The sequence below is a fragment of the Micromonospora sp. NPDC000442 genome (assembly GCF_042898635.1).
GTDB lineage: Bacteria > Actinomycetota > Actinomycetes > Mycobacteriales > Micromonosporaceae > Micromonospora.
On sequence record NZ_JBIAYZ010000006.1, the window covers coordinates 230,687 to 286,481 of the forward strand.

58 protein-coding genes (2 of these 58 cut by a window edge) are annotated in these 55,795 nt (G+C 71.7%); 29 read left to right on the plus strand and 29 right to left on the minus strand.

The genetic code is table 11. The features are described 5' to 3' along the window. From ACFY2A_RS12225 to ACFY2A_RS12240, 4 genes are all read right to left on the minus strand, one after another. Positions 1-238, minus strand: the start of a protein-coding gene (locus ACFY2A_RS12225; protein ID WP_387171073.1) for a Gmad2 immunoglobulin-like domain-containing protein. The gene continues 641 nt to the left of window position 1, outside the view; only the first 238 of its 879 coding nucleotides appear in the window; its start codon is at positions 236-238; its stop codon lies beyond the left edge, outside the window. Beyond that, on the minus strand, positions 235-1,773 hold the full coding sequence (locus ACFY2A_RS12230; protein ID WP_387171075.1) for an ATP-binding protein: 1,539 nt from the start codon (positions 1,771-1,773) through the stop codon (positions 235-237). Before ACFY2A_RS12230 ends, ACFY2A_RS12225 begins: the two co-directional genes overlap by 4 nt. 13 nt (positions 1,774-1,786) lie before the next feature. Next, the gene (locus ACFY2A_RS12235) at positions 1,787-2,467 is read right to left on the minus strand and encodes a response regulator (RefSeq protein ID WP_387171077.1); all 681 of its coding nucleotides are present in this window, start codon (positions 2,465-2,467) and stop codon (positions 1,787-1,789) included. A 98-nt stretch (positions 2,468-2,565) separates the two neighbouring features. Then, a complete protein-coding gene (locus tag ACFY2A_RS12240; RefSeq protein ID WP_387171079.1) occupies positions 2,566-3,138 on the minus strand; it encodes a hypothetical protein in 573 nt (190 codons plus the stop codon). Between the two features lie 229 nt (positions 3,139-3,367). Here ACFY2A_RS12240 and ACFY2A_RS12245 point away from each other — a divergent pair, with 229 nt between their 5' ends. Continuing rightward, on the plus strand, positions 3,368-4,552 hold the full coding sequence (locus tag ACFY2A_RS12245) for a snapalysin family zinc-dependent metalloprotease (protein ID WP_387171081.1): 1,185 nt from the start codon (positions 3,368-3,370) through the stop codon (positions 4,550-4,552). A 141-nt stretch (positions 4,553-4,693) separates the two neighbouring features. Then, the gene (locus ACFY2A_RS12250; protein WP_387171306.1) at positions 4,694-5,722 is read left to right on the plus strand and encodes a TRM11 family SAM-dependent methyltransferase; all 1,029 of its coding nucleotides are present in this window, start codon (positions 4,694-4,696) and stop codon (positions 5,720-5,722) included. A 117-nt stretch (positions 5,723-5,839) separates the two neighbouring features. On the opposite strand, the gene ACFY2A_RS12255 is transcribed toward ACFY2A_RS12250, so the two are convergent. Together ACFY2A_RS12255 and ACFY2A_RS12260 are read right to left on the minus strand one after the other, a co-directional pair. Next, complete coding sequence (locus ACFY2A_RS12255; RefSeq protein WP_387171308.1) at positions 5,840-7,678, minus strand: sulfatase-like hydrolase/transferase; 1,839 nt, start codon at positions 7,676-7,678, stop codon at positions 5,840-5,842. Continuing rightward, complete coding sequence (locus tag ACFY2A_RS12260) at positions 7,675-8,487, minus strand: CDP-alcohol phosphatidyltransferase family protein (protein WP_387171083.1); 813 nt, start codon at positions 8,485-8,487, stop codon at positions 7,675-7,677. Before ACFY2A_RS12260 ends, ACFY2A_RS12255 begins: the two co-directional genes overlap by 4 nt. A gap of 96 nt (positions 8,488-8,583) precedes the next feature. On the opposite strand from ACFY2A_RS12260, the gene ACFY2A_RS12265 reads away from it, so the two are divergent. From ACFY2A_RS12265 to ACFY2A_RS12295, 7 genes are all read left to right on the plus strand, one after another. Beyond that, the gene (locus ACFY2A_RS12265; protein WP_387171085.1) at positions 8,584-9,564 is read left to right on the plus strand and encodes a zinc-binding alcohol dehydrogenase; all 981 of its coding nucleotides are present in this window, start codon (positions 8,584-8,586) and stop codon (positions 9,562-9,564) included. Positions 9,565-9,567: 3 nt separating this feature from the next. Then, entirely contained in the window at positions 9,568-9,999 is a 432-nt protein-coding gene (locus ACFY2A_RS12270) for a 6-carboxytetrahydropterin synthase (protein WP_363920632.1), read from the plus strand. Continuing rightward, the gene (locus ACFY2A_RS12275; RefSeq protein ID WP_387171087.1) at positions 9,983-11,035 is read left to right on the plus strand and encodes a glycosyltransferase family 4 protein; all 1,053 of its coding nucleotides are present in this window, start codon (positions 9,983-9,985) and stop codon (positions 11,033-11,035) included. Before ACFY2A_RS12270 ends, ACFY2A_RS12275 begins: the two co-directional genes overlap by 17 nt. Continuing rightward, on the plus strand, positions 11,032-11,856 hold the full coding sequence (locus ACFY2A_RS12280) for a methyltransferase domain-containing protein (RefSeq protein ID WP_387171089.1): 825 nt from the start codon (positions 11,032-11,034) through the stop codon (positions 11,854-11,856). Before ACFY2A_RS12275 ends, ACFY2A_RS12280 begins: the two co-directional genes overlap by 4 nt. A 104-nt stretch (positions 11,857-11,960) precedes the next feature. Beyond that, positions 11,961-12,881 (plus strand): lysylphosphatidylglycerol synthase domain-containing protein, encoded by a 921-nt coding sequence (locus tag ACFY2A_RS12285; RefSeq protein ID WP_363920903.1) that lies wholly within the window; start codon positions 11,961-11,963, stop codon positions 12,879-12,881. An 11-nt stretch (positions 12,882-12,892) separates the two neighbouring features. Next, positions 12,893-13,534, plus strand: coding sequence for a GTP cyclohydrolase II (gene ribA / locus ACFY2A_RS12290; RefSeq protein WP_363920638.1), 642 nt, complete (start codon positions 12,893-12,895; stop codon positions 13,532-13,534). Beyond that, positions 13,531-14,238: a dihydrofolate reductase family protein gene (locus tag ACFY2A_RS12295; RefSeq protein WP_363920640.1), complete on the plus strand. Its 708-nt coding sequence runs from the start codon at positions 13,531-13,533 to the stop codon at positions 14,236-14,238. The genes ribA and ACFY2A_RS12295 overlap by 4 nt, the downstream gene beginning before the upstream one ends. A gap of 199 nt (positions 14,239-14,437) precedes the next feature. Here the strand turns inward: ACFY2A_RS12295 and ACFY2A_RS12300 are convergent, their stop codons facing one another. The 5 genes from ACFY2A_RS12300 to ACFY2A_RS12320 all read right to left on the minus strand — a co-directional run bounded on the left by ACFY2A_RS12300 (position 14,438) and on the right by ACFY2A_RS12320 (position 19,883). After that, complete coding sequence (locus tag ACFY2A_RS12300) at positions 14,438-14,986, minus strand: GNAT family N-acetyltransferase (protein WP_387171092.1); 549 nt, start codon at positions 14,984-14,986, stop codon at positions 14,438-14,440. Further along, positions 14,979-17,021 carry a penicillin acylase family protein gene (locus ACFY2A_RS12305; RefSeq protein WP_387171094.1) on the minus strand — a complete coding sequence of 681 codons (2,043 nt, stop codon included), beginning with the start codon at positions 17,019-17,021 and terminating at the stop codon, positions 14,979-14,981. Before ACFY2A_RS12305 ends, ACFY2A_RS12300 begins: the two co-directional genes overlap by 8 nt. Further along, the gene (locus tag ACFY2A_RS12310) at positions 17,018-17,827 is read right to left on the minus strand and encodes an ABC transporter ATP-binding protein (RefSeq protein ID WP_363920646.1); all 810 of its coding nucleotides are present in this window, start codon (positions 17,825-17,827) and stop codon (positions 17,018-17,020) included. Before ACFY2A_RS12310 ends, ACFY2A_RS12305 begins: the two co-directional genes overlap by 4 nt. Positions 17,828-17,946: 119 nt before the next feature. Continuing rightward, positions 17,947-18,969, minus strand: coding sequence for a FecCD family ABC transporter permease (locus tag ACFY2A_RS12315; RefSeq protein WP_387171096.1), 1,023 nt, complete (start codon positions 18,967-18,969; stop codon positions 17,947-17,949). Further along, positions 18,966-19,883: a FecCD family ABC transporter permease gene (locus ACFY2A_RS12320; protein WP_387171310.1), complete on the minus strand. Its 918-nt coding sequence runs from the start codon at positions 19,881-19,883 to the stop codon at positions 18,966-18,968. Before ACFY2A_RS12320 ends, ACFY2A_RS12315 begins: the two co-directional genes overlap by 4 nt. A 264-nt stretch (positions 19,884-20,147) precedes the next feature. Here ACFY2A_RS12320 and ACFY2A_RS12325 point away from each other — a divergent pair, with 264 nt between their 5' ends. From ACFY2A_RS12325 to ACFY2A_RS12345, 5 genes are all read left to right on the plus strand, one after another. Beyond that, positions 20,148-21,176 (plus strand): ABC transporter substrate-binding protein, encoded by a 1,029-nt coding sequence (locus ACFY2A_RS12325; RefSeq protein ID WP_387171098.1) that lies wholly within the window; start codon positions 20,148-20,150, stop codon positions 21,174-21,176. Between the two features lie 146 nt (positions 21,177-21,322). Then, complete coding sequence (locus ACFY2A_RS12330) at positions 21,323-22,870, plus strand: pyridoxal phosphate-dependent decarboxylase family protein (protein ID WP_387171100.1); 1,548 nt, start codon at positions 21,323-21,325, stop codon at positions 22,868-22,870. Positions 22,871-22,905: 35 nt separating this feature from the next. Further along, positions 22,906-24,186 (plus strand): lysine N(6)-hydroxylase/L-ornithine N(5)-oxygenase family protein, encoded by a 1,281-nt coding sequence (locus ACFY2A_RS12335; protein ID WP_387171102.1) that lies wholly within the window; start codon positions 22,906-22,908, stop codon positions 24,184-24,186. Next, positions 24,183-24,761 (plus strand): GNAT family N-acetyltransferase, encoded by a 579-nt coding sequence (locus ACFY2A_RS12340; protein WP_363920658.1) that lies wholly within the window; start codon positions 24,183-24,185, stop codon positions 24,759-24,761. Before ACFY2A_RS12335 ends, ACFY2A_RS12340 begins: the two co-directional genes overlap by 4 nt. After that, a complete protein-coding gene (locus ACFY2A_RS12345) occupies positions 24,758-26,563 on the plus strand; it encodes an IucA/IucC family protein (protein ID WP_387171104.1) in 1,806 nt (601 codons plus the stop codon). The genes ACFY2A_RS12340 and ACFY2A_RS12345 overlap by 4 nt, the downstream gene beginning before the upstream one ends. A gap of 66 nt (positions 26,564-26,629) precedes the next feature. Here ACFY2A_RS12345 and ACFY2A_RS12350 read toward each other — a convergent pair whose 3' ends face one another. The 4 genes from ACFY2A_RS12350 to ACFY2A_RS12365 all read right to left on the minus strand — a co-directional run bounded on the left by ACFY2A_RS12350 (position 26,630) and on the right by ACFY2A_RS12365 (position 29,902). Further along, on the minus strand, positions 26,630-27,481 hold the full coding sequence (locus ACFY2A_RS12350; protein WP_387171106.1) for an oxygenase MpaB family protein: 852 nt from the start codon (positions 27,479-27,481) through the stop codon (positions 26,630-26,632). A gap of 118 nt (positions 27,482-27,599) precedes the next feature. Beyond that, entirely contained in the window at positions 27,600-27,947 is a 348-nt protein-coding gene (locus ACFY2A_RS12355) for a hypothetical protein (protein WP_387171108.1), read from the minus strand. Positions 27,948-27,956: 9 nt separating this feature from the next. Beyond that, complete coding sequence (locus ACFY2A_RS12360; protein WP_387171110.1) at positions 27,957-28,601, minus strand: hypothetical protein; 645 nt, start codon at positions 28,599-28,601, stop codon at positions 27,957-27,959. A gap of 77 nt (positions 28,602-28,678) precedes the next feature. Then, positions 28,679-29,902 (minus strand): hypothetical protein, encoded by a 1,224-nt coding sequence (locus tag ACFY2A_RS12365; RefSeq protein ID WP_387171112.1) that lies wholly within the window; start codon positions 29,900-29,902, stop codon positions 28,679-28,681. Positions 29,903-29,994: 92 nt separating this feature from the next. On the opposite strand from ACFY2A_RS12365, the gene ACFY2A_RS12370 reads away from it, so the two are divergent. Further along, a complete protein-coding gene (locus tag ACFY2A_RS12370) occupies positions 29,995-30,741 on the plus strand; it encodes a phosphotransferase family protein (protein WP_387171114.1) in 747 nt (248 codons plus the stop codon). Between the two features lie 82 nt (positions 30,742-30,823). On the opposite strand, the gene ACFY2A_RS12375 is transcribed toward ACFY2A_RS12370, so the two are convergent. The 4 genes from ACFY2A_RS12375 to ACFY2A_RS12390 form a co-directional block, all read right to left on the minus strand. After that, entirely contained in the window at positions 30,824-31,678 is an 855-nt protein-coding gene (locus ACFY2A_RS12375) for a phosphotransferase (RefSeq protein ID WP_387171116.1), read from the minus strand. Positions 31,679-31,711: 33 nt separating this feature from the next. Continuing rightward, the gene (locus ACFY2A_RS12380; RefSeq protein ID WP_387171118.1) at positions 31,712-33,241 is read right to left on the minus strand and encodes an alpha-N-arabinofuranosidase; all 1,530 of its coding nucleotides are present in this window, start codon (positions 33,239-33,241) and stop codon (positions 31,712-31,714) included. 124 nt (positions 33,242-33,365) lie between these two features. Further along, entirely contained in the window at positions 33,366-34,382 is a 1,017-nt protein-coding gene (locus ACFY2A_RS12385; RefSeq protein ID WP_363920672.1) for a LacI family DNA-binding transcriptional regulator, read from the minus strand. Positions 34,383-34,467: 85 nt separating this feature from the next. Next, positions 34,468-35,319, minus strand: coding sequence for a class I SAM-dependent methyltransferase (locus ACFY2A_RS12390; protein ID WP_387171121.1), 852 nt, complete (start codon positions 35,317-35,319; stop codon positions 34,468-34,470). Between the two features lie 191 nt (positions 35,320-35,510). Here ACFY2A_RS12390 and ACFY2A_RS12395 point away from each other — a divergent pair, with 191 nt between their 5' ends. The 3 genes from ACFY2A_RS12395 to ACFY2A_RS12405 all read left to right on the plus strand — a co-directional run bounded on the left by ACFY2A_RS12395 (position 35,511) and on the right by ACFY2A_RS12405 (position 38,744). Continuing rightward, entirely contained in the window at positions 35,511-36,662 is a 1,152-nt protein-coding gene (locus ACFY2A_RS12395; protein ID WP_387171123.1) for a Gfo/Idh/MocA family protein, read from the plus strand. Between the two features lie 76 nt (positions 36,663-36,738). Further along, complete coding sequence (locus ACFY2A_RS12400; RefSeq protein WP_387171124.1) at positions 36,739-37,893, plus strand: dihydrodipicolinate synthase family protein; 1,155 nt, start codon at positions 36,739-36,741, stop codon at positions 37,891-37,893. Positions 37,894-37,946: 53 nt separating this feature from the next. After that, positions 37,947-38,744, plus strand: coding sequence for a sugar phosphate isomerase/epimerase family protein (locus ACFY2A_RS12405; RefSeq protein WP_387171312.1), 798 nt, complete (start codon positions 37,947-37,949; stop codon positions 38,742-38,744). Here ACFY2A_RS12405 and ACFY2A_RS12410 read toward each other — a convergent pair. Both ACFY2A_RS12410 and ACFY2A_RS12415 read right to left on the minus strand, forming a co-directional pair. After that, positions 38,723-38,950 carry a hypothetical protein gene (locus ACFY2A_RS12410; RefSeq protein ID WP_387171126.1) on the minus strand — a complete coding sequence of 76 codons (228 nt, stop codon included), beginning with the start codon at positions 38,948-38,950 and terminating at the stop codon, positions 38,723-38,725. The genes ACFY2A_RS12405 and ACFY2A_RS12410 overlap by 22 nt on opposite strands. Positions 38,951-38,952: 2 nt before the next feature. Continuing rightward, positions 38,953-39,720, minus strand: a complete 768-nt coding sequence (locus tag ACFY2A_RS12415; protein WP_387171128.1) for a hypothetical protein — start codon at positions 39,718-39,720, stop codon at positions 38,953-38,955. A 167-nt stretch (positions 39,721-39,887) separates the two neighbouring features. On the opposite strand from ACFY2A_RS12415, the gene ACFY2A_RS12420 reads away from it, so the two are divergent. Next, positions 39,888-40,085 carry a DUF397 domain-containing protein gene (locus tag ACFY2A_RS12420; RefSeq protein WP_387171130.1) on the plus strand — a complete coding sequence of 66 codons (198 nt, stop codon included), beginning with the start codon at positions 39,888-39,890 and terminating at the stop codon, positions 40,083-40,085. Positions 40,086-40,160: 75 nt separating this feature from the next. Further along, positions 40,161-40,403 carry a hypothetical protein gene (locus ACFY2A_RS12425; protein WP_387171132.1) on the plus strand — a complete coding sequence of 81 codons (243 nt, stop codon included), beginning with the start codon at positions 40,161-40,163 and terminating at the stop codon, positions 40,401-40,403. On the opposite strand, the gene ACFY2A_RS12430 is transcribed toward ACFY2A_RS12425, so the two are convergent. Continuing rightward, a complete protein-coding gene (locus ACFY2A_RS12430; protein ID WP_387171314.1) occupies positions 40,400-41,296 on the minus strand; it encodes a 5'-3' exonuclease H3TH domain-containing protein in 897 nt (298 codons plus the stop codon). The genes ACFY2A_RS12425 and ACFY2A_RS12430 overlap by 4 nt on opposite strands. A 107-nt stretch (positions 41,297-41,403) precedes the next feature. On the opposite strand from ACFY2A_RS12430, the gene ACFY2A_RS12435 reads away from it, so the two are divergent. Further along, complete coding sequence (locus ACFY2A_RS12435; protein ID WP_387171134.1) at positions 41,404-41,784, plus strand: VOC family protein; 381 nt, start codon at positions 41,404-41,406, stop codon at positions 41,782-41,784. Positions 41,785-41,796: 12 nt separating this feature from the next. Here the strand turns inward: ACFY2A_RS12435 and ACFY2A_RS12440 are convergent, their stop codons facing one another. The 5 genes from ACFY2A_RS12440 to ACFY2A_RS12460 all read right to left on the minus strand — a co-directional run bounded on the left by ACFY2A_RS12440 (position 41,797) and on the right by ACFY2A_RS12460 (position 44,908). Further along, a complete protein-coding gene (locus ACFY2A_RS12440; protein WP_387171136.1) occupies positions 41,797-42,093 on the minus strand; it encodes a hypothetical protein in 297 nt (98 codons plus the stop codon). A 112-nt stretch (positions 42,094-42,205) separates the two neighbouring features. Continuing rightward, positions 42,206-43,003 (minus strand): ABC transporter permease, encoded by a 798-nt coding sequence (locus ACFY2A_RS12445; protein WP_387171138.1) that lies wholly within the window; start codon positions 43,001-43,003, stop codon positions 42,206-42,208. After that, positions 43,000-43,938 (minus strand): ABC transporter ATP-binding protein, encoded by a 939-nt coding sequence (locus tag ACFY2A_RS12450; protein WP_387171140.1) that lies wholly within the window; start codon positions 43,936-43,938, stop codon positions 43,000-43,002. The genes ACFY2A_RS12445 and ACFY2A_RS12450 overlap by 4 nt, the downstream gene beginning before the upstream one ends. Beyond that, positions 43,935-44,306 (minus strand): hypothetical protein, encoded by a 372-nt coding sequence (locus ACFY2A_RS12455; protein ID WP_363920690.1) that lies wholly within the window; start codon positions 44,304-44,306, stop codon positions 43,935-43,937. Before ACFY2A_RS12455 ends, ACFY2A_RS12450 begins: the two co-directional genes overlap by 4 nt. Continuing rightward, entirely contained in the window at positions 44,306-44,908 is a 603-nt protein-coding gene (locus tag ACFY2A_RS12460; RefSeq protein ID WP_387171142.1) for a helix-turn-helix domain-containing protein, read from the minus strand. The genes ACFY2A_RS12455 and ACFY2A_RS12460 overlap by 1 nt, the downstream gene beginning before the upstream one ends. A 92-nt stretch (positions 44,909-45,000) precedes the next feature. On the opposite strand from ACFY2A_RS12460, the gene ACFY2A_RS12465 reads away from it, so the two are divergent. The 5 genes from ACFY2A_RS12465 to ACFY2A_RS12485 all read left to right on the plus strand — a co-directional run bounded on the left by ACFY2A_RS12465 (position 45,001) and on the right by ACFY2A_RS12485 (position 51,211). Next, on the plus strand, positions 45,001-46,116 hold the full coding sequence (locus ACFY2A_RS12465; RefSeq protein ID WP_387171144.1) for a M24 family metallopeptidase: 1,116 nt from the start codon (positions 45,001-45,003) through the stop codon (positions 46,114-46,116). After that, positions 46,113-47,255 (plus strand): acyl-CoA dehydrogenase family protein, encoded by a 1,143-nt coding sequence (locus tag ACFY2A_RS12470; RefSeq protein WP_387171146.1) that lies wholly within the window; start codon positions 46,113-46,115, stop codon positions 47,253-47,255. The genes ACFY2A_RS12465 and ACFY2A_RS12470 overlap by 4 nt, the downstream gene beginning before the upstream one ends. Positions 47,256-47,342: 87 nt before the next feature. Continuing rightward, complete coding sequence (locus ACFY2A_RS12475) at positions 47,343-47,852, plus strand: Lrp/AsnC family transcriptional regulator (protein ID WP_363920698.1); 510 nt, start codon at positions 47,343-47,345, stop codon at positions 47,850-47,852. Between the two features lie 318 nt (positions 47,853-48,170). Next, the gene (locus ACFY2A_RS12480; RefSeq protein ID WP_387171148.1) at positions 48,171-49,517 is read left to right on the plus strand and encodes a polysaccharide pyruvyl transferase family protein; all 1,347 of its coding nucleotides are present in this window, start codon (positions 48,171-48,173) and stop codon (positions 49,515-49,517) included. A 38-nt stretch (positions 49,518-49,555) separates the two neighbouring features. After that, positions 49,556-51,211 (plus strand): CDP-glycerol glycerophosphotransferase family protein, encoded by a 1,656-nt coding sequence (locus tag ACFY2A_RS12485; protein WP_387171150.1) that lies wholly within the window; start codon positions 49,556-49,558, stop codon positions 51,209-51,211. 109 nt (positions 51,212-51,320) lie between these two features. On the opposite strand, the gene ACFY2A_RS12490 is transcribed toward ACFY2A_RS12485, so the two are convergent. Continuing rightward, complete coding sequence (locus tag ACFY2A_RS12490; RefSeq protein ID WP_387171152.1) at positions 51,321-51,932, minus strand: histidine phosphatase family protein; 612 nt, start codon at positions 51,930-51,932, stop codon at positions 51,321-51,323. A gap of 386 nt (positions 51,933-52,318) precedes the next feature. Between ACFY2A_RS12490 and ACFY2A_RS12495 the strand changes: the two genes are divergently transcribed. Beyond that, entirely contained in the window at positions 52,319-52,513 is a 195-nt protein-coding gene (locus ACFY2A_RS12495; protein WP_387171154.1) for a CsbD family protein, read from the plus strand. Between the two features lie 72 nt (positions 52,514-52,585). Here ACFY2A_RS12495 and ACFY2A_RS12500 read toward each other — a convergent pair whose 3' ends face one another. Then, positions 52,586-53,992, minus strand: a complete 1,407-nt coding sequence (locus ACFY2A_RS12500; protein ID WP_363920708.1) for a lysine 2,3-aminomutase — start codon at positions 53,990-53,992, stop codon at positions 52,586-52,588. Positions 53,993-54,085: 93 nt separating this feature from the next. Between ACFY2A_RS12500 and ACFY2A_RS12505 the strand changes: the two genes are divergently transcribed. Both ACFY2A_RS12505 and ACFY2A_RS12510 read left to right on the plus strand, forming a co-directional pair. Beyond that, entirely contained in the window at positions 54,086-55,195 is a 1,110-nt protein-coding gene (locus tag ACFY2A_RS12505) for a zinc-binding alcohol dehydrogenase (RefSeq protein WP_387171156.1), read from the plus strand. A 4-nt stretch (positions 55,196-55,199) separates the two neighbouring features. Continuing rightward, positions 55,200-55,795: the 5' portion of an amidohydrolase gene (locus tag ACFY2A_RS12510; RefSeq protein ID WP_387171158.1), read on the plus strand. 973 nt of this gene lie beyond the right edge of the window; the window shows 596 of its 1,569 coding nt (coding positions 1-596); the start codon lies at positions 55,200-55,202; its stop codon lies beyond the right edge, outside the window.

A 55,795-nucleotide genomic window follows, 5' to 3' on the forward strand; every position in this document is an offset into this window, starting at 1 on the left:
GCTCAAGGGTGACCGTCGCCGACCGGCTGACGCCGGTGGTGCCGGTGCGGGGCGTGGTCGGTGCGGGGGCGGCGGTGGGCGGCGGCGCGCTGGTGGCGGACGGGCCGACGCTGGTCGGAGCTGGCCCGGTCGGCGCGGCGGCGGTCGGCGCCGGGCCGAGCGAGCCGGACCGCGACGGCGCGCACCCGGCGACCAGCAGCACCAGGGCGACAAGCGTCGCGAGTCGGCGGCGGCTCATCCGGTGCCGCCGGTCGGCTCGGACCCGCCCGCGTCGGGCAGCCCCGACGACACCCGCGTCGACCCGGCGTTCTCCGCCGCGGCACGCGTCGACGGGACGTCCTCCGGGGCGCTGCCGGGCAGGTCGAGGCGGAACCGGGTGCCGGTGCCGGGAGCACTGTGCACGGTCAACGTTCCGCCGAGCAGCCGGGCGTTCTCCAGGGCGATGGCCAGACCGAGTCCGCTACCGCCGCCCGAGCGGGCCGGGTCGACCTTGTGGAACCGGTCGAACAGGCGGGGCAGGTGCTCCGCCGGGATACCCGGCCCCTGGTCGTCGACGTCGACGTGCACCCGGTCCCCGGACCGGGCGGTCCGCACCCGGACCTCACCGGCGCCGTGCTGCACCGCGTTGGCGATCAGGTTGCCCAGCACCCGCTCCAGTCGGCGCGGGTCGGTGCGGAGCCGCAGCGGTCCGCCGTCGACGGTGACCCGGTCCGGCCAGCCACGGGCGGCCACGATCCGACGGACCAGACCCGGTGCGTCCACGTCGGTCACGCTCACCGCCTCCCGCCCGGCGTCCAGTCGGGAGATCTCCATCAGGTCCTCCACCAGGCGGCGCAGCCGGACCACGTCGGTGACCAGCAGCTCACCGGCGCGCCGGGCATCGCCGGGCAACTGGTCGAGGTGGTCGCGCAGCAACGAGGCCGCGCCCACCAGAGCGGTCACCGGGGTACGCAGTTCGTGCGCCACGTCGGCGGTGAACCGCCGCTCCCGTTCCTGGGCGCGGTGCAGGGCGGCGATCTTCGCCTCCAACGCCTCGGCCATCTCGTTGAACGACGCGGCCCACCCGCTGAACTCGTCCCGCCCGGCCACCGGCAGCCGGGTGGCGAGCAGGCCCTCGGTGATGGCCCGCGCGGCCCGGCTGGCCCGCCCCACCGGTTCCAGGGTGCGCCGGGCGAGGGTGTGCCCGACCGTGGCGGCGAGGAGCACCACAAGCACCCAGCCGGCGGCGAGCGCATTGCGTAGCTGCTCCAGTCCGGCGACGAGGTCCTCCTCGTCGGTGACGACGTACAGCTCGGCGGTCGAGCCGGGAACCCGTCCACCCACCACGAGCAGCCGCGTCGGCCCGGCGCTGCGCTGGTATCCGAGTTCCCCGGCCGCGACGGTGCTGCGCAGCCGCTCGGTCAGGGCCGGTGCGTACGCCGGGTCCGAGGGCCAGGTGTCTCCGGCGATCAGCACCACGTGCCGGCCGCTGCCCTCGAAGCTGGTCAGCAGTTCGGTGCGGCGCTGCTCGGTCAGCGGCAGGAACTGCCCGGCGAGCACCAGCCGGTACCGGGCGTCGGCTGCGGCGGCGTGCAGCGACGCGTCGTAGCGGGCCTGCCGCAGCAGCAGGTACGACCCACCGGCGAGCACCCCGGCGGAGATCCCGGCGACCAGCACGAACGCGATGGTCAGCCGGCGGCGCAGCCGGCCGGGACGGACGGTGGGCGGGCCCGCCGTCGTCACCGGGGCGGGCCTCGTGCCCGCCGTCGCCGCCGCTACCGGTTCCCCGCTCATCGCCGCCGCCCGCTCAACCGGCGACGAGCTTGTACCCGGCACCGCGTACCGTGCGAATCAGTCGAGGGTTGCCCGGGTCCGCCTCGACCTTGGCGCGCAGCCGCTGCACCGCCACGTCGACCAGCCGGCTGTCACCGAGGTAGCTGTGGTTCCAGACCCGGTCCAGCAGCAGCTCACGGGTGAACACCTGCCCGGGCCGGCGGGCCAGCTCCAGCAGCAGCCGGAACTCGGTCGTGGTCAGCGGCAGCTCCTGACCGTCCCGGCGGGCCACGAACGCACCGGCATCGATCTCCAGGCCGCCGACCCGCAGTGGGCCGGGCTCGGGCGGCACCACTGCGCGGCGTAGCACCGAACGGACCCGGGCCACCAACTCGGGCAGGTCGAAGGGCTTGCGCAGGTAGTCGTCGGCGCCGCATTCGAGACCGACCACCACGTCGATGGTGTCGGTGCGGGCGGTCAGCATCAGGATCGGCACCGCGCTGCTGCGCCGGATCTCCCGACACACCTGGAGGCCGTCGAGACCCGGCAGCATGATGTCCAGCACGATCAGGTCGACGGTCCCGGACCGCCAGGCGGTCAGGGCCTGCCGGCCGTCGGCGGCGGTGTCCACCCGGAAACCGGCGCGGCGCAGCCCGAGGGCGGTCACCTCCCGGATGGAGGCGTCGTCCTCGACCACAAGCACGCGGCCGTCCATGATGCACCCAGGGTAGTCCCGGGTGGTTTGTACGTCGCTCGGCGTGACGGGCAGGGATGGGGGTCCGGCCGGTGCCGGACCCCCACCGCAGCGGTCGGTCATTCCTGCCACTGGTGCGCCACGTCGAGCACGATCCGGCTTTGGTTACCGGGCCCGGCCAGCACGAACACCCGGAACGGCAGCCGGGCGCGGACACCGACGGCGAAGGTGCTGTAGCCCTCGAAACTGCCGCCGAAGACCACGTCGCGCAGGGTCTGGTAGCGCAGCACGTTGGCCACGTGCTCGCCGGTCCGGTACGGCACCGTCGCGAGGTGCTCGTCGTCGTACGCGGGGGCGCGCAACGAGACCCGCAGCAGCGCGTCACCAGCGGTGTACGGCGACAGCGGCAACCCTTCACCCTCGGTGTACGTCTCGCCGTAGCCGACCGAGTAGCCGGTGACCGGGCCGTCGAACTCGAACACCACCCGGTCGTGGCAGTCGTGCCGGCCGGTCCGTACGTCGATCAGCGGCGCGGAGCTGAGCGCCCCGGCGGTCTTGTCTGCGCTGCCCCAGGTGATCCCGCAGTACGGCGAGCCGGTCGCCGCCTGCGTGGCGGTGGTCGGCGCGGCCGTCGCGGCGATAAGCGCGGCGAGCGCCACGGTCAGCGTGGTGACGGTCCTTCTGATCCGCATCCTCGTCTCCCTTCGGTCCCGCCGCGACGTGAGCGCGAGCGGGTGTGAGCTGGTCGGATCCACCGTCGTGCCGGCCTGCCACAGTGGTTTCACGGTGGCGTAACGCGCGGGTAACAGCGGTGGGCGGTATGACGCTTTCGCGATGACAACCAGCGAAGAGTGGCCATTAATATTCACGCACATCGATTGCGGCGTGTCGGTGCGCCGCTCAGTCCGCAGGGAGTGCGTGATGATCCGACGACAACTGCTGCGCGCGGCCACCGCCGCGCTGGCGGCGGTGCTGGCGGCGACGGGGCTTCAGGTGGCCACCGCCGCCAGCGCCTCGGCGGCACGGACCGTCTACTACGACGCCACCCGGGCCGGCGAGTTCCGGACCAACTTCGACCAGGCCGCGCAGATCTGGAACAGCCGGGTCAGCAACGTGCGGCTGGTGCCCGGCACGCCCGCCAGCGTCACCATCTACGTCGACAGCGGCTGGCCCCGGGCGCAGGTCACCGGGCTCGGCTCGGGACGCATCTGGATGGGCTGGCAGGCGGTCAACCAGGGCTACCACCGCACCCGGATCGCCACCCACGAGTTCGGTCACATTCTCGGTCTGCCCGACCGGCGCACCGGCCTCTGCTCCGACCTCATGTCCGGCAGCAGCGCGCCGGTCTCCTGCACCAACGCCTACCCGAGTGCTGCCGAGGCGAACCGGGTCAACCAGCTCTTCGCCGGCAGCATGAGCGCGTCGGCCGCCGCCGGCACGTACACCTGGACCGAGGACAACGGTGTCGGGATCCTCGTGGTCAACGGCCGCCCGGCCACCGAGAACTACCCGTGGCTGGTCTACACCTCCGGCTGCACCGGCACCCTGATCAAGGCCAACTGGGTGGTCACCGCGCGGCACTGCCCGACCCCGTCGTCCGTGCGGGTGGGCAGCATCAACCGCACCAGCGGCGGCACGGTCGTCCGGGTCAGTCGGGCGGTCAACCACCCGAGCATCGACGTCAAACTGTTCCAACTCGCCAGCTCGGTCAGCTACGCCCCCGCGCCCATCCCGACCACCTCCGGTGCCGTCGGCACGGCCACCCGGATCATCGGATGGGGCCAGACCTGCGCGCCCCGCGGCTGCGGCTCCGCGCCCACCGTGGCGCACGAGCTGGACACCTCGATCGTGGCCGACAGCCGGTGCAGCGGCATCAACGGCCCGTACGAGATCTGCACCAACAACACCAACGGCAACGCCGGTGCCTGCTACGGCGACTCCGGCGGCCCCCAGGTGCGCCGGATCAACGGCGTGTGGAACGTGATCGGCGCGACCAGCCGGGCGGGCAACAACAACTCCACCTGCGCCACCGGCCCGTCCATCTACGGTGACCTGACCTCGATCCGCTCCTGGATCAACTCCCAGGTCGGCGGCCTCCCCGCCTGACAGCCTTGTCGATCATGCAGGTGTGGCACCCGGAACATCCCTTTTCGAGGAGTTCAGGGGTGCCACAGCTGCATGATCGGCGGGGGAGTGCGGGGGCGGGACGGTGGGGTGGGATAGTGGGCGGTCGTGACGCGGTATGGGGTGTTGAGTCTGCCTTCGAGCAACCGGGTGTACTCGGGGGCGGCAGTGGAGTTGACGCGGGCGGAGCTGGAGATCTTCGGCGACGCGGTGCTGGGTGGGCGGATCGGTGACGTGGCGACCGCGACCATCGGCGGGGCACGCTACGTCACCTTCGACGCCGACGGTGGCCTGACCGAGCAGGACGCCGCGCTGCTGGGCAACCTCTCCAGCGCGTACGCCATCTTCGAGTTCGTCGGCGACCTGCTGCGGCCGGTGCCGTTGACCCGGCTGGACCGCTTCGACGACGACCTGCTCACCATTCAGAAGTATCCGGGCAAGACCAACGAGCAGTTCACCAAGTTGCTGCTCAACGTCACGTTGCTCGCCTCGGACGGGGCCGGCGACCTGCTGACCCGGCGGTTCCGGGTGCTCGACCCGCTGTGTGGCCGGGGCACCACGCTCAACCAGGCGATGATGTACGGCTTCGACGCCGCCGGTCTGGACCGCGACAGCAAGGACTTCGAGGCGTACCAGACGTTTCTGAGCACCTGGCTCAAGCGCAAGCGGATCAAGCACCGGGTGCTGGAGTCCGGGCCGATCCGCCGGGAGCGCAAGGTGGTCGGCCGGCGGCTGCGGGTGGAACTGGCCGCCTCGAAGGAGGCCCACAAGGCCGGCGACGTGCAGTCGGTGGACGTGGTCAACGCCGACACCACCCGGGTCGGTGAGTTCTTCCGCCCGGAGACCATCGACGTGGTGGTGGCCGACGCGCCGTACGGTGTGCAGCACGGCAGCCGTACCGCCGAGAGCGGGCTGGCCCGCGACCCGCTTGCCCTGCTCACCGCCGCCGTGCCCGGGTGGGCGCGGGTGCTGCGCCCCGGTGGCGCGCTGGGCATCTCGTGGAACACAAACGTGGCGCGGCGGGAGGAGGCCGCCGCCCGGCTGGCCGCTGCCGGCCTCACCGTCCTCGACACCGGCCCCTGGCGCACCCTCTCCCACCGCGTCGACCAGTCCATCGTCCGCGACGTCCTAGTAGCCCAAAAACCCACCTAACCCCACCCCCACCCCACCCCTATACCCCGTTGATCATGAGGTTGGCGGCGATATTGATCTACAAGCTTGCCGCTAACCTCATGATCAACGAGGAAAAGGGGGGAGGGTGGGGTGCGGTTAGCGGGGTTGGGCTTGGGGGCGGGTGGGGGTGGGGCCGAAGGTGGTGAGGAAGCGGTCGCGGAACTCGTTCATGGGCCAGACCGGTGCGTTCGGGTCCGGGGTCAGGCCGTCCTGCCAGCCCCAGTCGTTGGTGCGTTGCAGCACCGCCTGGTCCTTGGTCACGATGTGGATCGGCACGTCGTGGCTCGGGTTCTCGCCGGTGACCACCGGCGCGGGCTGGTGGTCACCGACGAAGACCAGCACCGTGTCGTCGTCGCCGTACCTCTCCACGTAGGAGATGAGGGTACGCAGCGTGTAGCTGATCGAGTGCCGGTAACCAGTGCGGGCCTGCGCCGTCGGCGTGCCGATGATGCCCCGCCGAAACACCTCGCCGTCGTCGATGGTGTCCCAGTCGACAAGCGACGGCACCTTCGTCCAGGGGGAGTGGCTGGAGACCAGGGCCAGCTCGGCCATGACCGGACGGTCCTGCTGCCCGGCCAGCTCCCGCTTGTGGAACTGGTGGATGGCGAACTGGTCAGGCATCGGCGCGAAGGCGAACTTGGGGCCCTGATAGCCCAGGTCGGGGCCGCTGTAGAACTGCTCGTAGCCGTAGAAGGCACCCTCCGGCCAGGCCTGGTTCACCGCCGGCATCACCCCGACCGTACGCCAGGAGGCGCGCCGGAACGCGTCACCGAGGGTGAACCGGTCGGTGGCGAGCAGGTTCCGGTAGCGCTGGTTGTTGTCGACCCACAGGCCGGACAACAGGGTGGCGTGCGCCAACCAGCTGGCACCACCGATGGTCGGCGAGGTGAGAAAGCCGCTGCGGGTGGCGAACCCGGCCGTGGCCAGCCGGTCGGCGCTCTCGTCGAGCATCCGGGGGATGGACGCGAACTCGGCGTCGGTGACCGCGTCGCGGCCGTAACTCTCCACGAAGGCGATCAGCACGTTCTTGCCGCGCAGGCCGGTGAGTAACTGGTCGGCGGGTACGTCCCGGAACGGGTCAACCCCGACCTCGTCGGCGAACGCCTGGCGGTCGTACAGCCGGTCCCGGACCTCGGCGGCGTGCTCCTGGACGAGGATTGTGGCGTTGGTGTCGGCCATCGGCATGGCGGGCACGATCCGCGCCCCGAAGGCGGCCAGCACCGCCCAGACCACCACAAGCGTGGCGACCGCCCGCGTGCTGCCGGTGCGGTGCCGGGTCAGCAACCCGGACAGCCGCACCGCGGACACAGCGGTAAGCACCGGTACGGCCAGCAGCAGTAGCCCGACCCCGAGCGCGATGGCGGTCGCGCCCGGCCGGCCGATCGACTCGGCCACGAAGGTGAACGCCTCGTCCAGCAGCGACCAGTCCAGCACCAGGTCGAACGGGCGACCCAGCGAGGAGTAGAAACCCAGGTCGCCGACCTTCACCACGGCGACGAGCCCGAGCAGTCCACCGGCCAGCGCGGCCACCACCCGGCGGGGCCGACCGGGCAGCGCGAGCAGCAGCGCGGCCAGCAGCAGCGCCTCCAGCGGGATCCGCAGGAACGCGCCGGGCTCCAGCTGCCACGGCCGGTTGGGCAGGGTGAACGTGACAAGCACCAGCAGCGCGGCGAGCGCCGTGGCCACCCGCGCGACGATCCGTCGCCGCAGGGTGACCGGCGCTGGCCGGGACGCGGCGGCATCCGCCCCGGTCCCGCGTGCCTCGACGGTCTCGGTCCCGCGCGGGTTGGGGGCGCCGGTCCCGCGCGCGGCGACGGTCGTGGGTGGGGCCGCCTCGACGGTGCGTTCGCGCGGGTCGGTGGCGGTGCTCGGGTTCTGGTCGGCGTCGGGCGTGGACGCCGGGTCGGCGATCGACAACTGGGTCTCCCGGGTCAGCGCAGCGACAGGACGGGGGCGGTGGACAGGTCGCGCTCGTCGACCCGATCGGCCCGCCGCATGCCGATCGGCATGGTCGGTACCGTCGGCACCACCAGGGCCGGCACGGTCCGGACCTGCCGGTGCCGCCACAGCCAGCTGACGTCCCGCCCGAACGACTCGACCAGCAGGCCCAACGCGGCCACCAGCACGACCATGGTCAGCATCCCGGGCAGCACCTGGGCGGCGGCGACCGCGAGCATGATCCCCTGGACCGCGGCGACCACCTTACGCCAGTACCGGTGCGGCAGTTGCGCGTTCACCCACGGCAGGACCCAGCCGGCGACCAGGAAGACGTACCGCATCAGGCCGATGGCGAGCACCCAGGCACCGACCGACGGGGCGACGTGGAGGCTCAGCATCAGCACCAGGAACGAGTCGACCTCCATGTCGAACCGGGCGCCGAGTGCGCTGGTCGTCCCGGTGCGGCGGGCCACCTTGCCGTCGACCGCGTCGAGGGCAAGGGCCACCGTAGTCATCGCCACCAGCAGCGCCACCGGCGCGGGGCGACCGGTGGTCAGGGCGTCGGCGATCAGCGCGGTCACCGCACCGACCAGCAGCCCGCGACCCATCGTCACCCAGTCGGCCGGTCCCAGCCGGTTCGAGCCCGCGTGACGGAGCCCACGCACGAGTGCCAGGCAGGTCACCATCCCGTACGCCAGGCCCGCCAGCCAGCCCGCGACACCGAGACCGACCGTCGCGGCGAGCCCCGCCAGCAGAACGATCTGGACGATCAGCCCGATTTGCGGACCGGTTCGAACTGTGGACACCGTGCCTCCGTGTTTATGATCGACGACCCCTGACAGGGAACTACGGAAAATACGACGGATCGGTTCGGTCCGGACGCAGGTAAGGAGAAAAATCCGGTGACGCGTACCGCCCTCGCCTTCTGGCTCCGGGCTCCCGGCGCGGGTGAGCTGCGTCCGGTGACGCTGCCGGAACCGAGCACCGGCGAGGTCCTGGTGCGCAGCCGGTACTCCGGGGTCAGCCGGGGCACCGAGACGCTGGTCTTCACCGGTGGCGTACCCGCCAGTCAGTACAACACGATGCGCGCCCCGTTCCAGGAGGGCGACTTCCCGGCCCCGGTCAAGTACGGCTACCTCAGCGTCGGCGAGGTCGAGCAGGGCCCGGCGCACCTGCTCGGTCGTACGGTGTTCTGCCTGCACCCGCACCAGAGCGCGTACGTGGTGCCGGCGGATGCGGTGACCGTGGTACCGGCGCAGGTCCCGGCGGCCCGCGCGGTGCTGGCCGGCACGGTGGAGACGGCCGTGAACGCGTTGTGGGACGCTCCGCCCCTGGTCGGCGACCGGGTGACCGTCGTCGGGGGTGGCATGGTCGGCTGCGCCGTGACCGCCCTGCTGGCCCGCTTCCCCGGGGTCCGGGTGGAACTGGTCGACACCGATCCGTCCCGCGCCGAGGTGGCCGCCGCGTTGGGTGTCGACTTCGCCGCCCCCGAGACGGCCACCGACGGCCGTGACCTGGTGGTGCATGCCAGCGCCAGCGCCGCCGGGCTGCAACGCGGCCTGGAGCTGCTCGCGCCGGAAGGCACCCTGCTCGAACTGAGCTGGTACGGCGACCGTCCGGTGCGACTGTCCCTCGGCGGCGCGTTCCACTCCGGACGACTGAACATTCGCAGCAGCCAGGTCGGCATGGTGGCACCGGCGCGACGCGGCAGTCGCAGCTATGCCGACCGGATGGCACTCGCCCTGGACCTGCTCGCCGACCCGGCGTTCGACGCGCTGATCACCGGCCGGTCGCCGTTCGCGGAACTGCCCGACGTACTCGCCCGACTCAGCGGGGGCGACCTGCCCGCGCTGTGCCATCTCATCACCTACGACGGGGAGTGAACCGTGTTCAGCGTGACCGTCCGTGACCACATCATGATCGCCCACAGCTTCCGTGGCGAGGTCTTCGGCCCCGCCCAACGGCTGCACGGCGCGACGTTCGTGGTCGACGCCACCTTCCGCCGTCCGGACCTCGACGACGACGGCATCGTGGTCGACATCGGACTGGCCACCGATCAGCTCAAGGCGGTGCTCGGCGAGTTGAACTACCGCAACCTCGACGAGGAACCCGCGTTCGCCGGGCAGAACACCACCACCGAGGTGCTTGCCCGCACCATCGCCGACCGGCTCGCCGACCGGGTGGCCGCCGGGCAACTGGGCGGTGGCGCCCGGGGCCTGACCGGCCTCACGGTCACTCTGCACGAGTCGCACGTGGCCTGGGCCAGCTACGAGCGGGCGCTGCCCGGCTCGACCGTCGTCGGTGAGGGCACCGCCTGACGTGCCGACCCTGCACGTGATCCTGCCGGGCGACATCGACGACCCGGCGTCACCCAGCGGCGGCAACGGCTACGACCGGCGGATCTGCGCCGGGCTCGCCGCCGCCGGCTGGTCGGTCCGCGAGCACGCCGTGCCCGGCGACTGGCCGTGCCCGTCCCCGGCTGCGCGGGCCGCACTGGCCCGCGTGCTGGCCGGTACGCCGGACGGTGCGCTGGTGCTGGTCGACGGCCTGGTCGCCTCGGTGGTGCCGGACGTCCTCGCCGCGCACTCCGGGCGGTTGCGCCTGGTCGCGCTGGTGCACCTGCCCCGGGACGACGACGCCGAGGCCCGGGCGCTGGCTGCGGTCACCACCGTGGTCGCCACCAGCGCCTGGACCCGCGACTCGCTGCTGCGGCGGTACGCGCTGCCCGCCGACCGGGTGCACGTGGCGCCGCCCGGGGTGGACCCGGCGTCGCCGGTGCCTGGGTCGGCGACCGGTTCGGCCCTGCTCTGTGTCGCGGCGGTCGCCCGGCACAAGGGCCACGACGTGCTGGTCGAGGCGCTGACCATGGTGGCCGACCGGCACTGGACGCTTACCTGTGTCGGACCGCTGCACCGGGAGCCGGAGTTCGTCGACCGGCTGCGCGAGCGGATCACCGCCGGGCGGCTCGGCGACCGCATTCGGCTGACCGGGCCGTTGGCCGGTGACCGGCTCGACGCCGCGTACGCCGCCGCCGACCTGCTGGTGCACCCGTCGCGCGGTGAGACGTACGGGATGGTGGTCACCGAAGCGTTGGCGCGCGGCGTGCCGGTGCTCGCCACCGCCGTCGGCGGACTGCCCGACGCCCTCGGGCGCACGGCGGCGGGCGACCGGCCGGGTCTGCTGGTGCCGCCCGACGACCCGGCCGCCCTCGCCACGGCGTTGCGCCACTGGCTCGACGACGCGGCCCTGCGCGAGCACCTGCGGCAGGCCGCCCTCCAGCGACGGGACACCCTCGCCGACTGGAACAGCACCGTCGCCCAGATCACCACCGCCCTGAAGGAGGCGTCGGCATGAGCATCGATCTCCCGCCCGATTTCGCGCAGTGGCTCGCGCTGCGGGAACCCGCAGACGTGGCGGCCCGGTCCGCCGAACTGGTCGACACGCTGCGTGCGGCGCTGCCCGACCACGGCCCCCTCGTGGTGCATGATCTCGGCGCCGGGACCGGCTCGCTGGGCCGCTGGCTGGCCCCGCTGCTGCCCGGCGCGCAGCACTGGATCCTGTACGACCAGGATCCCGACCTGCTGGCCCGGGCCCGCGCCGGCATGCCGGCCTGCGCCGCCGACGGCGCCCCGGTGACCGTCGAGACGCGCCAGGGCGACCTGACCCGGCTGACCGCCGCCGAGCTTGCCGACGCCGCCCTGGTCACCGCCTCGGCCCTGCTCGACATGCTGACCGCCGAGGAACTCGACCAACTTGTCGCCGCCTGCGCCAAGGCCGGTTGCCCGGCGTTGTTCCTGATCTCCGTGACCGGCACCGTGCGGTTGACTCCGGCCGACCCGTTGGACGACGAGGTCGCCGCCGCCTTCAACGCGCACCAGCGGCGTACCGTCGGCGGCCGGCGGCTGCTCGGGCCGGACGCGATCGACGCCTGCGCCGCCGCCTTCGGCCGGCACGGGGTGGACGTCGAACTGCGGCCCAGCCCGTGGCTGCTCGGGCCGGAGCAGGCTGCCCTGGCGGCGGAGTGGTTCACCGGATGGCTCGACGCGGCCCGTGAGGAACGCCCCGACCTGACCGCCCTTACCGCCGAGTACGCGCGACGTCGGCTGGCCGAGGCTGAAACCGGTCGGCTCGGGGTACTGGTCGGTCACGTCGACCTGCTGGCGCTGCACCGTTGAACCGGCAGCCGCCCAGCTACGTGCGTACAGTCAGGGAAGATCGTCATGCCGGGGAGGCACGAGTGGGGGATGAAGCTGGCGGCGCCGCACCCACGGCGACCCCGGTGCGTCGGTCGTTCTGGGGCTGGGCCCGGCTGGCACTGGGGCTGGGTGTCCTCGTGGGGCTGCTCTGCTGGCTCGGCACCGGCCCGTTCCTGGCCGGGCTGCGGCTGATCGACGCACCCGCGCTGGCCGCCGCACTCGCCATCGGTGTCCTCACCACGGTCTGCGCCGCCTGGCGGTGGAGCCTTGTCGCGGGCGGCCTGGGCGTACGCCTGCCACTGCGGGAGGCGGTCGCCCACTGTTACCGGGCGATCTTCCTCAACGCGACGCTGCCCGGCGGGATCCTCGGTGACGTGCACCGCGCGGTGCGGCACGGCCGCGACGTCGGTGACGTCGGACGCGGCATCCGGGCGGTGGTGTGGGAACGGATGGCCGGGCAGGTGGTGCTGGTCGCGGTGGCCGCGGTACTGCTGTTCGCCTTCCCGTCGCCGGTGCGCCCGTTCCTGCCGGTGGCGACCGCCGTGGTGGTGGCGGTGCTGCTCGCCGTGGTGCTGGCCGCCCGACTGCTGCCGCAGTCCGGTGCCTCCCGGTGGGCGCGTGCCTTGGGCACCGCAGTCTCCGACGTACGTCTCGGGCTGCTCGGCCGGCGTACCTGGGCGGGGGTGCTGCTCGCCTCCGCGCTGGCGGTCGCCGGGCACCTCGCGACCTTCCTGGTGGCGGCACGCACGGCGGGTTCCACCGCCCCGTTGAGCCTGCTGCTGCCGCTGACCCTGCTGGCCCTGCTCGCGATGGGGGTGCCGGCCAACGTCGCCGGGTTCGGTCCCCGCGAGGGGGTGGCCGCGTGGGCGTTCGCCGCCGCCGGCCTGACCGCCGCCGAGGGGGTGGCCACCGCGACGGTGTACGGCGCCCTGGTGCTCGTCGCGAGCCTGCCCGGAGCCGCCGTGCTACTGGCCCGACGTGTCCGTGTACCCGCCACCGTCTGACGAGGAGACCCATGTCCGAATCACTGCCTGTCGCCACCATCCGGACGCAGGTCACCGTGCCGCTGCGGTTCCCCGACGGTTACACCACCACGGCCCGGCTGTTCACCTTCGACGGGCTGGTCGACGGCCGGGAGCACCTCGCCTTCGCCCTCGGCGACACCGGCGCGGCGGAACACGGCGGTGACGTGCCACTGGTCCGCCCGCACAGCGAATGTCTCACCGGCGACGTGTTCGGCAGCCAGCGCTGCGACTGCGGACCTCAGTTGCGCGAGGCGGTGCAGCGCATCGCCGACGTCGGCGGCTACCTGCTCTACCTGCGCCAGGAGGGCCGGGGCATCGGGCTGTACGCCAAGCTCGACGCGTACGCGTTGCAGGACGCGGGGCTGGACACTTTCGAGGCCAACGTCGCGCTCGGTCACGCGGAGGACGAACGTGACTACACCGTGGCCGCGCAGATGCTCGCCGCGCTCGGTGTCGGGCCGATCGCGGTGCTGAGCAACAACCCGGAGAAGTCCGACCAGTTGGGTCGGCTCGGGATCACCGTGACCGAGCAGGTGCCCACCGGCGTGTTCCTGTCCCCGGCCAACGCCGACTACCTCGCGGCGAAGGCTAGCCGCGCGGCCCGCGCCGCCGACCTCCCCTTCGTCCGGTGACCGACCCGCCCGGGGTGGCCCGGCCTTACGTGCTGCTCAGCTGTGCCACCTCGATCGACGGCTACATCGACGACGCCACCGAGGAGCGGCTGCTGCTGTCCAACGACGCGGATCTCGACCGGGTGGACGAGGTCCGGGCCGGCTGCGACGCGATCCTGGTCGGCGCCGGCACCGTCCGCCGTGACGATCCCCGGTTGCTGGTGCGCTGCGAACGGCGCCGGGCTGCCCGGGTCGCCCGGGGCCTGCCGGCATCGCCGACCCGGGTGACCATGACCGGCTGCGGCGACCTGGCCCCGGACGCCCGGCTGTTCACCGTCGGCGACACCGAGCGGATCGTCTACAGCGCCAGCGGCGCGGTCGAGAAGACCCGGCACCGGCTGGGTGAGGTGGCCACCGTGGTCGACGCCGGTGACCCGGTCGACCTGGTGCGGATGCTGACCGACCTCGCCGGGCGGGGCGTCGGCCGACTGCTGGTGGAGGGTGGCGCGGGCGTGCACGGCCAGTTCCTCGCCGCGGGGCTCGCTGACGAGCTGCACCTGGTGGTGGCCCCGTTCTTCGTGGGTGACCGGCGGGCGCCGCGGTTCGTCGGCGAGGGCAGCTTCCCGTGGCACCCCGGGCGACGGGCGCAGGTGGTGGAGGCGCGCCAGATCGGTGACGTGGTGCTCACCCGCTACGCCCTGTCCGAGCGCTGCGAACCGGCGTAGGGCGCCTGCCGCTCACCGGATACGGCATCTCGGGGTGTCCGGTGCGGCGGCGGGACGCGACCTACCGCATCTCGGGGTGTCCGGGAGGCGGGATAGCGCGACCTACCGCATTGTGCGGTGCCCGGGGGCAGGGAGACGCGACCTACCGCATTGTGCGGTGCCCGGGCAGGCGGGAAGGAGCGGCCTGCCGCATGTCGGGCTAATCCGAGGGACGATCGAGGAACATCAGTCGGGCGCGTTTGTCGGGGAGGTCGATCACCGGGCCGTCGACGAAGCCGGCCCGCCGCAGCCGGGTGATCGCCTTGTCGTTGCGGGCGTCCGGCTCCATCACCAGCCGTAGCCGGCGGGGGTCGGTGAAGACGAAGGCGACGAACTCGGCCAGCAGCGTGCCGGTGAAGCCCGGCTCGGGCCGTACCGGGGTGCCGATCAGCAGGTGACCGCCGTGGTCGCCGGGATGTACCGGGTAGCACTCGCCGACCGGGTCGTGCTCCGGTTCGTAGGTCTGGAACAGCGCCACCGGGTGCCCGTCGCGCAGGGTGAGGTACGCGTGATGGGTGGCCAGCGAGTCCACGTACCGGTAGATCTCGGCGACCCGCTCCCGGTCGGCGTCGCGCATTCCCCAGAACCGGGCCCGCTCCTGACTGACCCACGAGTGGATCACGTCGGCGTCGGCGTCGGGCTCGACCGGCCGGAAGGTGACCACACCGAACCCGGGTACGTGTCGTTCGTAGTGGTGACGGTCAGTCATCGTGCTCCTCGGTCAGCCGATCCCAGTCACCGACGGTCTGGATCAGGTCGCCGCCGACCCACAGCGGCAGCTGGTCGTCGCGGTGCGGCCCGGTGCCGGTGGCGCCGAGCGGCACCACCCAGCGGCTGTCGTCCCGCCGGGCCAGGTCCCATACGTAGCGAGCCGCGGGCCCGCGCAGGCACCGGTCGGTGACGCCGGGGACGCTGGAGGTGGCCAGCACGCAGTCGTGGTCGCCGGAGAGCTGCGGACCCGGCGGCGTCGCCGGGTCGGGCAGCGCCCGCCACGGCGCGAGCCGGTGTCGTTCGCCCCAGCACCCGGTGTCGCCGTCGGCGGCCACCTCAGTCAGGGCCTCGCGGAGCAGGTCGACCCGGTCCAGGCCGGGCAGGTCGGTGTGCAGCAGCGTGTTCACCGCGTACCCGACCCGGGGGAGCAGGGCCAGCCACGGCCGGAACACCTCCGGATAGGCGGGTGGCTCGGCCAGCGCCGCCAGCGCGGGGTGGGCGGCGAGCCGGCGGGTCACGGCGGCCCGCAGGTCGGCGAAGGCGGCGGCGTCGACGCTCTCGGCGGCCATCCGGCGATCCCAGGCCAGCAGACGTTCCCGCAGTCCGGCGGCGGCCGGACCGAGCCCGTCCAGCGTGGCGAGCAGATCCAGCAGCGGCCCGGCGGCGGCCAGGTGGGTGTCGGTGTGCACGGTCGCCAACTGCTCGGCACGCCAGTCGCCGGTGGTGTCCAGCAACTGGCGGATCCGGTCGGCCCGGTACGGCGGCGCGAACTCCACGCCGAGCCCGGCGGCGATGCCACGGTCGTTGGCCATCACCGCCACCTGACCCACCGGGATGCTCGGCAGGTCGTGCCAGCCCTGCCAGGCGTGGCTCGCCTCCCAGCCGGGGACCACCCGCAACCCGTTGTCCGGGTGCCGTCGAGGCACCCGGCCGGCCACCCGGTGCAGCAGCCCGCCGGCGGTGTCGGCCGCGAGCACCACGTTCACCGGCTCCACCCAGCCGTCCAGCGCCGCGTCGACGTCGTGCACGGTGCGGGCCCGCAGCAGCGCCGGCAGGACACCGAATCCCAGCTCACCGAGGACGCGGGGCGGATACCGCAGGCTTACCGTGAGGGCCGGGTCGTCGTCCGGTCCACCGGAGACCAGCGGTCCCCGTTCGGTCTCGATCACCTCGACCTCGACCGGTTCGGCGTCGGCCACCTCGATCGTCTCGACGTGCCGGTGCGCGGGCCGCCACCCGTCCGGCCCGTACGCCTCGACCCGGTCGCCCCGGCGGCGCAGCCGTTCGGCGTACCCGTCCTGGTAGTCGGCCATCGCGTTGGTGATGGCCCAGGCGACCCCGCCGGCATGGCCGAAGTGCGGGATACCCGGAATGCCGGGCACGGCGAATCCGAGCACGTCGTACTCCGGGCAGGCCAGGCGGATCTGCTGGTAGATGCCGGGCGCCTCGATGAACCGGTGCGGATCACCGGCGATCAGGGCGGCGCCGGTGGCGGTGCGGTCGGCGGCGAGCAACCAGCCGTTGCTGCCGGAGGTGACCTGGTTGTCGACGGCGAACAGGCCGGTGGCCTGCGGGCCGAGCCGGCGGGCCACGTGGTCGCGCCAGAGTTTGGTGCCGAAACCCGCGAAGAGCACGTGGTGACCGAGCCAGATCGCCAGCGGCGTCCACGGCTGCCAGGGGCCCGGTCGCAGGCCGGTGGCGGCGAACTCCGGAGCCTGCGCCGCACCGGCGGCCAGCGCGGCGTTGACCCCGTCGACGTAGCGCCCCACCCACTCGGCGGTGGCCGGATCGAGGGCGGCGTGGCAGCGTCGCGCGGTGTCGTCGAGTCGGGCCCGGCGGGCGAAGCTGTCCCAGGCGAGGGCCTCGGCACCGAGGAACGAGGCGGAGGTGCCCTGGGACCGGTGCCGTTCCACCTCGATCTGCCAGGCCCGGTCCAGGGCGGTGACCCGACCCTGGGCGTAGGCAAGCGACGTGTGGTCGTCGGCGCGCAGGTGCGGGATGCCGTAGCCGTCGCGGTAGCGGCGGGCGCTCACCGGGCCACCGTACCGGCTCGGGCGCGGGCGGCCGGAACCACAAGCGGCGTCCCGGTCTCCGGGTCGTCGATGACCCGGCAGGGCAGGCCGAAGACCTCCTCGACCAGCTCGGCGGTGACGATCCGGCGGGGTTCGCCGGCGGCCACCACCCGCCCACCGCGCATCGCGATCAGGTGGGTGGCGTAGCGGGCGGCATGGTTGAGGTCGTGCAGCACCGCGACAAGCGTGCGCCCCTGCTCCTCGTGCAGCCGGGCACACAGGTCGAGGACCTCGATCTGGTGGGCGATGTCGAGGTACGTGGTGGGTTCGTCCAACAGCAGCAGGGGCGTCTGCTGGGCCAGCGCCATGGCCAGCCAGACCCGCTGCCGCTGGCCACCGGAGAGTTCGTCGACCAGCCGGTCGCCGAGGTCGTCGACGCCGGTGGCGGCCATCGACTCGGCGACGATCCGCTCGTCGTCGGGGGACCACTGCCGCAGCAGCCCCTGGTGCGGGTAGCGACCCCGAGCCACCAGCTCGGCCACGCCGATGCCGTCGGGGGCGATCGGCGACTGGGGCAGCAGCCCGAGCGTACGGGCCACGGCGCGGGCGGAGAGCCGGTGAATGTCCGCGCCGTCGAGCAGCACGGCCCCGGCGGCCGGCTTCAGCAGTCGCGACAGCGCCCGCAGCAGGGTGGACTTGCCGCACGCGTTCGGGCCGATGATCACCGTGAAGGAGCGGTCGGGCACGGCAACGGTGAGGTCCTCGGCGACGACACGTCGGTCGTAGGCGAGCCGCAGCCCGCTGCCACCCAGCCGGGAGGTCGACATGCTTGTTGCTCCGTTCTCGGGTGTCGTGGTCGGGGCCGGACCGTCGGCCGGCACGGTCATCGGGGCCGGACCGTCGGCCGGCACGGTGGTCAGGCCCGGTTCGCCGGCCTGGCGGGGCGTCACAGCCGGCCCGCCCGGCGCTCGGTGGCCAGGAGCCAGACCAGATACCCGCCGCCGATCACGCCGGTCACCACGCCGACCGGCAGCTGGCCGGGGAGGGCACGTAGGGCGACCTGATCGGCGACGACGGTGATCAGCGCGCCGATGACCGTCGCAGGCAGCAGGGTGATCCCGGGTGCCCGGGTGAGCCGGCGGGCGAGGTGGGGGGCGGTGAGCGCGACGAACGGCACCGGTCCGGCGGCGGCCGCGGCCAGCGCCACCAGCAGCACGGCCCCGGCGAGCAGCAGCATCCGCATCCGGTGCACGCTCACCCCCAGTCCGCTGGCGGCGTCGTCGCCCAGCTCGGTCATCCGCAGCGCCGGCCCGCAGGCCAGCAGCGCCGGCACCAGCACCGCGAGGGCGGCCAGCAGCGGCACGACATCGGACCAGCCGCGACCGTCCAGGCTGCCGGTGAGCCAGAGCATTGCCCGGGAGGCGCTCATCAGCGGCACCCGGGTCATCAGATAGCCGTTGACGCCGGTGAGGATGGCCGACATGCCGATGCCGACCAGGACCAGCCGGTAGCCGTGTACGCCGCGCCGCCAGGCGACCAGGTAGATGAGCAGGCCGGTGACGACACCGCCGAGGGCCGCGGAGCCGGCGAGGGCGGCGCTGCTGCCGCCGACGGCGACCACGACGAGCGCGCCGGTTGCCGCGCCCTGGGTGAAGCCGAGCACGTCCGGACTGCCCAGCGGGTTGCGTACCAGCGCCTGGAACACCGCTCCGGCCAGGCCGAGCGCGGTGCCCACGGCCAAACCGGTGACCAGTCGGGGTAGCCGCAACTGGGTGACGATGAACTCCTCGGCGGCGCTGCCGCCACCGGTCAACGTGCGCAGCACGTCGGCCGGTGACATCGGGTACTCGCCGTGTCCGACGGCAAGTACGCCGACGCCGAGGGTGAGCAGCAGGCAGACCGTGCCGACGGCGAGGACGCGAGGGTGCAACCGGACGGAGAGCCGGCCGGGCGTACGAATCACGATCATGAGCGGGTCGTCCTCGTCCTGAGCACCAGCGCCAGGAACAGCGGGCCGCCGACCACCGCAGTGACCAGCCCGACCTGGAGTTCACCGGGGCGGCCGAGGACCCGGCCGAGCACGTCGGAGCCGAGCAGCAGCACCGGGGCGAGCAGCGCGCAGTAGGGCAGCAGCCAGCGCAGGTCGGGGCCGGTGAGGGCACGGACCAGGTGCGGCACGAGCAGCCCGACGAAGACGATCGGTCCGCAGGCGGCGGTGGCGGCCCCGCAGAGCAGGGTGATGGCGATGATCACACCGGCTCGGGCCACGGCGGGTCGGGCACCCAGGGCCTGCGCGGCGTCGTCGCCGAGGGCGAGCGCGTTGAGCGGGCGGGCGGCGACCAGCGCGACCAGCAGCCCGACGGCGATGAACGGCAGCACCCGCAGCACCGTGCCGGTGTCGGCGCTGGCCAGTGACCCGACGGTCCAGAAGCGCAGCCGCTCCAGGCCGGCCGCGTCGAGCAGCATCACCGCGCTGACGTACGAGTACAGGGCCGCGTTGAGCGCCGCGCCGGCCAGCGCCAGGCGGGCCGGGGTGGCTGCGCGACCACCACCGACGGCGTACACCCCGACGGTGACGACGGCGGCGCCGAGCAGCGCGAACCACACCTGCCCGGTGCCGCCACCGAGGCCGAACAGGGCGGTGGCGGTGGCGATGGCGGCGGCGGCACCGGCGTTGATACCGAGCAGGCCGGGGTCGGCCAGCGGGTTGCGGGTGAGCGCCTGCATCGCCGCGCCGGCCACGCCGAGTGCGGCGCCGGCCAACAGCCCGAGCAGCGTACGGGGCAGCCGCAGCTCCCGCACGACGGCGTACTCGGCGGCGTCGCGGTCGGTCAGGGCGTGCCAGACCTCGGACGGGGGGATCGGCTTGGCGCCGACGGCCATGCTGAGCACCGCGACCGTGAGCAGGGTCAGCGCGGCCACGAGGAGACCGCTGGCGCGCAGGGCGGTACGGCGGTGCCGGGGTGGTGCGGTCGACCGGGCCGGCGTCTCATATGGTGGCGACTCGATGACGGACAGTGTGAACTCCAGTGTGGTGCGAAACGCCGTCGGGACTTGACAGGAGCCGAGTCTAGGCACGAAGTTAGGTTAGGTTAGCCTAACCCCCGGCTGTCCAAGGTCCGAGACCCTGATCGAAAGACGACACGAATGTCTGAGCACCTCCCCGCCCGTCGCCTCTCCCGCCGAGGGCTGCTCGCCGTCGGCGGTGCCGCCGTGGCCGCCGCACTCGTCGGCTGCGGCCGCGACGATGCCACCGGCACCAACGGCGACAACGCCTCCGGGCCGTGGTCGTTCACCGACGACCGCCCCGAGAAGGTCGCCGCCGATGCTCGGCCGGAACGGGTGGTCGCCTTCACCGGCTCCGCCGCGGCACTTGTCGACTTCGGACTCGGTCGCGAGATCGTCGGCGTCTTCGGTGAGACCAAGAAGGCCGACGGCAGCGTCGAGCCGCAGGCCGGTGACCTGGACGTGGAGAGTGTGGAGATCCTCGGCAACGTCTGGGGCGAGTTCAGTGTCGAGAAGTACGCCGCCCTGCGTCCGGAGCTGCTGGTCACCCACATGTACGACCCGGGCGCCTACTGGTACGTCCCGGACGAGAGCAAGGACCAGATCCTGCCACTGGCGCCGGTGGTGACCATCACCACCGCCCGGGTGCCGATGACCAAGCCGATCGAACGGTACGCCCAGCTCGCCGAGTCCCTCGGTGCCGACCTGTCGGCGCCGAAGGTCACCGACGCCAAGGCCCGGTTCGAGGCCGCCGCCGAGGCGGTACGTGAGGCCGTCGCGGCCAACCCGGGCATCAAGGTGATGGCCGCCTCGGGCAGCCCCGACCTGTTCTACGTCTCCAACCCCAAGATCAGCACCGACCTGATGTACTTCGCCGAACTCGGCGTCGACATCGTGGTGCCGACCAAGCTTGAGGCCGGCGACTACTTCGAGGCGCTCAGCTGGGAGAACGCCGGCAAGTTCCCTGCCGACCTGATCCTGCTCGACAACCGCGGCACCGCCCTGCAACCCACCGACCTGGCCGCCAAGCCCACCTGGAAGCAGCTGCCCGCCGTGCAGGCCGGGCAGGTCACGCCATGGGACGCGGTGCCACGCTTCTCGTACGCCGGCGCGGCTCCGCTGCTGGAGAACCTCGCCAAGGCGATCCGGGGAGCGAAGAAGCTCACCTGACGCCGCCGGGCCGGCCGGCCGCGATCGACCACCGCCCCGGCCGCCCCGCCGCCACCCTCCCAGGACCGAACCGCCCGCCGCCCACCTGCCGTGCGGCGGGTTCCGGCTGCCCGAAAATCGAACCGCCGAGCGTGGAGGACACCCCCATGACCCTGCCGGTGCACACCGCCGAGGCAACGCCGACCCACCCGGAGCCCGGACCCACACCAGCCCGGGCACACCTGCTCAGCGACGAGACAGTCGAGCAGTACCGCCGGGCAGTGGCCGCCGGCACCGCCCGGGTGGCCCGTCGGATCGCCGAGGTGACCGGACCCTTCACCGGCGTACGCCCGGACGAACTCGCCCCCCAGGTGGAGGCGATCGACCTGGACCGGCCGCTGGGCGACACCACCGCCGCGCTCGACGAGTTGGAGGACGTCTACCTGCGCGACGCGGTCTGGTTCCACCATCCTCGCTACCTGGCCCACCTCAACTGCCCGGTGGTGATCCCGGCGCTGCTCGGCGAGGCGGTCCTCAGCGCGGTCAACTCCTCGATGGACACCTGGGACCAGAGCGCCGGTGGCACCTTGATCGAACGCCGACTCATCGAGTGGACCGCCGACCGGATCGGTCTCGGCCCGGCCGCCGACGGGGTGTTCACCAGCGGCGGCACCCAGTCCAACCTGCACGCCCTGCTGCTGGCGCGCGAGGAGGCGCTGGCCGCCGCGACGCCTGCCGACCGGCGGATCCTGCTGCCCCAGCTGCGGATCATCGCCTCGTCGGCCGGTCACTTCAGCGTGCAGAAGGCGGCCAAGCTGCTCGGCCTGGCACCGGACGCGGTCGTGGTGGTGGAGACCGGCCCCGACCGGCGGATGCGGCCCGGCGCGGTCCGGCACGAAATCGCCCGCTGCCGGCGCGCCGGCCTGACCGTCATGGCGGTGGTGGCCACCGCCGGCACCACCGACTTCGGCACCATCGACCCGCTCGACGAGATCGCCGAGGTGTGCGCCACGGCCGGCGTGTGGCTGCACGTCGACGCCGCGTACGGCTGCGGGCTGCTGGTCTCGCCCACCCGCCGACACCTGCTCGACGGCATCGAACGCGCCGACTCGGTGACGGTCGACTACCACAAGTCCTTCTTCCAGCCGGTCAGCTCCAGCGCACTTGTGGTCCGCGACCGGCGGACCCTGCGGCACGCCACCTGGCACGCCGACTACCTCAACCCGGCCCGGATGGCCGCCCAGCGCATCCCCAACCAGGTCGACAAGAGCCTGCAGACCACCCGCCGGTTCGACGCGCTCAAGCTCTGGCTGACCCTGCGGGTGATGGGGCCCGACGCCGTCGGTGAACTCTTCGACGAGGTCTGCGACCGGGCCGCGCAGGCGTGGAAGCTGGTCGCCGCGGACCCGCGCTTCGAGGTGCTGACCCGGTCACAACTGAGCACCGTGGTGTTCCGCTGGCGACCCACCGGACCGGGCCGGGACCTGGCCGACGCGGCCAACCTGCGGGCCCGCGAGGCGTTGGCCGCCTCCGGTCTCGCCGTGGTCGCCGGCACCCGGGTCGACGGCCGCCAGTATCTCAAGTTCACCGTTCTCAACCCGGCGACCACCGCCGAGGACGTCGCCTACGTGCTGGACCTGATCGCCGAGCACGCCGGCCGCCACGTGCACGAACACGCCGGAGCGCCCGCCGACCTGACCTGCCCGGTCGGCTGACCATGCCACCTGCCAACCCGAGCCTGGAGGGCCGGATGGAAAGCCACGATTTCATCGGGATCGGCCTCGGGCCGTACAACCTCGGCCTGGCCTGCCTGACCGCACCCATCGCCGACCTCGACGGGCTGTTCCTGGAGGCCCGCGACGACGTCTCCTGGCACCCCGGCATGCTGCTGGAGTCGTCCCGGTTGCAGACGCCGTTCCTGGCCGACCTGGTCACCCTCGCCGACCCCACCTCACCCTTCTCCTTCCTCAGCTACCTCAAGGAGATCGGCCGGCTCTACCCCTTCTACATCCGGGAGAACTTCTTCCCGCTGCGGGTGGAGTACGACGCCTACTGCCGCTGGGCCGCCGCGAAGCTGCCCAACCTGCGGTTCGGACACCAGGTCACCGCCGTCGAGCACGACCCCACCGACGACCGGTACGTGGTGACCGCCACCGTCGACGGCGCCACCGTCACCCACCGGGCCCGGCACCTGGTGCTCGGCACCGGCACCCCGCCCCACCTGCCGGACACCTGCGCCGGCCCGACCTCCGACGCGGTGCACAACTCGCGGTATCTGGAACACCGGGACGCGTTGCGGGCCAAGCGGAGCATCACCATCGTCGGCAGTGGGCAGAGCGCCGCCGAGATCTACCACGACCTGCTCGGCGACATCGGCACCCACGGTTACCAGCTGAACTGGGTGACCCGCTCGCCCCGTTTCTTCCCGCTGGAGTACACCAAGCTCACGCTGGAGATGACCTCGCCGGACTACGTGGACTACTTCCACGCGCTGCCCGAGCCCACCCGGTACCGGCTGGAGGCCGAGCAGAAGGGACTGTTCAAGGGCATCTCCGCCGACCTGGTCAACGACATCTACGACCTGCTCTACGCCTCCAGCGTCGACGGCCCGGTGAACACCCGCCTGCTTACCAACACCGAGCTGACCGAGGTCACCCACGACGAGAGCACCGGCGTACACACCCTCCGGCTGCGCCACGTCGAGCAGGAACGGGACTTCACCCTGGACACCGAGGGGCTGTTGCTGGCCACCGGCTACCGGTACGAGGTGCCGGCGTTCCTGGAGCCGATCCGGCACCGGCTCCGCTTCGACGACCACGGGCGGCTCGACGTGGCCCGCAACTACAGTGTGGACTCCACCGGGCGCGGCGTGTTCCTTCAGAACGGCGGCACCCACACGCACAGCATCACCTCGCCCGACCTCGGCATGGGCCCGTACCGCAACAGCTGGATCATCCGGGAGCTGCTCGGCCGCGAGCCGTACCCGATCGAGAAGTCGATCGCGTTCCAGGACTTCGGGGTGACCGGGTGACCCACCTCGTCTACACCCGTCACGATCGGCGACTCGGCGAGTTCGCCCTGCGTACGCTCGACGTTGCCGCCGACGCGCCGGTGCTGCACCGGTGGGTGACCCACCCCAAGGCGGCGTTCTGGCTGATGCAGGACGCCGACGTCGACGCCGTGGCCGCCGAGTACCGACGCATCGCCGAGCACCCGCACCACGAGGCGTACCTCGGCCTGTGGCGCACCGAGCCGGCGTTCCTCGCCGAACGGTACGACCCGGCACACGTCGAGTTGGTCGGCCTGCACGACGCGCGGCCCGGCGACGTGGGGATGCACTTCCTCTGCGCGCCCACCGACACCCCCGTCTCCGGCTTCACCCGGGCCGTCATCACCACCGTGCTGGCCTGGCTCTTCGCCGACCCCGCCACGGAACGGGTCGTGGTCGAGCCGGACGTGCGCAACACCGCCGTGCACGCGCTCAACGCGGCGGTCGGCTTCGAGGTGGTCGGACCGGTCACCAAGCCGGAGAAGACGGCCCTGCTGAGCATCTGCACCCGGCAGCGGTTCCTGGCCGCCACCCGAAACGAAGGAGTACCGGCATGACCACGCCCGACCCGGTCGCCCACCTGCGCCCACAGACCTGGGAGCGGGCCAACCGTCTGCTGGTGCGCAAGGCGCTCGCCGAATTCACCCACGAGCGCCTGCTTGCCCCTGAATCGGACGGCCCGGCTGCCGCCGACGCCACCGGCCGCCGCTGGTACGCCGTCACCGCCGCCTCCGGCGCGGTCCGGTACCGGTTCGCGGCCCGGGTGATGACCCTGGAGCACTGGGACATCGACCCGGAGAGCATCATCCGGCACCGGAACGGCGAGCAGTTGCCACTGGACGCGGTCGACCTCTGCCTCGACCTGCGCGACGCCCTCGGCCTCACCGACCGGATCCTGCCGGTCTACCTCGAGGAGATCACTTCCACCCTCGCCGGTCTGGCGTACAAGCTGGACCGGGCGCTGCCCAGCGCGGCGAAGCTGGTGGAGGCCGACTTCCAGACCATCGAGACGTCGATGACCGAGGGCCACCCCTGCTTCGTGGCCAACAACGGGCGGCTCGGCTTCGGTGTCGACGAGTACCACAGGTACGCCCCCGAGGCCGCCCATCCGGTACGGCTGATCTGGCTCGCCGCCCACCGCGACCACGCCACCTTCACCAGCGCCGTCGATCTGGACCAGGAGACGCTGTTGCGCACCGAGCTGGGTGAGGCGACCCTCGCCCGGTTCGCCGCGACCATTACCGAACTGGGCCTGGACCTCGCCGACTACCACCTCATCCCGGTGCACCCCTGGCAGTGGTGGAACAAGCTGTCGGTCACCTTCGCCGGCGAGGTGGCGCGGCGCCGGCTGGTCTGCCTCGGTGAAGGCCCCGACGAGTACCTCGCCCAGCAGTCCATCCGCACCTTCTTCAACGTCAGCCACCCCGAGCGGCACTACGTCAAGACCGCGCTGTCGGTACTGAACATGGGCTTCATGCGGGGCCTGTCGGCTGCGTACATGGAGGCCACCCCGGCCATCAACGACTGGTTGGCCGACCTGATCGACGGCGACGAGATGTTCCGGGCCACCGGTCTGACGATCATCCGGGAGCGGGCCGCCGTCGGCTACCGGCACCGCCAGTACGAGGCGGCCACCGACCGCTACTCGCCGTACCGCAAGATGCTTGCCGCGCTCTGGCGGGAGAGCCCGGTCCCCGACCTGGCTCCCGGCCAGCGACTCGCCACCATGGCGTCGCTGCTGCACGTCGACGCCGACGGGCGGTCGTTCGCCGCCGAGCTGATCGCCGCCTCCGGGCTGGCGCCGGCGGTGTGGCTGCGCCGCTACCTGAACGCCTACCTGATCCCGCTGCTGCACGCCTTCTACGCCTACGACCTGGCGTTCATGCCGCACGGCGAGAACGTCATCCTGGTGCTCCGCGACGGGGTCGTCGAGCGGGCGATCTTCAAGGACATCGCCGAGGAGATCGTGGTGATGAGCGCCGAAGCCCCGCTGCCCCCGGCGGTGGAGCGGATCCGGGCCGACATTCCGGAGGACATGAAGCTGCTGTCGATCTTCACCGACGTCTTCGACTGCTTCTTCCGCTTCCTCGGGTCGACGCTTGCCGATCAGGGCGTGATCGGCGAGGAGGAGTTCTGGCGGACCGTGGCCGACTGCGCCACCGAGTACGCCGGCCGGGTGCCCCACCTGGCCGACCGGCTGGCCCGCTACGACCTGTTCGCCCCGGAGTTCGCGCTGTCCTGCCTCAACCGGCTGCAACTGCGCGACAACCAGCAGATGGTCGACCTGGCCGACCCGTCCGCCGCCCTGCAACTGGTCGGTGCCCTGACCAACCCGATCGCCCGGTTCGCGACGTCCTGACCGTCGGTGCCCCGACCGCCGTCGCCGATCGGGACCGTCGACGGTCGTCCGTCGGGCAGCGGCGGGTCAGCCGGGGCGTGGGCCGAGCTGGTCGATGGTGTAGCCGTCGGGGTAGGTCCGCGTGCTGATCACCCCGTCGGCGAACAGCGGCTCGGTGCGTGGCCGGCCGATGTGGCGCAGCAGCCACGCCCGCACGCGCAGCCCGGCGTGCAGACCGGCCCGTACCGGCCAGGCCGGGGCGGCGACCCTGGTGGCCGCGCGCAGCCGGTCGTCGTACAGCGCGGCGACCAGGGCGTCGCCGACGGGAGCAAGCGGGCGGGGCAGCCGGCCGAGCAGCAGCTCCCGGGTGGCCCGCTCGATCGCCGCCGCGCCGTCGTTGGGGCGCAGGTGCGCCGCGTCGTACGCGTCGAACCAGGCGGCGAACTCCGGATAGGTCTCCGGGATGTCGGTGATCCCCATCCGGCGGCCAAGTTCCCGGTAGAAGGCGTGGGTGGCGTGCCGTTCGTGACAGCAGGTACGACGCCAGCCGTACCGGTCTATCCACCGGTTCGGGACCACCACCAGGCAGCCGAGCACGTACCGGTAGTGGTCGTTGCCGATGCCGTACGGGCGGTGTATCTGGTTGACCCGACGCAACGCGGAGCGCCCACGCGGATGGTCGAAGCCGTTGAGCATCATCTCGTACATCAGCAGGCCGGTGTCGTCGATGCGCTTGCGGGTCCGCCGGGTCAACTCGCCGGTGGCGGTGTGCACGGCGGCGATCTCCGGGATCGAGAAGGAGCGGTTGAACGCCAGGTTGAGCCCGAGTCTCAACTCCCAGCAGAACTCGTGGCGCAGCATCGTCTGGTAGATCGCCAGGTGGTCACGCTCGGGGTCGAGCGAACGGATGTGCGCCAGGTTGGCGTGACGGTCTCGCACCGGCGGCTCCTCCACGGTCGTCGACTGTCGGTCCGGCTGGCTGGCCGGGCTGGCCGGCCCGTCCTGGCTGGTCCGGGCCGGGCGGCTGGGCTGCTCGTGCGGCGTTCCGCCGGCCAGCTCAGGCCGCGGCCAACTCGGTCAGGTCACGGTCGAGCAGCTCGGCCAGCAGGGCGTGCCGGCCGGGGTCGTTGTCCGGCGTGATGCCCCGACTCGGCATCTCCACGGTCATCAGCAGGTGCAGGTGCATCCGGTACAGCGCGAGCCGGCGGCGGGCGCCGTCGTCGAAGACCAGCGGTACGCCGGTGGCCTCGGCGTACCCGCGCAGGAACGGGTGCGTCGGTTCGTCCTCGGCGCGGCGGAAGAGCAGCGGAGAGACCAGATCGAGCAGCGGATCGCCGTAGAGGAACCGTTCGCCGTCGACCAGGCCACACATCCGGTACGCACCGTCGGCGGCGGCGGCGAGCACGTTGCCGTCCTAGCAGTCGAAGTGCAGCAGCGCCGGCCGGCGTACCGTGTCGAGCAACTCGCCGTGCCGGGCCACCAGTGCCCGGAACCGCTCCGGCGGCACGGGCAGCGCCACCGCCCAGTCGGCCGCGTCGGCGAGCAGGTCGTCGATGATCGCCGCGAACGCGGCCGACCAGGTCGGTCCGCCGGTACGGCCGGCGTCGTAGCCGAACCGGTCGCCGGTGATCCGGTGCAGGGCGGCCGTCGCCGCGCCCAGGTCGGCGCGGACCGGGCCGTCGTCACCGTCCAGGTCGGGCAGGGCCCGGCCGGGCAGCCGGCCGGTGACCAGCCACTCACCGAGCCGTCGATCGCGGCCGTGGTGCAGCACCGGCGGCACCGGCACCTGCGGTGCCCGCTCGGCCACCAGCCGGAAGTAGCGGGCCTCGGCGGCGAGCAGATCGGCCTCGTAACGCAGCAGCCGGGCGGTCGGCGGCGGGGCGACCTTGAGCACGACGTCCCGACCGTCGTCGAGGCGGGCCCACCACACCGCGGCGAAGCCCCCGCCGGACAGCGGCCCGCAGTCGGTCACCCGCCGATCCGGGCCGAAGGACGATCGTACGAAGTCGACCACGTCGTCGGGGGAGAGGACCCGTTGCGTTGGACTGACCGGTGCCACCCGGACAGCGTAGGGGGCTGCCCGTCCGCTGTCCGTCCCGTCCGCCCGCCGCTGATCGAGGTAGTCCCCGACGACGGTCAGTGGCGTGATTCGGTCGACGGGTCCGGCGCGTACTCGAGCACGACCCCCTTCAGGTAGCGCGGGGTCGTGGGAAGATCTGCCGCGCCCACCGCGAACATCAGCGGGCTGCCCGGGCCGCTGTCGAGCCCGTGCAGGCTCATGCCGACCGCGTCCGGCGGTTGCGGCGCCGGGACGCCGGTCCAGGCGCCTTTGCCGTACGTGACGAGCGAAGCGCTCGGCGCCGGTGAATTGTCGATCAGCCACGGTTGTCCGGCCAGGTCGGTGACCACGTCGGGCAGTGCGCCACCTTGGGCGTACCTGAGCAGTTCGAACGATCCACCGCCGCCGCGCACGGTCAACCCGCCGTCGCCGACCGCCCACAGGTCGCTCGACGAGCGACCGGCGAGCGCTCCGAACGAGGACTCGTCGTCATTCATGCCCACCTGGACCGTGCGCCAGCCGGAGCCGTTCCAGTGAAAGAGCAACGGGCCCTTGAATCCCTGCCACGCGCCGTTGCCGGCGGCCCAGACATCATTCGGCCCGAAGGCCTTGATGGCGGTGAAGGTGCAGAAGTTCGGCATTCCGCCGAAGGATGTGCCGCCGGTGCGGCATTCGGCGGGCGGCTGGTGCGACCGCCAGGATCGTCCGTCCCACTGCTTGATGATCACATCGTTGAGGTCATTGCCCACCAACCAGGTCTGTCCGCCGAGGACGGTAAGTCCGGTGATCAGTGCGTGGCTTTCGCCGTCGCCCCGCGCGAACGGCACCTCGCGCCAGGCGCTCCCGTCGTAGTGCAGGACGTGCGTCACCTGATCCTCCGGAGTGGCGGCGGCCGTGCTGCCGACTGCCCAGACATTCCGGGGCGAGTCGGCGGCGACGAGGTCGAGACGACCGCGCCACGAGATCGCCGGCAGCGGCGCGCGTGCCCAGTTCCCTCCGTCCCACCGAAGGATCAACGGCGTACCGGTGTCGTTGGGCTGTTCGGGCGAGTAGGCCTCGCTGCCGACGGCCCACGCGTGCTTGGCGTCCACCGCCACCACGTCCCACAGCACGCTTGTCGGCCCGGCCAGTTCCGGCAGCGCGGCCAGCCGCCAGCTCGGTGCCGGCGCGTCGGTCCCGACGGCTCCTGGTGAACTGTCGGCGGTTGTCACGGAGGGGGCCGAGGTGTTCGTACCGGCCGATCCGCCGGTGCACCCCGACGCCAGCAGGACAGCGGCCATCGGCACGGCAAGCTTGCGCATGGCACCGATGATCGCATCGCGATGCCACCGACGTTTGGCGATCGACGTTCGCCCCGATAATCGCGGTGACGTCGGTGGTCGATCCCGCGACAATGACCGCCGTGGAGGGGATCGAGGTCGTTGTCGCCCATCAGGAGCGGGCGACCTTGCGCGTCGGTGACGTGTTCCTGAAGATCGACGCTGATCAGACCCGCACCGATGTCGAGGTCGAAGCGATGGCCATCGCCCCGATCCCGACACCGGAGGTCCTGTGGCGCAAGCCGCCCGTGCTCGCGCTGGCCGCTCTCCCGGGGAAGGCACTCGGGCGTCTCGGCGAGCCGTCGTCGGCATCGTCGGCAGCGTGGGCTGCGGCGGGGGCCGCCGTACGGAGGCTGCACGAGGCGCCGCTGCCGCCATGGCCCGGTCGAAGCCCCGACGAGTTGGCGTCCCGCCTCGACGGCGAGTGCGAGTGGCTGCTCACGAACGGCGTCCTTCCCGCCGACGTGGTCACCCGCAACCGCCGGGTTGCCGAGGCTGCGCTGCGGCCGTGGACACCGGTGTTCGCCCATGGCGACCTGCAGATCACCCACGTCTTCGTCGACGGTGACGAGATCACCGGCGTGGTCGACTGGTCCGAAGCGGGCCCCGGCGATGCCCTCTACGACCTGGCGATTCTGACGCTCGGACACGAGGAACACCTGGACGACGTCGTGGCCGGCTACGGCACCGACGTCGACCTCGACATGATCCGAGCGTGGTGGTCGCTGCGGAGTCTGCTGGCGAGCCGCTGGCTGGTCGAGCACGGCTTCGACCCGTCCGCACCGGGCTGCGAGTTCGACGTGCTGAGATCCCAGATGTAATCAGCCCGCCTCTCGCGACCGCGTCGACGCGCCGAAGGTCACCCGTTGGACGCTGCCGACCTGACCGGGCTGCTCGTTCTGGTCAACCCCGGACATCCCCGAGTGCTTCGGAGATCATTCGATGCCCCTGGGCCTCAAATGCCTCGTCGCCAACTCGGTACGCCCACGCAGCGGTGCCGATCGCCTCGCGGACCCGGGTGCGGTGCCACGCGTCCGGTTCGCGGGGATCAGGCCCGTACCCGTCGAGAAAGGCCGCCTCGAGCCTCGGATCGCGACGGAAATCCTGGGCGGCCAGCCGGCCGAGGTCGGTGAAAGCGGGGCGCATCGCCGCGCGACCGAAGTCGATGACGCCCACGACGCCGTCGTGGACCAGCCAGTTGCGGGGCTGCCAGTCACCGTGCGTGGGTACGAGGTGGGCCGGCGGGGTCGGCCACGAGGTGATCTCGGCCCGAAGCCGCCGCACGGTGTGCGCGGGGATCCGATGTGGTCGGCACAGCCAGGCCAGCGACTTCTCGTTCTCGCGTCTCTCGTGGTCATCGTCGGTGACGGCGACCTGGGCGTGCAACAGTGCCAGCAGCTCGCCGGCCTGCCGGTAGATGTGCGGGTCATCGGTGTGCACACTGCCGAGCACCAGCTGACCGGGCAGGTAACGGGTGACGAGCAGCTTCGCGTCCGCGTCGCCGCTTACCAGAGTCGGCGCACGACCCCGATCCGTCCAGGGACGCAACCAGTTGGCATGGGCGTCGAGTTCGCGTCGGATGCCGTGATCGTCATCGCCGCCGGCCTTGACGATGAATCGCGAACCGGCGCAGGACACCTCGAGGACGGTGGTGGCCACCAACCCCCAGCTGTGGTCCGCCTCGACGGTCGCGCCCGGAAGCCACCGTCGCAGCAGCGCCTGCTGCCGCGGCGTGAGGTTTCCGAGCGCGGACGCCACGGCGGAAAGGATACGAGTTGGCCGTGGGAACGGTCAGACGTCGCCGGGCCGGGTTCCTTGCGCGACCGTCAGCGCGGTCCATGACACGGGCGGCAGTTCGACGGTGAGCAGGCCGTCGGAGAGCCGCGCGGTGTCGTTGGTCCGCAGCCCCACCCGGTGCGGGTCGCGCAGGTCGTTGGCGGCACGCACGTCGGTGTCCCAGATTCCCCGGGCCGAGACGGCACCGGTGGGCTGGAAGGCGCCGACGTCGATCGTCACGGTGGTGGCCTCGGTGAGGTGCCGATTCTGCAGGAACACCGACAGCGCGGTGCCGTCGTTGGTCGCGGCCGCGGCCACCACCGGCACTGAGCCGAAGGTCGCGGTGGTCGTCTCGTCGGCGTCGGCCAGCACCCGCAGCGCGTCGCCCCGGGCGGCGTGCGAGGTCACCGAGAACGGGAAGAACGTGGTCTGCCGCCAGGCCGGACCGCCCGGCTCGGTCATGATCGGCGCGATCACGTTGACGAGCTGCGCGAGGTTCGCCGAGGTGACCCGGTCGGCGTGGTTGAGCAGGGAGATCAGCAGACCGCCGAGGACCACGGCGTCCGCGACGGTGTACCGGTCCTCCAGCAGGCGCGGCGCGACCGGCCACTCGTCGATGGTGAACGTGCGGGCCTGCTCCTGCCACCGGCTCATGTACCAGATGTTCCACTCGTCGAACGCGAGGTCCACCCGCTTGGACGACCGCTTGACGGTGCGTACGTGGTCGACGGTCGCGACCACCGACTCGATGTAGGTGTCCATGTCGATCCCGGAGGCGAGGAAGCTCGCGAGATCACCGTCGTGCTCCTGGTAGTACGCGTGGCAGGAGATGTAGTCGACGTCGTCGTAGGCGTGGGTCAGCACGACGCGTTCCCACTCACCGAAGGTCGGCATGCCACGGCCGGACGATCCGCAGGCGACCAGCTCCAGGTCCCGGTCCACCTGTCGCATCGCCTTCGCCGTCATCGCCGCGAGCTTGCCGTAGTCGGTGGCGTCGCGGTGGCCGAGCTGCCAGGGGCCGTCCATCTCGTTGCCGAGGCACCACATGGCGATGCCGAACGGCTCCTTGCGGCCGTTGGCGGCCCGTTGCTCGGCACGGGCGGTGCCGGCCGGCAGGTTCGTGTACTCCAGCAGCTCGACGGCCTCCTTCGGGCCTCGGGTGCCGAGGTTCACGGCCAACATCAGCTCGCTGCCCACCAGGTCGAGCCAGTGTTGGAACTCGTGCAGGCCGACCTGGTTGGTCTCGGTGGAGTGCCAGGCGAGATCGAGCCGGCGCGGCCGCTCGGCCGCCGGCCCGACACCGTCCTCCCAGTTGTAGCCGGAGACGAAGTTGCCGCCCGGGTACCGAACCGTGCTCACCCCGAGCTCCTTGACCAGCTCGATCACGTCGCGCCGGAACCCGTCCGGACCGGCGCTCGGATGCCCGGGCTCATGGATGCCGTCGTAGATGTGGCGACCGAGATGCTCGACGAAACCGCCGAAGAGTCGGCGACGGACCGGGCCGATGGTGAAGGCCGGGTTGATGGTGAGGTGCGCGCGGGGCATGGGGCTCCTTACGATGATCACTCACGATAACGTTTTCGGCGACGGTAGACGAGCCCTCGGCGGGCCGCTGGCGTCGCGCGGGCAGCCAGCATCGGCGCCGGTGGCAGGGGCCCGCAGACCTGCCTCACCTCGGGGCGGGGCCGGCGCTGTCCCGACGGATCAGTTCGGCGGCGAGCGACTCGACCCGAGGGCTGGCGGCGCCCGGGTCGAGCGCCAGGGCCATCGCCCGCACGCCCATCTCCACAAGTGGCAGTCGGACCGTGGTCAGTGCCGGTGTGACGTCGCGGGCCATCGGCATGTCGTCGAAGCCGAAGACGCTTACCTGCTGCGGCACCGGCACCGCGCGGGCGCGCAGCAGCGCCAGCGCCCCGATGGCCATCGAGTCGTTGAGCGCCGCGATCGCGGTCAGGCCGGGCTCCGCGTCGAGCAGCCCAGCGGTGGCCTCGGCACCGCCGTCGCGGTCGAAGTCGACGTACCGGATGCGGTGTTCCGGCAGGTCCCGGCCGTGTTCGGCGAGTGCCGCGCGTAACCCGGTGAGCCGGTCGGTGATGGTGGTCAGCACGCGGGGCCCGGCCACCACGCCGATGTGTTCGTGGCCGAGGCGGCACAGCTCTTGACCGAGGAGTTCGCCACCGCCCCGGTTGTCCGGCATCACCGCGTCACCGGAGTGCTCGTGGCGACCGATCACCGCGACCCGGCCACCGGTGGCCTCGTACGCGGCGAGCTTGCCGTTGAGCAACCGGGTGAAGTCGGCGTCGTGGTACCCGGAGCCGGCCAGGACGATGGCGGCGACCTGCTGACCCCGCAGCAGCTCGACGTACTCCAACTCCCGCTCCGGGTCGCGGTAGCTGTTGCAGATCATCAACAGTCGGCCCTGGTCGGTGGCGACCCGTTGCAGACCCCGGGTGATCTCCGAGAAGTACGGGTCGGAGACGTCGTGCACGATCACCCCGACGGCGCCGCGGTGCGACCGGGCCAGCAGTTGGGCGTGGGCGTTGGGCACGTACTGCAACTCGGCGACGGCCCGCAGCACCCGCTCGCGCAGTTCCTCGGTGACCGGCTTGCTGCTGCCGTTGATCACGCGGGAGGCGGTGGCGGGTGAGACACCGGCCCGTCGGGCCACATCGGACAGCGTCGCCACACCCGCCCCCTCACGCGTCGCGCCGGCCGCTGTCGCGGCGACCAGCGACACCGTACCGCAGTGCGGGTCCTTTTCCAGGGCGTGGTTAGCGCAGGTCAAGGCCGCAGGTCCGGCCCGCCCCGCCCGGTGTCCGCCGGCGGTCGGGGACGGTGCCCCGGGCGAGGAGATGGGCGCTCGCCGCGACCAGGGCCGCCTCCCCTCGGTAGACGCGGGCGAGCCGCAGCGCCGCGGTGTAGACGGTCTCCGCCATCGGCCCGTGCGCGGCCGCCTCGGCCGCGATCCAGGCTGGTCCCTCGATGCCGTCGACGGCCAGCTCGGCCAACCCGGCGGTACGGCATTCGTCGAGGAGTTCCTCGACCCGGTGGAAGTAGGCGTGGGTGAAACCGAGACGCGCGTCGTTCCGGCCGTCGGTGCGCAGCATCGCGGCTTCCTCGACCATCCGGTCGTCGAGCCGTCCGGTGGCGGCGAAGTCGAGCGGCCCGGCGAATCGTGAGATCGCGGCGGCGAGGACGCGACCGCCGGGCCGCGTGACGCGGAGTGCCTCCGCCAGGGCCCGGCACCGGTCGGCGCGCTGCGGCAGGTGGTACAGCGGCCCCAGCAGCAGGGTGGCGTCGTAGCTGTCGTCGTCCTCGGGCAGCGCGCGGGCGTCGGCGACCTCCGCGTCGACCGTGGGGTGGCCGGCGCGGGCCTGGGCGACGTGCGCGGGCACCAGATCGAGCAGGCGTACCTGGTAGCCGAGGCTGACGAGGGCCCGGGCGTACTCACCGGGCCCTCCGCCGACGTCCAGGATCCGGGCGGGCGGTGCGGGCAGGTACGCGCGCAGCAGTTCCAACGTCCGGGTCCGCTCCAGCCGGGCCTGTGGCCGTGCGGCGAGCCGCAGGTCCTCGCGGTACCGGTCGGTGTAGTACGCGACGATCTCGTCGGACTGGTCATCCATCCAGCGATGGTCCTCGTTTGAGTGGCGAGGTGGCCAGCGCTTTGTTCGTGCAGTCGTCCCCCGGCCACGGCGTGCACCGCCGAAATTTCCGCCGTCGGGCAAGCCCTTGCCTGGCCGTGAACGCACGGCCTAATCTGTGCAGGAAAGCGCTTACCTGACCGGTGCGAGCGCCTACGACGGGAAGGACCCCCATGACCCGCAGGTCGATCGGCATCATCGTGAACGGCGTCACCGGCCGGATGGGATACCGGCAGCATCTGGTGCGCTCCCTGCTGGCCATCCGTTCCGCCGGCGGTGTGCCGCTGACCGACGGCACCACCGTCTGGCCGCATCTCGTCCTCGTCGGCCGCAGCGAGGCCAAACTGCGCGAGATCGCCGAACGACACGGCCTGGACGACTGGACCACCGACCTGACCGCCGCCCTGACTCGCGACGACATCCAGATCTACTTCGACGCACAGGTGACCCAGCAGCGGGAGAAGGCCATCCGGCAGGCCATCGAGGCCGGCAAGCACGTCTACACCGAGAAGCCCCTCGCGGAGGACACCGCCGCCGCCCTGGACCTGGCCCGCGCCGCCCGGGCGGCCGGCGTACGCACCGGTGTGGTGCAGGACAAGCTCTTCCTACCGGGGCTACGCAAGCTCAAGCGACTGCTCGACGGCGGCTTCTTCGGCCAGGTGCTGTCGGTACGCGGCGAGTTCGGCTACTGGGTCTTCGAGGGCGACTGGCAGCCCGCGCAACGCCCGTCGTGGAACTACCGGGCCGCCGACGGCGGCGGCATCGTGGTGGACATGTTCCCGCACTGGCACTACGTGCTCGCGGAGCTGTTCGGTGAGGTACGCGCCGTCTCCGCCACCATCGCCACCCACATCCCCCGTCGGGTCGACGAGGCCGGGCGGCCCTACGAGGCCACCGCCGACGACGCCGCCTACGGCATCTTCGAGCTGGAGGGCGGCGTCGTCGCCCAGCTCAACTCGTCCTGGTGCGTCCGGGTGCACCGCGACGAACTGGTCGAGTTCCAGGTCGACGGCACCGAGGGCAGCGCGGTGGCCGGGCTGCGGCGCTGCCGGGTGCAGCACCGGGCGGTCACCCCGAAGCCGGTGTGGAACCCTGACCTGCCCGCCACCGAGGACTTCCGTTCGCAGTGGACGGAGGTGCCGGACAACGAGGACTTCGACAACGGATTCAAGGTGCAGTGGGAGGCGTTCCTGCGGCACGTCGCCACCGGTGAGCCGTTCCCGTGGGACTTCCTGGCCGGCGCCCGTGGCGTGCAACTGGCCGAGCTAGGCCTGCTGTCGGCCCGTGCGGGGCGCCGCGTCGAGGTGCCGGAGCTGGCCCTGTGAGCGAGCGAAGCGAGCGAACCAGCAGGCTCGGTAGCGCGGCGCCTCGCGCCGTCGGCGCGCGGAGCGAGGCGGCGGCGTGAGCGGCACCGAGGTGGCCCTGCCCGGCGGCCGGCGGCTACGGCTGTCCGGCGGCACCGGACATCCCCGCCCCGACGGCCCGCCGAACTGCCGCATCGCGTACGCCGCCGCGCACGTGGTGGCCGACCCCGCCGCCGACAACACGCCGGGCACCCCGGCGGCTCTGGCCTGGGACCGTACCCTCGCCTTCCGCCGGCACCTGTGGTCCTACGGCCTGGGGGTGGCCGAGGCGATGGACACCGCGCAGCGCGGCATGGGCTTGGACTACCCGGCCACCCGGGAGCTGATCCGCCGCAGCGCGGCGGAGGCCCGGTCCGCCGGTGGGCGGATCGTCGCCGGGGCCACCACCGACCAGTTGCCGCCCGGCCCGGCGACGCTCACCGAGGTCACTGCGGCCTACCGTGAGCAGCTCGACGACGTGCAGGCCGCCGGGGCGGTGCCGGTACTGATGTGCAGCCGGCACCTGGCCGCCGCCGCCCGCGGCGCCGAGGACTACCTGCGGGTGTACGACGAACTGCTGCACGCCGCCGACCGGCCGGTGGTGCTGCACTGGCTCGGTCCGATGTTCGACCCGGCGCTTACCGGTTACTGGGGCACGGCCGACCTGGACCTGGCCGCCGACACCGTCGTCGAGCTGCTCAAGGCCCACGCGTCCCGGGTGGACGGGATCAAGGTGTCGCTGCTCGACGCCGGGCGTGAGGTGGCGTTGCGCCGCCGGCTGCCGGCGGGCGTACGCCTCTACACCGGCGACGACTTCCACTACCCGGAACTGATCCGGGGCGATGGGGCCGGCCATTCCGACGCGCTGCTCGGGGTCTTCGCCGCCATCGCGCCCGCCGCGTCAGCCGCGTTGGCCGCTCTCGACCGTGGCGACCTGACCCGGTACGACGAGATCTTCGCCCCGACCGTGCCGCTGGCCCGGCACCTGTTCGCCGCACCAACCTGGTACTACAAGACCGGCATCGTCTTCCTCGCCTGGCTGGCCGGGCACCAGGAGCACTTCACGATGGTCGGCGGGTTGCAGTCCGGCCGCTCACCGGAGCACCTGGGCACCCTGCTCACCCTCGCCGACGCCGCCGGTCTGCTGCCCGACGCCGAGCTGGCCGCGGCCCGCGCCCGGGCCTTCTTCACCGTGGCCGGGGTGACCCAGTGACCGGGCCGGCCCACGGGGGTGGGCGCGCGGCCGGGTCGGCGAGCCGGACGGCCCTGCGCCGGTTCTCGTTCAACCAGGCCACCGCCCAGCACTGGCCGCTGCCCGACATGGTCGCCGGTTGTGCCGCCGCCGGGGTGCCAGGCATCGGTCTGTGGCGGGAACCGGTCGCCGAGTACGGTCTCGGCCGTGCCGCGAAGTTGGTCCGCGACGCCGGGCTGGCGGTCACCACCCTGTGCCGGGGCGGGTTCTTCACCGCCGACGACTGGCGGGCGGAGAACCTGCGCGCCATCGACGAGGCCGCCACGCTCGGCGCACCGGTGCTGGTCCTGGTCTCCGGCGGCCTGCCCGTCGGCAGCCGGGACATCGACGGTGCCCGCGCCCGGGTGGCCGACGCGATCGCCGAACTGGCCCCGCACGCCGACGCCGCCGGGGTGACCCTGGCCATCGAACCGTTGCACCCGATGTTCGCCGCCGACCGGTGCGTCATCGCCACCCTCGGTCAGGCGCTGGACATCGCCGAGCGGTTCGACCCGGGCGTGGTCGGTGTGGTGGTGGACGCGTACCACGTGTGGTGGGACGACACCGTCCACGACCAGATCGCCCGCGCGGGGGAGTGGATCGCCGCGTTCCAGGTCTGCGACTGGATCACTCCGCTGCCGGAGGGGGTGCTGCTCGGCCGGGCGCTGCCCGGCGACGGCTGCATCGAGCTACGTCGACTGCGCGAGGAGGTCGACGCGGCCGGCTACACCGGCCCGATCGAGGTGGAGGTCTTCAACGCCGAAATATGGGCACGTCCCGGCGCGGACGTCCTGGCCGCCTCGATCGACGGCTACCTGCGCGAGGTGGTCTGACGGCCCGGATCGCCTCGATCACGCCAGCGCATCTGGCTGATGGTGTCGAGGATGCTGCGGGCAGCGGTGGCTGCCGGGCAGTCCGGCGGCACACGGCAGATCGGGCAGGTGCCGTTGGGCGTGGGGTGGTGGTCGCGGAGGGTCCGCCGGGCAGTGATGGCGAGTCGGTTGAGAATCTGGGCCAGGGACATGAACGGCGCGTTCATGCTCAACTCACCCCGAGGGTGGTGGCGAGCTGAATGATCGGCATCGGAGCGTCCGGGTGTCGGCTCATCTGGGTAGGTCCGAAAGCGGTGTGATGATGGTCGTGGCCGTCGCCCACCCGGGCAGCCAGGTCGGCGGCCTCGTCCAGCAGGCTTGCCGTGGCGCGCTCGTCCCCCTGCCGAGCCGCTGCGAGGGCGGCCTGCACGAGCAGCGTGCCGCACAGCGACAGTTGCGTTGCCTGGCCGCCGTCGAGGTCGGCCCGGACGATGCGGTACGCGGCTGTGCGCATGGCCGCCACCGCCGAGCCCGACCGGCCGGTGGCTCGTAGCACCTGTCCGAGCTGAACCGCCGCAGAGGCGACCAACTCCGCATCATCGGTGGCGATGGTCATCGCCCGGTCGACGGCCAGCCAGCCCAGCTCGGCTTCACCGAGCTTGACGAGCAATGCGGCCGTTATCCGGTATGCCTCCACCAGTGCCACCCGCCCCGCTCCCGGATCGAGGGTGTAGCAACACTGCGCCCCGACCACCAACTCCGGCAGCCCACTGATCAACTGCGGGTACCGCGCGTGCTGGTAGGTGGTCCACGCATGCCCGATGCTGCGGGCCACGTGAGCTGCCGAGGGTGCTTCCCGGGCCGCCGCCCGACGACCGAGAGTCATGTCGTACGTCGACAGTGCCGCCCGAATTCGCTCCACACCCTCTGTCCGGACGTCGACGGCGGAGCGCTGACGGTCACGACCGAGCAGTGTCGACTGGTCGATCCGGAGCACTGCGGCAACCTCTGCGATCGTGGATACCTTGTCCAGTGATCGGACGCCCCGTTCGAGTATCGTGGGTTTCAATCACCTTCGTGCGAACGCGCTACCCGATCACGCGTCGGCCGCGCTCATCGAACAGGTGGCAAACAGCCTGTAGCGAGCCGGAAGGAAGACGCAGGATGAGCCCCGATCTGACGAACGCCGTCTGGCGCAAGAGCGCCAGAAGCAACGGACAGAACGCCTGCGTCGAGGTGGCCGTAGTGGATCGAGCTGTGGCCGTACGCGACTCTAAAAACCCCAGCGGTCCAGCCCTGATCTTCGATTGTCCTGCTTGGACAACCTTTGTCAGTAGTGCGATGGACCGTCGGGCTGGCTGATCCTCTAGTAGGCGCCGTTCCAGGGAGTGAGTGCCGGCGGCCCGCGTACGGGAACCTGACTGCCATCGTCGGCGCATGACCTACAGCCTCCACACGTCGATAACGCCTGTATCAGTCCAGGCCCTCGCCAACCTGTACGGCATCGTTTATGCAGAGCCGCCGTACGAGGAGGGTCCAGAGGAAGTGGCCGGATTCCGCAACGGTCTGCCCGAGGAGGCGCGTCGGCCCGGCGTCACCCTGGACGGTGATGTGGCGGAGGACTCGGTGCCCGAGCGGGATCCCAGCCGGCTGATGGCGGCCCGGTTCACCCGGATCTAACGGGTGGCGAGGGCGTCGACCAGGCGTCGGGTGGAACCGGCGAGGTTCCACCGCTCGGCCAGGTCGAGCAGCCGTTCCGGGTCGGCCGGCGATACCGGCAGCTCGGTGGCCAGCGGCGGCAGCGGCACGTCCAGGGCGACCTTGACGACCTTCGGCGCCACCGCCAGGTAGTCCCGTGCCGCGTCGAGCTTGGTGCGCAGCCCGGGTGCGAAGCCAGCGGCCGGATCGTCCAGGGCGGCGAGGATGCCGGCGATGTCGCCGTACCGGTCGACCAGCCGGGCGGCGGTCTTCTCGCCGACCCCGGCCACCCCGGGCAGCCCGTCGGACGGGTCGCCGCGCAGCGCGGCGAACTCGGCGTACCGGTCGGCCGGCACGCCGTAGCGGGCCCGCACGGCGGCGTCGTCGCAGTCCTCCAGCTTGGCTACCCCCCGCCCGACGTAGAGCAGTCGCACGCCCCGGGCGTCATCGATCAACTGGAACAGGTCCCGGTCACCGGAGACCACCTCGACCGGACCGGGCTGGGTGACCGAGAGGGTGCCCAGCACGTCGTCGGCCTCGTAGCCGGTCGCGCCGACGACTGTCACCCCCAGCGCGTCGAGCACGTCCAGGATCATCGGCACCTGGGGGGAGAGGGTGTCCGGCACCACCTCGCCCCCCTCGGGAGCCACCCGGTGCGCCTTGTACGACGGCAGCAGCGCGACCCGCCAGTCCGGCCGCCAGTCGTGGTCCATCGCGCACACCATCCGCCCCGGCCGCCGGGTGCGCACCAACTGGGCGAGCATGTCGAGGAACCCGCGCACCGCGTTCACCGGCTGACCGTCGGCGGTCCTCGCGGCGGATTCGGGAATGCCGAAGTACGCCCGGAAGTAGAGACTGGGCGCGTCGATGAGCATGATCGGGGTCTGCGCTGTCACGCCCGACAGCCTGGCACACCGCACCGACGTTCACGGCGCACGGCGGGCCGACGGTGCGATCCGGTGGCACGACGAAGGAGGAGCCGATGACCGTACCGACCCGGCTGGCGCTGACCACGGTCAACCTCGACACGCCCGACCCGGCGGCCCTGGCCCGCTTCTACGCGCGCCTGCTCGGCTGGGACATCGCGGTCGAGGAGGCCGACGACGTGATCCTGCGTGCCCCCGAGGGTGGGGTCGGGCTGTCCTTTCAGCGGGAGCGGGCGTACGTGCGTCCGAGCTGGCCGGCGGAGGCGGGCCGGCAGCAGATGATGATGCATCTGGAGATCGGGGTGCAGGACCTGCCGGCCGCGTTGGAGCACGCGCTGGCCTGCGGCGCGACGCTTGCCGCCTGCCAGCCCCAGGAGGACGTCCGGGTCTGCCTGGACCCGGACGGCCACCCGTTCTGTCTCTGGCTGACGGATTGACCCGTCGTGCCGTCAGCTCGCACCGGCCGTACCTCGCCCGCCGCGCCGCTTGACGACGTACGGCAGCACGAACAGGTACAGGCCGGTGATCAGCAGCAGGGCCAGTGGCAGCAGCGGTACGTAGGAGATCCACACGATCGGTTCCTCCTGCGCGAGCGCGACGAAGGTGACGATGACTGTCACCGTGAACGCGATCGCCAGCCACCGATGGATCTGCCGGATCCAGTTGTTCCACCTCATCGGAACCTCCCAGCCGAGTAGCGGCACCGGCCGGGCGGTCGCCCGGCCGGGTATGACCTCGCTGGTCAAGCTAGTGAGGTGAGGTGCCGACTGCTTCTCGATTCCTGACCGGTCTGGCGCGGCAGCTCGGCACCGTCCGCCCGCCGTGCGAACGGCAGTCGGGTAGCTGGCTGGTCGGCTGTCAGGTGATGTCGCGGCGCATCGGGACGATGACGCCGATGGCGGCGGCGGTCACCGCGTACATGGTGAGCACGAGGGCGCCGACAGCAGGGGGCAGGAGGTGGATGGTCGTGCTGCCGAGCTGTTCGGACATGGCGTCGGCGACGTAGGTGAAGTCGGTCAGGGCGGCGGTCGCGCCGCCCGGCAGGATCGGGTAGAGCAGGTTGACGCCAGGAATCATCATGAGCAGCGTTTCGCCCAGGTACAGGTAGCCGATCACGACGCAGAGGGCGGCGACCTGGTTGCGGATGAGGGCACCCATGCCCACCCCGATGAGCAGATACACCATCATCGCCACACCGATGCGGCCGAGCAGCGCCAGCACGGTGGGGGCGGGCATACCGAGGCTGACGCCGCGGGCGGCGGCGACGGTGAACAGGGCCACGGCGGCGGTGCCGGCGAGGACGAAACCGTAGCCGAGGCCGACGACCGCGTAGGTGGCGAGTTTGGCCGCCAGTACCTGCCATCGGCGCGGTGCGAACAGGAACGTGACGGCAGCGGTACGGTGGCGGTACTCGGCGGTGACCGCGACGGTGCCGGCGACGGCCGGGACGAGCGCCGTGTAGCCGAGAATGCCGAGGAGCGAGCGGACGCCTGAGTCGGTGTCCAGACCGGGCAGCGGCGGCTCGAAGTTCTCCGGGCCGACAAGTGCCATGACGCCGATCATGCCGCCACCGATCACGGCTGCGGCGACCAGGAGACCGCCCCACATCCGGGTGGCCAGCAGGCGGCGGAACTCCGCTCGGATCAGGTTGGTCATGGTGTGCCTGCCCTGGAGGTGGTGAACGGGTCGGTGGTCAGGTCGAGGAAGAGCTGTTCGAGACTCGTGTTTTCGGTGACCAGTTCGTGTACGCGTAGGCGGTGCGCGGCCGCGAGGTCGGCGACGCCCGCCGCGTTCAGACCGTGCACCCGCAGCTGGCCGGGCCGGACGATGTCGACGCGAGGTGGGGTGCCCGCGTCGACGGGACTGGTCGCCAGGGTCATGGCGAGGGTGTCGGCGTCGGGTGAGGTGACAAGCACGGTTGGCGGGCCGGCGAGCCGGGACCACGGTCCGGCGGCGACGAGTTCGCCGCGCCGGATCACCACCACGTCGTCGACGAGTTGCTGAACCTCACTGAGCACATGACTGGAGATCAGGACGGTGCGACCCTTGTCGGCGAGACCGCGCAGCAGGCCACGCAGCCAGGACATGCCCTCAGGGTCCAGGCCGTTGCCGGGTTCGTCCAGCAGCACGACGCCCGGGTCGCCGAGCAGCGCGGTGGCGAGGTTGAGTCGTTGCCGCATGCCGGTGGAGAACCCGCGGGTACGGCGGTCGGCGGCCGCGGCGAGGCCGAGCTGGTGCAGCAGCTCGGTGACCCGGCTGTCGGGATGACCACCCATTGCGGCGTAGACCCGCAGGTGGTCGCGCGCGGTGTGGCCGGGGTGGAACGCGTTGGCGTCGAACATCGCCCCGACGGTGGCCGACGGCCGGGCCAGCTGCCGGTACGGCCTCCCGCCGATCGTGGCGGTGCCGCGGGTGGGTGACACCAGACCGGTGAGCATCCGCATCGTGGTGGTCTTGCCGGCGCCGTTCGGGCCGAGGAATCCGGTGATCACACCCGGTTCCACAGTGAAACTGAGATCGCGGACGGCGGTGATCTCGCCGTACCGCTTGGTCAGCTGCGAGACCTCGATTGTCAGCCCGTCGATGCTCATGCGCGGGCCGCCATCGCCCGGCTGATCGCTTCGGCGAGGCCGGGGGCGTCCGGGCCGGAGAGCACGACCTCGTCGAACTGGCCGCCGGTGCCGGCCCGGTCCAACACCAGGTGCAGCCCGGGCTCACCGCGGCGGGCGGCCACGAGTTGTCGGGGGCCGCCGAACAGACCCCACACGCCGATCTTGACGAAACCGGACACCACGTACCCGCTCCGGGCACCACGGGCCAGGCGCAGCGGGTTGTCCACCCGGGCGACCTGCCGCACCGCGCCGACGGCCACCGCCAGCCGGTCCCGTCCGGTCCAGAGCCGCTCCCATCCGGTGAACCGGATGTCGATCACGTCGCCGGAAAGCATGACGGATGCCATCAGTCGTGCCCTTTCGTCGGTCCGGTGTCCTCGGTGGACTCCGGCGTGCTGTCGGTGGGTGTCGGCTGGTCGGCCGGCATCAGGACGGTGGCCAGCAGCCGTGGGGTTCGCCCGTGGCCCGGCTGGTGGGCGAGCAGCGGGCCGACGAGCGCGTTGAACCCAGCGGCGAACTCGCTCAGCTCGGCGTCGGTGAGGTGCAGGACGAACTGGTGGTATCCCACGCCGTCGGCGACGAAGTCGATCCGCTCCCGCGCCAGGTACCTGGAGAACTCCGACAGCAGGCTGGACATGAACGCGGTGAAGTAACGCGCGTGCTCGTCGGCGGTCGCTGTGGCCAGGGCCGAAGGGTCCAGCGTCGCGCCGTGCCTGGGTAGCGCGTACACCCGCTCGGTCGCGCCGCGGACCTTGCGTTCCGTCACCACCTCCAGCAGCCCGGCCCTGACCAGTGCCGCGAGATGTCGGTACAGCGTGGCCTGCGGAATGTCCGGCAGCAGGTCGACCAGGTCGCGGGTGGTCAGCTTGGCTCCCGCGACGGCCCGCAGGATCCGGATCCGGACCGGATGCAGCGCCAGCTCGGCCCAGCGCTCCCTCGACTCTGTCACTCGGCCACGTTATCACTATCGATAACGATAACGGGAGGTCGGGTCGGACACCGGTCGCCCCGGGGGGCCCAAACGACCGTTAAGCTTGCGGGGTGGGGTTCGATGAGCTGTATCCGCCGGAGCGACTGGCCGCCGCGCAGCGTGCCGTCGCCGTCGCCGGGATGGACGCGCTGCTGCTGAGCCCCGGCTCCGACCTGCGCTACCTGACCGGCTACGACGCGCACGCCGGTGAGCGGCTGACCCTGCTGGTGCTGCCCGCCGAGGGCGAGCCGACGCTTATCGTGCCGACCCTGGAACGGCCGGCGGCCGAGGCGTCTCCGGCGCCGGCCACCGGGGTACGCATCGTCGACCATCCCGACGGCACCGACCCGTACCCACTGGTGACCGCCGCCCTGGGCGGGCCGGTCGGCGCGGTCGGGCTGGCCGACCGGATGTGGGCCGAGCAGGTGCTGGCGCTGCGGGCGGTGCTCCCCGATGCCCGGCAGCGGCTCGCCTCGGCGGTCCTGCGGGAGTTGCGCATCCACAAGTCCGCCGCGGAGGTCGAGGCGCTGGCCGAGGCCGGCGCGGCGATCGACGCGGTGCACGCCCGGATGGGGGAGTGGCTGCGACCGGGGCGGACCGAGGCGGCGGTGGCCACCGACATCGCCGCCGCGATCAGGGCGGCCGGCCATGTCACGGTCGACTTCGTCATCGTGGCCGCCGGCCCGAACGCCGCCAGCCCGCACCACGGCACCTCCGACCGGCCGATCGGTGCCGGTGAGCCGGTCGTGGTGGACATCGGCGGGACCATGCCCTCGGGCTACCGCTCCGACTGCACCCGCACCTACTCCACCGGAGGGCCGGCGCCGGCCGAGTTCGTCGACTACTACGCGGTGTTGCACGAGGCGCAGCGCGCCGCCGTCGCGGCGGTCCGTCCCGGCGTGAGCGCCGCCGCGGTCGACGCCGCCGCCCGCGAGCCGATCACCGCGGCCGGCTACGGCGACGCCTTCCTGCACCGCACCGGTCACGGCATCGGCCTGGACGGCCACGAGGAGCCGTACGTGGTGGCCGGCAACGACCGCCCGCTGGCGGCGGGGATGACCTTCTCCGTCGAACCGGGTATCTACCTGGCCGGGCGGCATGGCGCCCGGATCGAGGACATCGTCGTCTGCACGACGGACGGCGTACGACGGCTCAACACCACCCCCACGGAGCTCATCGCGCTATGACTGTCGACCGGATCCTGCCCACCGACGAGGCTCGCGACCTGTTGGAGTTGACCACCGAGTTGGCCGACCGGGAACTCGCGCCGAAGGTGGACGAGTACGAGCAGCGGGCCGAGTTTCCCCGGGAGGTGCTGCGCACGCTGGGCCGGGCGGGCCTGCTCGGCCTGCCGTACCCGGAGGAGTACGGCGGTGCCGCCCAACCGTACGAGGTCTACCTGCAGGTGCTGGAGATCCTGGCCGGCCGCTGGCTGGCCGTCGCCGAGGCGGTCAGCGTGCACACCCTGTCCTGCTACCCGGTCGCCGCCTTCGGCAGCGAGGAACAGCGCAAGCTGCTGCCCGACATGATCGGCGGCGAGTTGCTCGGGGCGTACTGCCTGTCGGAGCCGCAGGGCGGTTCGGACGCCGCGGCGCTGACCACCAGGGCGGTGCGCGACGGCGACGGCTATGTCGTCACCGGCACCAAGGCGTGGATCACCCACGCGCAGGTGGCCGACTTCTACAACATCTTCTGCCGTACCGGCGGTCCCGGCCCGAAGGGCATCTCCTGCCTGCTCGCCGACCGAGCCACGCCGGGTATCCACCCGCAGGCCGCCGAGCGCACCATGGGGCTGCGCTCCTCCCCGGTGGCGCAGCTCGTCTTTGACGAGGCCCGGGTGCCGGCCGACCGGCTGATCGGCGGCGAGGGGGCGGGGTTCACCATCGCCATGTCGGCCCTGGACTCCGGGCGGTTGGGCATTGCGGCCTGCGCGGTCGGGCTGGCCCAGGCGGCGCTGGACTATGCGGTGGACTACGCCCGGCAACGCGAGCAGTTCGGCCGGTCGATCATCGACTTCCAGGGGCTCGGGTTCACCCTGGCCGACCTCGCCACCCAGATCTCCGCCGCGCGGGCGCTGACCCTGGCCGCGGCCCGGCTGCGCGACGCCGGCCGGCCGTACTCGATCGAGGCGGCCAAGGCGAAGCTGTTCGCCACGGATGTGGCGATGCGGGTGACCATTGACGCGGTGCAGGTTCTCGGCGGCGCGGGATACGTCGCCGACCATCCGCTCGAGCGGTACCTGCGGGAGGCGAAGGTGCTGCAGATCGTGGAGGGGACCAACCAGATCCAGCGGTTGGTGATCTCCCGGGCGCTGGCGAAGGGCTGAGGCGAACGCGACCGTCCGCCCGCCGAACGCGACGGCGGGCGGGTTTGTCAGTCGCGTCGACCGGTCGTACCCGGTAGGTTGCACGCCGTGGAGGAGATCGACCGCGCCATCGTGGTGGCGCTGACCGCGGACGGCCGACTGTCGTACACGGACCTGGCGGAGAAGGTCGGCCTGTCGGTCTCGGCGGTGCATCAGCGGGTGCGTCGGCTGGAGCAGCGTGGGGTGATCAAGGGCTACGCCGCGCGGGTCTCCTTCGAGGCGCTGGACCTGCCCTTGACGGCGTTCGTGGCGATCCGGCCGTTCGATCCGTCCCAGCCGGACGACGCGCCGGAACGGCTGGCTCACCTGCCGGAGATCGACTCGTGCTACTCGGTGGCAGGGGAGGACTTCTACCTGCTGCTGGTCCGGGTGGCCGGTCCGGTCGACCTGGAGCGGGTGCTCCAGGAGATCAGGACGGCGGCCAACGTCACCACCCGGACGACGGTGGTGCTGTCCACCCCGTACGAGCACCGACCGCCCAAGATCGCCCTCGACCCGGCAGCGCTACCTCGCACCCGGGGCGTACCGCCCGCCGCAGCGGGCGCACAGGCGGACTGACCCGGAACACCCGGTGCCGCTGCGACCCAGGAGACGGGGCTAGGATCCATCCCTGATTCGGCGGAAGGTGAGACCCGAATCATGACCGGGACGCCGGGGGGGCGGTTCGTGCCGTCCGTGTCCGGGTCGCCTCGCGTGTCTCGAAGGGGAGGATGAGATGTACCGATCGATGCGATCGCGTTCCAGCCAGCCGGCGGCCGGAGTCCGCTCATGACACGCATTCTCATCCGCGCCGGCAAGAGCCCGTTGACCGTACTGTCCCATGAGCAAAGCCTGTCCACCTCTCGGTTGGGTGTCTTCGGGTCGAACTCTGGGAACATGCTGTTTTACAGCGCGGTGTTCCGGGTCCTGAGCGTGCCCGGCGCCGAGGTGGTCGCCAACTCCTACGTGCATGAGCGTCCGGTGCACCTGGGCACCTACATCAACCGGACCAACGAAGAGTTCGACCGGTTCGTCCTGCCGATGGCGAACTCGTACCGGGACACCTTCCTGCCGCACCTGGAGCGTCTGGCCAAGGTCATCGAGCGGCTGAAGATCCCGGTCACGGTGGTCGGCATCGGCGCGCAGCTGCCGTACGGCACCGAGTTCGACTCGCTCCCCGACAACTACAAGAAGATCGTCACGCGGTTCACCCGGGCCGTTCTCAACCGGTCGGCCTCCATCGGTGTGCGCGGTGAGTACACGGCGCGCATGCTGAAGTATCTCGGCTTCGGCGACGAGCACGTACGGGTGATCGGCTGCCCGTCGATGTTCGGCAACGGGCCGCTGGGACCGTTGGTACGCAAGGTGGACCGGCTGGCCTACGACAGCCCGATTGCCATCTCGTACACGCCGAAGGTCAAGGGGGTCGACCGGCTGGTCGAGGCGAACACCGACCGCTACCCCAACAGCGTCATCGTGCCGCAGCAGCATCACCGGCTGGCGCTCATGTTGTGGGGCGAGAATCCGGCCAAGGTCCCCAACAAGCGGATGCCCATCCACACCGACCATCCGCTGTACGAGAACGACCGGATGCGTTTCTTCGTCGATGCCTCGACCTGGGTCGACTTCATGGCCGAGCAGCACTTTGCCTTCGGCACGCGCATCCACGGCAACGTGGCGGGCGTGCTGGCCGGCACGCCGTCGGTGGTGTTGGCGCACGACTCCCGCACCGTCGAACTCTCCGAGTACCACGGCATCCCGTACCGCCTCTACTCGGAACTGCCGCCGGATGTCGACGCGCAGCGGCTCTACGAGGAAGCCGATTTCGACGCCTTCGGTCCGCGTCAGGCCGAGACCTTCGAGACCTACGTGCGGTTCCTCGAGCACAACGACCTTGAGCACGTGTTCCAGCCGGGCAAGGAAAACCCGGCCTATGACGAGGCGCTCGCCGCCGCCCCGTTCCCCGGCCCGGTGCACACGCTGATGGCCTCGGACGTGGTCGGGCGGCGCCAGGTGATGTCCCGGCTGCGCTGGCTGCGGCAGGGGCACGACGGCGATCTGGAGCGCCGCGCCTACGAATTCGAACCACCGTTCCGCGAGCCGCGCGGAACGAGGACGCTTGAGGAGCGGGTAACCGAGTTGGAGAAGGAACTCAAGGTGCAGCAGGAGTCGCTGGCGAGCTGGCGGGGTCGGATGGGCCGGGTGCTGCGGATCAACCCGTTGTCCACGGGGGGCCGGCGGTGACGACTGCGGCTCCGAACACGTCCCGACCAGGGGCATGGGTGGCGTCGAAGACGGGAGGGCGCATCACCTCCACGGCGATCGACGTGTCGGCGCTCGCCGCGCTGCTGCTGGCGGCGGTGGGCGGTTCCCGGCTCTGGGCGTTGCCGCCGGCCGTGCTGGCGGCCGGGTTGCTGGCCTGGACGTGGCGCGCGGGAGCGGTGTCCACCTCGAAGGGCGCCGTACCGCGCGTCCTTCTGCTGGCCAGCGCGTACCTGCTCGGCGCGGTGCACAGCGGCGTCGATCTCGCGCTCGCCGTCGGCGTGGCCCTGGCCGGCTTGGCGGTGCTCAGCGAGACACCGATGGGGTTCATCTCCCGTGCCGCGTACCCGGTGACGGCCAATCTGCCGGGAATCGGCGCGCGGCCCTATCGGCGCCCGAACACGAGCCGCGCGGTGCTGGTCAACGGAGCCGCGGTGCTGGTGGCGCTCGGCTGCGCCTTCGTCGGCAGCCTCGGGGTGGTCGCCGCGGCGGTGTCGGCGGCCGCGCTCGGCCTGTCGTTGTTCACCTTGTGGCAGGGGCTGGGCCGGGTTCGGGCGCGGCGGACCAGCGAGCGGAACCTCACCAAGGCGCTTACCGCCTACGAACCGGCGTTCGTGGTGCACTGGACCGCACCTGCCGGCACCGCGTACCAGGTCGCGATGTGGCTGCCCTACCTGGAGCGGCTCGGTCGTAAATTCTTCGTGCTGGTGCGCGGTGAGGCCAACTTCAGCGAGGTGGCGGCGCTGACCAAGGCCCCGGTGGTACTGCGCACCGCCCTGGAGGACATGGATGCCGTGGTCACCCAGTCCATGCGGGCCGCCTTCTACGTGAACACCGCGACGAAGAACAACCACCTTCTGCGGTACACGAACCTGACGCACATCCAGCTCAACCACGGCGACAGCGACAAGGTGCCGAGTCACAACCCGGTCTTCCGGATGTACGACAAGAACTTCGTCGCCGGCCAGGCCGCGATCGACCGCTTCGCGGCCAACGGCGTGAAGATGCCGATCGAGATGTTCAGCGTCGTCGGGCGACCCCAGGTGGAGAACGTGGCGGTGGCGGCCAAGCCGATCGCCTCGATCGCCAACCCCCGGGTGCTCTACGCGCCGACGTGGGCGGGTTTCTACGCCGACTCCAACTACTCGTCACTGCACGTCGGTTACGACATCGTCAAGGCGCTGGTCGAGCGCGGTTGCAGCATCGTCTTCCGGCCGCACCCGTACAGCAACCGGAATCCAGCGCTGGGCCGTGAGTGTGAGCGGATCCAGGCGCTGCTGGCCGAGGACCGCAAGGCCAACGGGCGGCCGCACGTGTTCGGCAAGCAGGCCGAGGTGAAGATGTCGGTGATGGACTGCTTCAACGCGTCGGACGCGATGGTGTCGGACGTGTCGAGTGTGGTGGCCGACTACCTGTACTCGGAGAAGCCCTTCGCGATGGTGGCTGTCTCGACGCCGGCGGACACGTTCACCGACGAGTTCCCGCTGGGGCGGGCCAGCTACGTCATCGACGCCCACGGCGGCCGGGTCAAGGGGCTCGACGCGATCCTCGACGACTTCCTCGGCGCCGACCCGCTGGCCTCCACCCGACAGGACATCAAGAAGTACTACCTCGGCGACATCCCGCCGGAGCGCTACGCCCAGCATTTCCTGGACGAGGCGTCGCGCTACCTCTGAGTTCGACAGCGGTTCTCGTACCGGCTCCGGCCCGGCTTCGTGCCCGGCCGGAGCCGGTACCGTTCGGGCACCGAATTGGCGTGCTTGCCGGAACCGGTCTTCGGACGGGTCAGTGCCGACCGGTCGACCCGGTCGCCGGCCCGGTGGGCTGGGCGACGGCTTGGTTCCACCTGAGGATCACCCGTCGGCCGTGTTCGTGGCCGAGCAGGCTGAGGGTGGCGGTGTCCAGGCGGAGCAGCCCGCCTGCGGACGGTGGCAGCCCGACCCACCGGGCGCCCAGCACGCGTAGTGCGTGCGCGTGTCCGACCAACGCGACGGGGCCTCGGTCGAGCAGGGGGTGCAGCCTGGCGAGCAGCCGGTCCAGGCGTTCGCCGACCTCGCTGGGCGACTCGCCGCCCGGGCATCCGTCGGTCCAGACGCTCCACCCGGGCCGTTCGTCCTGGATCTCCGCTGTGGTGCGGCCCTCGTAGTCGCCGTAGTGCCATTCGGTGAGGTCGTCGTCGGAGCCGGTGACGGCCAGCCCGGCCAGCTGCGCGGTGCGCAGTGCCCGGATCCGTGGGCTGGTCAGCACCGCGACGAACCGGCGACCGGCGAGGGCCGGTCCGAGCGCGCGGGCCTGCCGCTCGCCGTCGGGGGTGAGCGCCAGGTCGGTGTACGAGGTGTGGCGGCGGCTCGCGCTCCACGTGGTCTCGCCGTGGCGGACGAGCAGGATCTCGTTCATGCCGTCGCACCGCGTCGCTGCCCACCACGGTGCGACCTCAGCGCGCCGATTGGGGGGATTCGTTGGCCCATGCCCTTAGTCAACCAGGACACCGCGCCCCATGCCGGTCGGCGACGGGATCGTCCTGGGCCGGAACCGGCCGCCGATCGCCCTGCTGCTTTGGGGCGGGATCGGGCGGTCAGGTCGTGCTCGCCGTCGTCGCCCGATCCCGCCTGGTCTCCTGGGACCGACCACACTCACGCTATACCCCTAGTGTCCTAGGATGCCTTAGCGTTTGTGCCCGCCACCACAGGCTGACCAGCCCGTTTCACGCCACAGCACAGGGGGACACCACAGAAAGCGGAGCGGATCGCTCCGCGGACCGCCGAAGCAGGCAGGGAGGCGACATGAGCTTCACCGACAAGGCGAAGAACAAGGTCGAGGAACTGAGCGGCGCCGCCAAGGAGCGCATCGGCAACATGGCCGACAACGAGCGCATGCGGGGCGAGGGTGGCAGCGAGCAGAGCAGTGCCCACGGCCGTCAGGCCGGCGAGAAGATCAAGGATGCCGGGCGCAAGGCGAAGGACACCTTCACCAGGTGACCGCCGGGCACGGAAGCGGGCCGCCGGATGATCCGGCGGCCCGCTTCGCGGTGCGGAGGAGACCGGCCCGGGTCAGTCGTCGCGGTGTACGCGCCACCACTGCTGACCGGCCTCCGGGAGGGTGTCGATCGGGTCGTAGTAGGCGTAGCGCTTGCTGAGTGCCTCCAGGTCGGCTGATTCGATGGAGGTGCGGTAGTTCTTCGTCCAGTAGGAGATTCCGCGTTCCCGGTCGTACTCGGTGACCATGTGCACCCAGCGCTTTCCGACGAAGGGCACGTCGCAGACGATCCGCGGGGTGGCGTATCCGGGCAGGTAGCCCATGATGTCGTGCTGGAGTTGCTGGGCGTGCCAGACCGGGACGCGCCAGTGCTCCGCGTTGGGGATCATGTCGCACATGTAGAAGTAGTAGGGCAGGATGCCCGCCTCGCCCTGTAGCGCGAAGCAGAGGTCGAGCAGGTCGGTGCTTGTTGCGTTGACTCCGCGCATCAGCACGCCCTGGTTGCGTACGTCGCGGACGCCGATGTCGAGGGCGGTCTGGGCGGCCCGGGCGACCAGTGGGGTGAGCGACTGGGCGTGGTTGACGTGCGTGTGGATGGCGAGGTTGACGCCGCGGCGGGCGGCGGTGCGGGCGACTCGTTCCAGACCCTCGACGACGTCGGGTTGCAGCCAGTGCTGGGGTAGGCCCATGAGGGCCTTGGTGGCGAGCCGGATGTCCCGGATGGTTTCGATCTCCAGCAGGCGCATCAGGTACGACTCAAGGTTGCGCCAGGGCACGTTGGCCACGTCGCCGCCGGAGACCACGACGTCGCGAACACCCGGGTGGGCCTTGAGGTAGCTGATGTGGGCGTCGTAGCGGTCGACGGGCTTCAGGGTGAGCTTGAGCTTGTCCACCGTGGGGGTGGAGTTGCCGACCAGGTCCATGCGGGTGCAGTGCCCGCAGTACTGCGGGCAGGTGGAGAGCAGTTCGGCGAGGACCTTGGTGGGGTAGCGGTGGGTGAGGCCCTCGGCGACCCACATGTCGTGTTCGTGCAGGGAGTCGCGGGTGGCGTAGGGGTGTGACGGCCAGTCGGTGCGCCGGTCGGAGGCGACCGGGATCATGTAGCGCCGGATCGGGTCGGCGAGCAGCGCCTCGGTGGTTGGTGCGGCGTACGGCGCCATAGTGTTGATCATCTGTGGGGTCACCAGCATGGACATGGTGGCCAGGGCGCGCTGGTCGGCTTCGAGGTCGGCGTAGAAGGTGTCGTCGACGGTGTCACCGAGCACGGTGCGCAGTTGCTTGATGTTCTTGACGCAGTTGACGCGTTGCCACTGGGCGCTCTCCCACTGGTCGCGGGTGACGTGGCGCCAGCCGGGGAAGCGGGTCCAGTCGGGTTCGACGAGTGGGCTGCGGCGGTATTCGTAGGGCTGGCCGGTGCGGGCGGTGGTGGGGGCCGGCGGGGTTGCCGGGATGGTCTGCACCGGCGGTCGGGTCTGGGTCACGGCCCCTCCTCTGGTCTTCCTGGGTGATCAACGAACCGAAGGCTACTGGAAAAATTTCGGTTGAGAAATTATTCTGCCGTAAGTTTTCCCGCCATGCGAGTCCAAGGCGAGGCTTCAGGCGGCCGGACAGGGGAGGTCGGTGTGACGTCACCGGTGGGTCTGCACCGCGTCGTGGAACCCGGGGGCGTGCTGCCACAGGCCGCCTGGCGGCTCGACACGCGTCCGGAGATCGCGCCGAACGAGGTGCGGATCCGGGTGGAGCGGCTGAACCTGGACGCGGCGAGTTTCCGGCAGTTGTCCGTCAAGCACGGTGGGGACGGCGACGCGATCCGGGCCGAGGTGCTCGACATCATCGCGACCCGGGGCAAGATGCAGAACCCGGTGACGGGGTCGGGTGGCATGCTGATCGGCACGGTCGAGGAGGCGGGTCGACGTTCGCCGTTGGGGCTGAAGGCGGGCGAGCGGGTGGCCACGCTGGTGTCGTTGACGTTGACTCCGCTGGTGGTGACCGACGGATTGGCCGGCTGGGACGGCCGTAGCGAGCAGGTGCCGTGTGCGGGGTGGGCGATTCTGTTCGCCCGGTCGGTCGCGGCGGTGCTGCCGGCGGATCTGGATCCGCAGTTGTCCCTGGCGGTGTTGGACGTGTGCGGTGCGCCGGCGTTGACGTCGCGGGTGGTGTCCCGGTACGTGGCGGAGCGGGCGGCTGAGGGGGATGCCCGGCCGGTGACGGTGGCGGTGGTCGGCGGCGCGGGTAAGAGTGGTTCGTTGTCGCTTGCGGCGGCGCGGCGGGCGGGCGCGAATCGTACGGTCGGCGTGGTGCCGGTGGTCGCGGAGCGCGACGCGCTGGCGGCGGCGCGGCTGGCCGACGCGGTGGCGTTGGCCGACGCCCGTGATCCAGTGGCGTTGTCGACGGCGGTGACCTCGGCGCTCGGGGTTCCGGCGGACGTGACGGTGGTGTGCGTGGATGTGCCGGGTTGTGAGCACGGTGCGGTGCTGGCGACCGCGGACGGCGGCACGGTGATCTTTTTCTCGATGGCGACGAGCTTCGCGGCGGCGGCGTTGGGTGCGGAGGGTCTGGCGGCGGACGTGACGATGCTTGTCGGCAACGGGTACGTGCCGGGGCACGCGGAGTTGGCGTTGGGTCTGTTGCGGAGTGAGCCGGGGGTGCGTGGGCTGTTCGAGGCACGGCTGGCGGCAGACTGAGGTCATGACGAACAACCCCTCGACGTTGTACCGCGCTGGTGTGCTGCACTGCCCGGCGGATCCGTCCGCGACGGCGCTGTTGGTCCGTGACGGGCGGATCGTGTGGCTGGGTTCGGATGCCGACGCCCCGTCGGCGGACCGGGTGGTGGAGCTGGACGGTGCGTTGGTGACGCCGGCTTTCGTGGACGCGCATGTGCATGTCAGCGACACGGGTCTGGTGTTGTCCGGGCTGGATCTGTCCGGGGTGCGGTCGGCCGGTGAGTTGTTGGACGCGGTGTCGGCGTACGCGGCGGGGCTGCCGGCGGACGCGGTGGTGCTGGGGCACGGGTGGGACGAGTCGACGTGGCCGGTGGCGCAGCCGCCGTCGGCGGCGCAGTTGGGTCGGGCGGCCGATGGTCGGCGGGTGTACCTGTCGCAGGCGTCGATCCATTCGGCGTTGGTGTCGGAGGCGTTGTTGGCGGCGTGTCCGGAGGCGGTGGCCGGGTCGGGGTACGACGAGTCGGGTTGGTTGCGTCGGGACGCGCATCATGTGGTGCGGGCGGTGGCGCGGGCGTCGGTGACGCGGGCGCAGCGGGTGGCGGCGCAGCGGGTGGCGTTGGG

Bases quoted from the DNA above. Each gene is read 5' to 3' on its own strand.
- ACFY2A_RS12310 (WP_363920646.1), bottom strand. From the start codon at position 17,827: ATGTCGACCTCCCGGCTGGGTGGCAGCGGGCTGCGGCTCGCCTACGAC.
- ACFY2A_RS12445 (WP_387171138.1), bottom strand. From the start codon at position 43,003: ATGACCAACCTGATCCGAGCGGAGTTCCGCCGCCTGCTGGCCACCCGG.
- ACFY2A_RS12430 (WP_387171314.1), bottom strand. From the start codon at position 41,296: ATGCTCATCGACGCGCCCAGTCTCTACTTCCGGGCGTACTTCGGCATT.
- ACFY2A_RS12335 (WP_387171102.1), top strand. From the start codon at position 22,906: ATGGAAAGCCACGATTTCATCGGGATCGGCCTCGGGCCGTACAACCTC.
- ACFY2A_RS12370 (WP_387171114.1), top strand. From the start codon at position 29,995: ATGACCGCCGTGGAGGGGATCGAGGTCGTTGTCGCCCATCAGGAGCGG.
- ACFY2A_RS12470 (WP_387171146.1), top strand. From the start codon at position 46,113: ATGACTGTCGACCGGATCCTGCCCACCGACGAGGCTCGCGACCTGTTG.
- ACFY2A_RS12330 (WP_387171100.1), top strand. From the start codon at position 21,323: ATGACCCTGCCGGTGCACACCGCCGAGGCAACGCCGACCCACCCGGAG.
- ACFY2A_RS12420 (WP_387171130.1), top strand. From the start codon at position 39,888: ATGAGCCCCGATCTGACGAACGCCGTCTGGCGCAAGAGCGCCAGAAGC.
- ACFY2A_RS12480 (WP_387171148.1), top strand. From the start codon at position 48,171: ATGCTGTTTTACAGCGCGGTGTTCCGGGTCCTGAGCGTGCCCGGCGCC.
- ACFY2A_RS12345 (WP_387171104.1), top strand. From the start codon at position 24,758: ATGACCACGCCCGACCCGGTCGCCCACCTGCGCCCACAGACCTGGGAG.
- ACFY2A_RS12315 (WP_387171096.1), bottom strand. From the start codon at position 18,969: ATGATCGTGATTCGTACGCCCGGCCGGCTCTCCGTCCGGTTGCACCCT.
- ACFY2A_RS12490 (WP_387171152.1), bottom strand. From the start codon at position 51,932: ATGAACGAGATCCTGCTCGTCCGCCACGGCGAGACCACGTGGAGCGCG.
- ACFY2A_RS12245 (WP_387171081.1), top strand. From the start codon at position 3,368: ATGATCCGACGACAACTGCTGCGCGCGGCCACCGCCGCGCTGGCGGCG.
- ACFY2A_RS12505 (WP_387171156.1), top strand. From the start codon at position 54,086: ATGCGAGTCCAAGGCGAGGCTTCAGGCGGCCGGACAGGGGAGGTCGGT.
- ACFY2A_RS12380 (WP_387171118.1), bottom strand. From the start codon at position 33,241: ATGCCCCGCGCGCACCTCACCATCAACCCGGCCTTCACCATCGGCCCG.
- ACFY2A_RS12325 (WP_387171098.1), top strand. From the start codon at position 20,148: ATGTCTGAGCACCTCCCCGCCCGTCGCCTCTCCCGCCGAGGGCTGCTC.
- ACFY2A_RS12280 (WP_387171089.1), top strand. From the start codon at position 11,032: ATGAGCATCGATCTCCCGCCCGATTTCGCGCAGTGGCTCGCGCTGCGG.
- ACFY2A_RS12320 (WP_387171310.1), bottom strand. From the start codon at position 19,883: ATGGCCGTCGGCGCCAAGCCGATCCCCCCGTCCGAGGTCTGGCACGCC.
- ACFY2A_RS12495 (WP_387171154.1), top strand. From the start codon at position 52,319: ATGAGCTTCACCGACAAGGCGAAGAACAAGGTCGAGGAACTGAGCGGC.
- ACFY2A_RS12235 (WP_387171077.1), bottom strand. From the start codon at position 2,467: ATGGACGGCCGCGTGCTTGTGGTCGAGGACGACGCCTCCATCCGGGAG.
- ribA (WP_363920638.1), top strand. From the start codon at position 12,893: ATGTCCGAATCACTGCCTGTCGCCACCATCCGGACGCAGGTCACCGTG.
- ACFY2A_RS12365 (WP_387171112.1), bottom strand. From the start codon at position 29,902: ATGCGCAAGCTTGCCGTGCCGATGGCCGCTGTCCTGCTGGCGTCGGGG.
- ACFY2A_RS12435 (WP_387171134.1), top strand. From the start codon at position 41,404: ATGACCGTACCGACCCGGCTGGCGCTGACCACGGTCAACCTCGACACG.
- ACFY2A_RS12390 (WP_387171121.1), bottom strand. From the start codon at position 35,319: ATGGATGACCAGTCCGACGAGATCGTCGCGTACTACACCGACCGGTAC.
- ACFY2A_RS12230 (WP_387171075.1), bottom strand. From the start codon at position 1,773: ATGAGCGGGGAACCGGTAGCGGCGGCGACGGCGGGCACGAGGCCCGCC.
- ACFY2A_RS12425 (WP_387171132.1), top strand. From the start codon at position 40,161: ATGACCTACAGCCTCCACACGTCGATAACGCCTGTATCAGTCCAGGCC.
- ACFY2A_RS12455 (WP_363920690.1), bottom strand. From the start codon at position 44,306: ATGGCATCCGTCATGCTTTCCGGCGACGTGATCGACATCCGGTTCACC.
- ACFY2A_RS12240 (WP_387171079.1), bottom strand. From the start codon at position 3,138: ATGCGGATCAGAAGGACCGTCACCACGCTGACCGTGGCGCTCGCCGCG.
- ACFY2A_RS12300 (WP_387171092.1), bottom strand. From the start codon at position 14,986: ATGACTGACCGTCACCACTACGAACGACACGTACCCGGGTTCGGTGTG.
- ACFY2A_RS12410 (WP_387171126.1), bottom strand. From the start codon at position 38,950: ATGAACGCGCCGTTCATGTCCCTGGCCCAGATTCTCAACCGACTCGCC.
- ACFY2A_RS12395 (WP_387171123.1), top strand. From the start codon at position 35,511: ATGACCCGCAGGTCGATCGGCATCATCGTGAACGGCGTCACCGGCCGG.
- ACFY2A_RS12450 (WP_387171140.1), bottom strand. From the start codon at position 43,938: ATGAGCATCGACGGGCTGACAATCGAGGTCTCGCAGCTGACCAAGCGG.